The following is a 42,403-nucleotide window of genomic DNA, read 5'->3' on the forward strand; positions in this document are numbered from 1 at the left end:
GGCTCGGCCAAGGGCGACTGGGATGTCGGCATCACCCTGGATGTGATCGATGCGGCCAGCCGCGTGGACCAGGTGGTACTGGCCTCGGGTGACGGGGATTTCGACCTGCTGCTCGACCGCGTGATCCAGCGCCACGGCACCGAAGCGGTGGTCTACGGCGTGCCGGGGCTGACGGCGATGTCGCTGATCCGCGCCGCCACCCGCTATGTGCCCATCGATGGCCCGTTGTTGCTCAAACACTAAGGTTTTTATGGAACGTATCGCTGTCATCGACTTTGAAACCACCGGCATTTCCCCAGGCACCGGTTGCCGCGCCACTGAGGTGGCCGTGGTGATGCTCGAGCGCGGGCAAATCGTCGAGCGCTATCAGAGCCTGATGAACGCGGGGGTGTCGGTGCCTGCTTTCGTGTCGGGCTTGACCGGCATCACCACCGCCATGGTGCGCAAGGCACCCCCGGTGGAGCAGGTGATGAACGAGGTGGCCGAGTTCGTGGGGGCCACGCCGCTGCTGGCCCACAACGCCGCCTTCGACCAGAAGTTCTGGGATTTCGAACTGAGCCGCATCGGCCGCAGCCGCAGCCAGCCCTTCGCCTGCTCGCTGTTGCTGTCCCGGCGCCTGCTGCCGGCCGCCCCCAACCACAAGCTGGGCACACTGAACCACTGGGCCGGGCTGCCCAACACCGGCACGGCCCACCGGGCCATGGCCGACGCGGAAATGGCCGCTAACCTGGTCCAGCACCTGGCCGGCGTGCTGCGCCAGGACCACGGGGTGCAGCAGCCTTCCCACGACTTGTTCTGCCGTTTGCAGAAAACCCCCGCCGCCAAGGTGCGCGACGCGCTGGCAGCCTACCGCTGAAACGGGCAGCGCCTGGCGTCGCACGCCCGCGGCTGCAAGTGTGCTGCTTATCCAACGCCTCACTGTAGGGTTGCCGCTGCGTTTCACACCGTTAGACTGCGTCACCCGCAAATGGATTTTCGAGTCGACCATGTCCAGCACCCGCCGCTTCCCGCTGTTGCTCATCGGGGCCTTCGTGGCCCTGTATTTCGTATGGGGTTCAACCTACCTGTTCATTCGCATCGGTGTGGAAAGCTGGCCGCCCATGCTCATGGCTGGGGTGCGCTTTCTGATTGCCGGGGGGCTGTTGTACGGCTTCATGCGCTGGCGAGGGGCGCCATCACCGTCCTGGCCGCAGTGGCGGGCAGCGGGGCTGGTGGGCTTTTTGCTGCTCAGCTGTGGCAACGGGGGCGTGACGATCGCTGAGCATGCCGGCGTGGCGTCCGGCGTGGCAGCGCTGGCGGTGGCGACCGTGCCCTTGTTTACCCTGGTGTTTGGGCTGATGTTCGGTTATCGCAACTCAGGGCTCGAATGGGCGGGCATCGTGCTTGGCCTGACCGGCATCGGCTTGCTCAACCTGGGCTCCAACCTGCAGGCGAGCCCGCTTGGCGCGGCGCTGTTGATCTTCGCCGCCGCCTCGTGGGCATTCGGGTCGGTCTGGAGCAAGCGCCTGCCCATGCCTCCGGGCCCCATGGCCAGCGCTGCACAGATGCTGGTCGGTGGTACGGCGTTGCTGTTGGGCAGCCTGCTGTCGGGTGAACGCATGACGCAGATGCCCACCGCTGCCGGCTGGGGCGCGCTGGCCTACCTGGTGTTCTTCGGCTCGATCCTGGCGTTCAGCGCCTACATGTACCTGCTCAAGCACGTTCGCCCGGCGGCGGCCACCAGCTATGCCTACGTCAACCCGGCCGTGGCGGTGCTCTTGGGCATCGTGCTTGCCGGCGAGCAGATCGGTGCCGAAGAGTGCGTTGCCATGGCCGTGATCATTGGCGCGGTGGTCCTGATCGGCCTGCCGCAGTGGCGCAAGGCGCGGCCCATCGCCTAGCCGCTCGACCGGGAAACCTGCAAGTGCACAGGGGGGATGCGGTAGACTTGCCGGCTTCGCTGAACCCCTGATGGTATTGCCATGAATTTCGCCAAACTCGGCCTGATCGAACCCTTGCTGCGCACCCTTGAGCAGCGCGATTACACCAACCCGACCCCGGTACAGGCCCAGGCCATCCCCGCCGTGCTGGCCGGCCGCGACCTGATGGCCGCCGCCCAGACCGGCACGGGCAAGACCGCAGGTTTTGCCCTACCCGTGTTGCAACGCCTGGCGCTTGAAGGCGAGAAGGTGGCGGCCAACTCGATTCGTGCCTTGGTCCTGGTGCCCACCCGTGAACTGGCCGAGCAGGTGCATACCAACGTGCGCGAGTATGCCGAGCACCTGCCGCTGAGCACCTATGCGGTGTATGGCGGGGTCAGCATCAACCCGCAGATGATGCGCCTGCGCCGTGGTGTGGACCTGCTGGTGGCGACCCCGGGCCGGCTGCTGGACCTGTATCGCCAGAACGCGATCAAGTTCAACCAGGTGCAGATTCTGGTGCTCGACGAAGCCGATCGCATGCTCGACCTGGGGTTCGCCGAGGAGCTGCAATCGGTCTATGCCGCGCTGCCCCGCAAGCGCCAGACGCTGCTGTTTTCGGCGACCTTCTCGGACCAGATCCGCCTGCTTGCAGGGCTCGCGCTCAACGACCCGCTCAGCATCGAAGTCAGCCCGCGCAATGCCACGGCGGCGAGCGTCAAGCAATGGCTGGTGACGGTGGACAAGAAGCGCAAGGTCGACCTGTTCTGCCACCTGTTGCGCAAGCAGCGTTGGAAGCAGGTGCTGGTCTTCGCCAAGACCCGCAATGGCGTCGATCAACTGGTCGAGCGCCTGCTGGCCGAAGGGGTCAAGGCCGATGGTATCCATGGCGACCGCCCCCAGGCGACACGGCAACGGGCGCTGGACAGCTTCAAGGCACGCGAGGTGCAGGTGCTGGTGGCCACCGACGTGGCTGCGCGCGGGCTGGACATCGACGACCTGCCGCTGGTAGTCAACCTGGACCTGCCGATCGTGGCCGAAGACTATGTGCACCGTATCGGCCGCACTGGCCGTGCGGGCAACACGGGTGAGGCGATTTCGCTGGTGTGCGCGGATGAGGTGCAGTTGCTAGCGGCCATCGAAGTGCTGACCCGGCAGACACTGACGCGTCATGAAGAGCCTGACTTCATTCCTGATCACCGGGTACCCCTGACCGATGCCAGTGGTCAGGTGATGAAAAAGCCCAAGAAACCGAAGAAGCCCAAGGAGAACAGTGCCAAGCGTGGGCTGGGTCGCTGGATGGACAGTGATGAGGCAGGCACCGCGCCACCTGCGGTGAAGGCCGTGCGCAAGGTGCCTAGCTTCAATGGGGGGCCGCGCAAGCGCAAGCCCTGACGGTTAGAGCGTTGGCGTGAGGCAGTGGCTTTTGATCTCAACGGGGCAGGTACGAGCTTTAGCAGCGCGTTGGGTATAGCCCCGATTGCTAAAGCGAGGACAGGCCTGTGAAACCTGCGATCAGCCCGTCGTATTCCCCTGCCGCCCCACCCACGCCGCCGCTGCCCGACCGGCCCGCAGCCCGCTGGCGAAGCAGGCAGTCAGCAGATACCCGCCTGTTGGCGCTTCCCAGTCCAGCATCTCGCCCGCACAGAACACCCCTGGCATGTGCTTTATCATCAGCCCCTCATCCAGGCTTTCGAAACGCACCCCGCCGGCACTACTGATCGCTTCGTCCAAGGGACGAGTGCGCACCAGCGTGATCGGCAGGGCCTTGATCGCCTGGGCAAGGGCTGGCGGGTCGGCGAATGTGGCCGGGTCGGTCAGCTCGCGCAGCAGCGCCGCCTTGACCCCGTCCAGGCCCAATTGCCCTTGCAAGTGCTTGGCCATGGACCGCGAGCCCCTCGGGCGTGCCAGGGCCTGGGCAATCTTGTCCACAGGCTTGTCCGGCAGCAGGTCCAATATCAGCACACCGCTGCCACATTGCTCGATGGCCGCACGCACCTGCGCCGACCAGGCGTAGACCAGGCTGCCTTCCACACCCTGGGCGGTCAGGATGAACTCGCCTTTGCGCGGCGCACGGCCTGGCACGCTCAGGGCAATGTTCTTGACCGGCGCCCCTGCGAACTTGTCGGTGAGCACCGCACTCCAGCCCGCGACCTCGAACCCGCAATTGCTCGGGCGCAGGGGTGAGATATCCACAGCGCGGTCAGCCAGGGTTGCCTGCCAGCGCCCATCCGATCCCAGCCGCGCCCAACTGCCGCCACCCAGTGCCAGTACGACCACGGCGGGCCGGACCAGCCGCTCGCCCTGTGGATAAGCAATGCGCAGCGCGCCGTCCTCGCTCCAGCCCAGCCAGCGATGACGGTTGTGGATAACCACGCCGGTTTCACGCAGGCGCTTGAGCCACGCGCGTAGGAGCGGGGCGGCCTTCATGTCGGTTGGGAACACGCGGCCCGAGCTGCCCACGAACGTGGCGATACCCAGCCCGTGAATCCACTGGCGCAAGGCGTTGGCGTCAAAGTCGCGCAACAGCCCGTCAACCTCGCTTTGGCGCTCGGCATACCGCGCCGCGAAGGCAGGGTAGGGCTCGGAATGGGTGATGTTCATGCCGCCCACGCCTGCCAGCAGAAACTTGCGACCCACCGAAGGCATGGCGTCGAACACTTCCACCGAAAGCCCGGCCTGTGCCAGGGCTTCAGCCGCCATCAGGCCGGCGGGGCCGCCCCCAATGACAGCGGCGACAGGAGGGGCGGGGTGACTTACTTCGGACATGATGGGCTGCAGGCTGTGGAAAAGATGCGCATTCTAGCGCAGCACAGCTCTCACAAGCACTGATCAAAAAATGATCAATGTCGCGCAGGCAGCGCTATTAAAGGGCTACAGCCTGTTTCGCTCAGGTTATCCACAAGCGGTTCCACAGTCATTGTGCACAACGCAAGACGTTGGCCGCCGTGTGATGAAGCACGCCATGGCGCTTGGCCAGCGCTCTGCGATCCTTGCTGTAACCGCCCCCGATCACGCCCATGACCGGAATGTCGCGGCCCAGGCACTGGCCGAGCACGCGCGCGTCACGTGCGGCCAGCCCTGCATCGGTGATTTGCAGGTAACCCAGGGCATCGTCCTTGTGAACATCGACCCCGGCGTCGTACAGCACCAGGTCAGGCTGATAGAGCGGCAGCAGGTAATTGAGCGCCTCATCCACCACGTGCAGGTAAGCGTCGTCCCCCATGCCACGTGGCAGGGGGATGTCCCAGTCGCTTTGCGCCTTGCGGGCCGGGAAGTTCTGCTCGCAATGCAGGGAGACGGTAATGGCGTCGGGCGTGTCTTCAAGAATGCGCGCGGTACCGTCCCCTTGATGAACATCGCAATCGAAGATCAGCACCCGGTGCACGCGGCCGGCTTCGAGCAGGTAACGGCTGATCACGGCCAGGTCATTGAAGATGCAAAAGCCGGCTGGGTGGTCGTAGTGGGCATGGTGGGTACCGCCCGCCAGGTGACAGGCCACCCCGTGTTGCAGGGCCATCTCGGCCGTCAACAGCGAACCCCCGACCGCACGCACGGTGCGCCGCGCCAGCGCTTCGCTCCACGGCAGGCCCAGGCGCCGCTGGTCCTCGCGGGATAGCTCGCCGTGCATGTAGCGCTCGATGTAACGGCGGTCGTGGGCCAGCGCAAGAATGTCATTGGGGCAGATTTCGGGCCGCAGCAACGCCTGGTCGGTGGTCAACCCACTGTCGATCAGGTGATCGTGCAGCAGACGAAACTTGTCCATCGGAAAACGATGGTCCGGCGGAAACTCCGGGCTGTAGTCTTCGTGGTAGATCAGCGGCAGCGACATGGGTTATCCACAGCAAGAAACAGACTTGATCTTGCCATGACAGCCAACGGCTGTGGAAAACTTTGCTAGCCCAGCGTGCAAGCCGGTGCCCACCTATGCAACGGGCACTTTCAACGTGCAGCGCTGGCCAGCACGCGCTGCCATTCGGGCGCGTTCAACCGCCCCAGGATGCGTGCCTTGCCACTGTCGTCCACGGAAACGAACAGGGCACTGGCATAACCGCTGTCCCGTTCGCCGCCGGTAACGTTCTGCTGGCGAGCGAACTGATCGACGCAGCCGTTGTGGGTTACCAGCACCAGGTTGTGTTCGGGGCGTTTGGCTGCCAGCGCCTGAGCCGGGAAGCCGCCGTCGCACTGGCCGATCCATTCCCGCGTGGCCACCGGCTGCCCCAGAATGAAATGCGCCGTCTGCTGGGTGCGCACCTTCGGGCTGCTCAACAGGTCGGCATCGGCCAGCCCCAGGTGCTTGAGGCCTTCGCCCACGCGCCCGGCAGCCTGGCTGCCGGCGACCGTGATGCCAGCCGGGTCGCCCAGGCAGGGGCCCGGTGCGCTGTCACAGCGCTCGGCATGGCGGATCATGACGATCACCGCACCGTTGGCCCAGGCCTGGAGCAGGCCGCTTTTGCTGAGTTGTTGTTCGCTACCAAGGTCCACGATGGAGGTTCTCGTCATAAACCAGGAGGTCGATGCCGCCACGGCCAGGCACAGGCTCAAGGCGACGGTCACGGTGCTGCGGGGCAGCCATCGCTTGCGCGGTGAATGCATTGCGTAGGGCGGCAGAGTGTTGCTCGACAGCATGGGTGGCTCCGACAGGGAAACCGCGCGCTGGGCGCGGCAGGGATGGCGGCATTTTGCTAACCCGCGTGTTGCCAGCCGGTGAAGCGCATGTGAAAAATGCATTCGGCTACTCATTACCCGGTGCGCGGTCGTGCCTGCGCCTACGCTGTACAGTGCAGCACGCCAAAACGGAGCGAACCCCATGACCCCCATTCTGGAACTGGAAAGCGCGCGGCTGATTCTGCGCCAATGGCAGGACGAGGATCTGCGCGAGTTCGCTGCCCTGTGCGCCGACCCCCAGGTCATGCGCTACTTCCCCGCGCCGCTCACACGCCTTGAAGCGGCTGCCTTGATCGGCCGCATCCGCGGGCATTTTCATGAGTACGGGTTTGGCCTGTGGGCGCTTGAGCGCAAGGACAGTGGGGCTTTCATCGGCATGACGGGCCTGCTCAATGTCAACTTCGACGCGCCCTTCGCCCCGGCAGTCGAGATCGGCTGGCGCCTGGCACGTCGGCACTGGGGTCTGGGGTTTGCCAGTGAGGCGGCCTGGACGTGCTTGCGCTGTGCGTTTGCCCAGTTGCAGGTCGAGCAGGTGGTGTCCTTTACCAGCACCCTCAACCTGCCCTCGCAGAAGGTGATGCAAGCCATCGGCATGGAGCAGGACCTGGCAGGCAGTTTCGACCACCCGCGTGTCGCCCTCGGCCATCCACTGCGCCCGCATGTGCTGTATCGGATCGATCGCGCGCGGTGGGAGCAGACCTTGCGGGCCGAGTGAACCGCCAGGGGGGCTGGCGATGTCAAACCCTGTATTATTTGCGCTATTGGACGGTGCGGCTCATGCGTGGGCCGCGCCGGTTGAATCGAGCGCCGGCCCACGGCGCCTTGTGAGCACGTCTTGCGTCTACGGAGAACCCTGATGAGTCATGTGTTGGACGACCTGGTCGACCTGTTGAGCCTCGAAGCCATTGAAGAAAACCTGTTCCGCGGCCGCAGCCAGGACCTGGGTTTTCGCCAGCTGTATGGCGGCCAGGTGCTGGGCCAGTCCTTGTCGGCCGCCAGCCAGACGGTAGAGGATGCCCGCCACGTGCACTCGCTGCACGGCTACTTCCTGCGCCCGGGCGATGCCAGCCTGCCGGTGGTGTACTCGGTGGACCGCGTGCGTGATGGCGGCAGTTTCAGTACCCGACGCGTCACGGCGATTCAGAAGGGCAAGACGATCTTCACCTGCAGCGCCTCGTTCCAGTACGACGAGGACGGGTTCACCCACCAGGCACAGATGCCCGATGTGGTCGGCCCTGAAAACCTGCCCACCGAAGTGGAACTGGCCAGCGCCATGGCCGATCAGCTTCCTGAGCGCATCCGCGACAAGGTGCTGTGCGCCAAGCCCATCGAGATTCGCCCAGTAACCGAGCGTGACCCGTTCAACCCCAAGCCCGGCGACCCGGTGAAATACGCCTGGTTCCGCGCCGACGGCAATCTGCCGGCTATCCCTGCGCTGCACAAGTACATCCTGGCCTACGCCTCTGATTTCGGGCTGCTGACCACATCGATGCTGCCCCATGGCAAGTCGGTCTGGCAGCGGGACATGCAGATCGCCAGCCTGGACCACTCTTTGTGGTTCCACGGCAACCTGCGGGCTGATGAATGGCTGCTGTACGCCACCGACAGCCCCTGGGCTGGCAATGCCCGTGGCTTCTGCCGCGGCAGCATCTTCAACCAGGCCGGTCAACTGGTCGCCTCGTCCAGCCAGGAAGGCCTGATCCGTCATCGCAAGGACTGGGCATGAACCTGGGCCAGGTGCGCCATTGGGTGTTCGACATGGACGGCACCCTGACCGTGGCCGCGCATGATTTTGCCGCAATCCGTGTGAAGTTGGGCATTCCTCCCAAGGACGACATTCTGGCGCACCTGGCGGCTCTGCCCGCAGACGAAGCCGCCGCCAAGCATGCCTGGCTGCTGGAGCACGAGCGTCATCTGGCGCTGGTCTCCAAAGCTGCCCAGGGGGCGGTGGAGCTGGTCCGTGAGCTGGCCAGCCGTGGTTGCCAACTGGGCATCCTCACCCGCAATGCCCGCGAACTGGCACACATCACGCTCCAAGCCATTGGCCTTGCCGACTGTTTTCCGGTGGCGCACATTCTTGGCCGTGACGAAGCGCAGCCCAAGCCCAGCCCCGATGGGCTGCTCAAGATTGCCGGCGCCTGGGGCGTCGCGCCGCAGGCGATGGTGATGGTGGGCGACCACCGCTTCGACCTCGACTGCGGGCGAGCCGCCGGCGCGGGCACGGTGCTTGTGAACCAGCCGCACGACGCCTGGCCGGGCCTTGCTGACCGACATGCGCCCGACTGTCATGCCTTGAAGCGTATGCTGGGCTGACCCCACGCTCGCCGACCACTTTCCTTTTTACAGATGGAGCACTCGACCATGAGCAGCAAGGCGATCTACGTTCAACCCGGCGGCGGCTACGACAAGGTCGAGGTCGGCACCTGCGAGGCCACTGCCCCAGGCGTGGGTGAAATCACCGTACGCTTGCATGCCAGCTCCCTCAATTACCACGACTTCGCCGTGGTCAGCGGCATGTGGGGCCCAGCCGAACGGCGCATCCCGATGGCCGACGGTGCCGGCGAGGTGATCGCCGTGGGCAGCGGCGTCAGCGACTTTCAGGTCGGTGACAGCGTGGTCAGCACCTTCTTCCCTGACTGGCTGGATGGTGAGGCCAATGTCGAGGGCTTTGCCCGGGTGCCGGGCGATGGCCTGGACGGTTATGCCCGTGGCCATGTGACCGCGTTGGCCACAGCCTTCACCCGCGCGCCCAAGGGCTTCAGCCACGCCGAGGCGGCGACCTTGACCACCGCCGGGCTTACCGCCTGGCGCGCGCTGATGAGCGACGATCACCTCAAGCCCGGTGACACGGTGCTGGTACAGGGCACCGGCGGGGTGTCGATCTTTGCCCTGCAGTTCGCCAAGCTGGCCGGTGCGTCGGTGATCGCCACCTCTTCCAGCGATGCCAAGCTCGAGCGGCTCAAGGCCTTGGGCGCCGACCACGTGATCAACTACACGCGCACGCCGGCCTGGGGCGAAAAGGTGCGTGAGCTGACCGACAACCGTGGGGTGGACCATGTGATCGAAGTCGGCGGGCCCGCCACCCTGGAGCAATCGATGATCGCCGCACGCATCGGGGGCCATGTCTCGCTGATCGGCATTTTGACCGGTGTGGCGGGGCAGCTGCCGCTGGTGCAGGCCCTGGTGCGGCAGATCCGCCTGCAGGGTGTGCTGGTAGGCAGCCGTGCCCAGCAGCAGGCCATGGTCCGGGCCATCGAGGCCAACGGCCTGCGCCCGGTGGTGGACAAGCACTTCGAGCTCGAACACATCGTCGATGCGTTTCGCTATCAGGAAAGCAACCGCCATTTCGGCAAGATCTGCCTGACCTGGTAACGCCTTGGGGTAACGGGATGTAATGGCTGGCGACCAGACCAATACATTCGCGCACATCGGGAGCACAGGCGGCTGGCTAGAATGCCCGGCTCCGTTGCGACTGATTCTCTCTTCAAGAGGACGCCCCGATGTGCCTGTTCCCCCGTTTGCGGCAGCGCCTGCTGCCTGCCTTGCTGCTGCTGGCGCCCTGCCTCGGCTTTGCCCACACCGCCCAAGCCCTGCAAGTTACCGATGTGCTGGGGCGTACCGTCGAGCTTGACCACGCCCCGCAACGTATCGTGCTGGGCGAGGGGCGTTTGTTCTTCGCCCTGGCGCTGCTCGACCGTGATAACCCCTTCCAGCGCGTGGTGGGCTGGCAGAACGACATGCGCTTGCTGGACCCGCATACCTATGAGGTCTACGCCCGGCAGTACCCGCAGATCGCCAAGCTGCCCTTGATAGGGCAGGCCTCCGAGCAGAGCGTGAGCGCCGAGCAGATCCTGTCGCTCAAGCCTGACCTGGCCATTTTCAGCATCGCCGGCGAAGGCCCGACCCAGCACAGCCCGGTGGCCGATCTGCTGGCCAAGGCCGGCGTGCCGGTGTTGTTCATCGATTTTCGTGTGCACCCCATGCGCAATACCCACGTCAGCATGCAGGCGCTGGGTACGCTGCTAGGCCGTGAACAGCAGGCGCAGCAGTACCTCGACCTGTACGACCGTCACCTGGAGCAGGTGAAAGCGGGCGTGGCTGGCATCAAGGAAAGCGAGCGGCCCAAGGTGTTTCTGGAATTGCTGGCCGGGGTGTGGCAAGCGCCTGGCCATACCACTGGCAAAAGCGGCTTGGGCAGTGTGGTCCAGGCGGTGGGTGGCCATAACATCGGTGCCGACGTGGTGCCCGGTGCGCTGGGCGATGTGAGCGTCGAGTACGTGCTGCAAGCCGATCCCGACGTCTATATCGCCACCGGCAACCGCGCCCCCGGCGTACTGCTGGGGGCCGGGGTTTCCGAAAAAACGGCCCGGGACAGCTTGGCGAAGATCACCGCCCGCCCGGAATTCGCCCCCTTGCGGCCCATCCAGGCCGGCCAGGCCCATGGCTTGTGGCATGACTTCTACAACTCGCCGTTCAACATCCTTGCGATTGAAGCGATGGCGCGTTGGGTGCACCCGGAGCGGTTCAAGGACATCGACCCGCAAGCGACCATGGCCGAGATCAACCGCATGCTCAAGGTAGGGCTGGACGGTCAGTACTGGGTCGACGCCCAGTGAACGCACAGGCGCTGCCAGGCGTGCAACAGGCCGCCTGGCACTACCGCCGGCTGCTGTGGCGGCGTACCGGGCTGGTTGCCGGGCTGGCCGTGCTGTTACTGGTTTCGGTCTTGAGCGACCTGGCCAGCGGTGCGTCGGGGATGAGCCTGGGGCGACTGGTGCAAGGCCTGTTCGACCCGGCCACGCTCAGCGCCACGGAGCGGGTGATCATCTGGAACGTACGCTTGCCCTACGCGCTGATGGCGGTGCTGGTGGGCACGGCACTGTCGCTCGCAGGGGCCGAGATGCAGGCAATCCTCGACAACCCGCTGGCCAGCCCCTTCACCCTGGGGGTGTCCTCGTCAGCGGCACTGGGGGCTTCGCTTGCCATAGCCTACCCGCTCAGCATCGCCTGGATGACGGCGGGGGTGCAGGTGACGGTGATGGCCTTCGTCTTCGCCTGCCTGTCGGTGGTGTTGTTGCAGGCCATGTCGCGGCTTCGCGGGGCGGGCGTGGAGAGCCTGGTGCTGTTCGGCATCGCCCTGGTGTTCAGCTGCAATGCCCTGGTGTCGCTGTTGCAACTGCTGGCCACCGAAGACGTATTGCAGCAACTGGTGTTCTGGACCATGGGCAGCCTGGCCCGGGCCGATTGGAACAAACTCGGCATTCTGGCGCTGGTCGTGGCACTGGTGTTGCCGTTTTCGCTGCGCGCAGCACCTGCGATGACGCTGCTGCGCATGGGCGAGGACCGGGCGCGCAGCTTCGGTGTGGACACCCGGCGGCTGCGTTTTGCCTCGCTGCTGCGCATCAGCCTGTTGTCGGCAACCGCCGTGGCATTCGTTGGCACCATCGGCTTCGTCGGCCTGGTCGGGCCGCACATTGCGCGCTTGCTGGTGGGGGAAGACCAGCGGTTCCTGCTGCCGGCCAGCGCGCTGGTGGGCGCGCTGATGCTGTCGTTGTCCTCCATTGCCAGCAAGCTGATCATGCCAGGCGTCATCGTGCCGGTCGGCATCGTCACCGCCCTGGTGGGGGTGCCGATTTTCGTGACGCTGGTGTTCCGGCGAGGGAGAAAGCTGTGAGCCTGGTGATCGACAAGGTTTCGGTCGCCTACGGTGCGCGGCAGATTTTGCACGAGGTCAGCCTGCCTGCCCTGCCCGAAGGCAGCCTGGTGGCGCTGGTGGGGCCCAACGGGGCGGGCAAGTCCACGCTGCTCAGGGCCCTGGCAGGGCTCGAACGCATGCGTGGCGGCCTGCGCCTGGATGGCCAGGACGTGAACCGCCTGGCCTTTGCCGAGCGCGCTCGACGGCTAGCCTACATGCCCCAGCAGTTGCCCCCCGGCATTGCCCTTGGCGTGCTGGAAAGCATCATGGCCGCACTTCGCGTAGGCAGCGCGGACGACCTGCTGGGCCAGGCCTTTGCGGCCCTGCGCCAGCTGGGTATCGAGCACCTGGCCCAGCGCTCGCTGGACAGCTTGTCCGGTGGGCAGCGGCAATTGGTGGCGCTGGCCCAGTTGCTGGCGCGCAACCCGCAGGTGCTGCTGCTCGATGAGCCCACCAGCGCGCTTGACCTGCATTATCAATTGCGGGTCATGGACGCCGTGCGTGAGCGCGTGCAGGTGCATCGCCTGTTGGCGGTGGCGGTGCTGCACGACATCAACCTGGCTGCCAGCCATGCCGACTGGCTGGTGGTGCTGCGCGAGGGCAGGGTGGTCGCCAGTGGTACGCCGCAGGATGTGTTGGTGCCCGACTTGCTGGCGCAGGTGTATGGCGTCCAGGCGCGGGTCGAGCGCTGTTCCCTGGGGCGGCTGCAAGTGCTGGTCGACCACGCCTTGGCCTGATGCCCGCGCCACCCGCTGCCTGTTGAACGGGCAGCCGGGGCAGCACACTCGAATGAAAAACAGAAGCGTCATTGGCGTTGATGGCGCGTTCGGACATGCCAATCGCGACATTTGTCGCTTGCACAAAAGCGCTGTCGTGATCGAACAGTTCCGGGGCGTTCTCGTGTAATTTCCCTCATCCCTGCGGGGCTTAAATGAAGCCCGACCCCCACCGGCACGTTGCCTTGTGATGCGCTGCAAAGATCAACAACAGAGCGCAAGCAACCTGTCGACCTGAACCCTTCAAGGAGCTATTTTCGCCTACGCCTGCCCGTCCATCCTTGTGTCAGCAAAAAGAGAACAACATCAATGAACACCGTGGGATCTGATGGCAACCTTGCACAAGGTTTCAAGCCACGTCATGTAACGATGCTGTCCATCGCCGGCATCATCGGCGCCGGACTTTTCGTCGGCTCGGGCCACGCCATTGCGGCAGCCGGCCCGGCTACCATAATCTCCTATTTCGTGGCCGGGACCTTGGTCGTCCTGGTCATGCGCATGCTCGGCGAAATGGCCGTCGCGCACCCCGATACCGGTTCATTTTCCACCTACGCCGACCAGGCCATCGGCCGCTGGGCCGGCTACACCATCGGCTGGTTGTACTGGTGGTTCTGGGTGCTGGTCATTCCCATCGAAGCCCTGGCGGCAGGGCACGTGCTCAACGCCTGGTTCCCGCAGATAGACAGCTGGATATTCGCCTTGGCGTCGGTGCTGTTGCTGGCAGGTACCAACCTGTTCAGTGTGGCCAAGTACGGTGAGTTCGAGTTCTGGTTCGCCATTTTGAAAGTGACTGCGATCCTTGCCTTCATCAGCCTCGGCTTCGCGGCGCTGATGGGTTGGCTGCCCAACCGTGAAGTCAGCGGTTTGAGTGGGCTGATTGCCGAGCATGGCGGTTTTGCGCCCAATGGTTGGGCGGCGGTGGTGGGCGCGTTCATCACTGTGATGTTCAGCTTCATCGGCACGGAGGCAGTGACCATCGCCGCTTCGGAGTCGAGCGATCCTTCGCGCAACATCGCCAAGGCCACCCGTTCGGTCATCTGGCGCATCAGTACCTTCTACATCCTCTCCATCTTCGTGATCATTTCCGTCGTGCCGTGGAACGACCCACAGTTGGCTATGGTGGGCTCGTATCAGCGTGCACTGGAAATCATGAACATCCCCAATGCGGCCTTGCTGGTCGACCTGGTGGTGCTGGTAGCGGTCACCAGCTGCATGAACTCCTCGATCTACATCGCCTCGCGCATGATGTATTCGCTGGCCAAGCGTGGCGATGCGCCGGCAATGCTCAAACACACGTCCAAGGTCGGCGTACCCCGTGCTGCGGTGTTCGGCAGCACCCTGATCGGTGCATCCATCGCCGTGCTCAACTACTTCGCACCCAAGGGCGTGTTCGAGTTCCTGCTGGCAAGCTCAGGTGCCATCGCGCTGCTGGTCTACATGGTCATCGCCATCTCCCAACTGCGCATGCGTCGCCGTCTTGAGCGGGAGAATACTGAGCTCAAGTTCCGCATGTGGCTGTTCCCCTGGCTGACCTGGGCGGTAATCATCTTCATTGCCCTGGCCTTGGCGGTGATGATGTACACGCCCGAGCACCGGGCGGAAGTGAGCGCCACGCTGGGGCTTGCGATCCTGATTTCCTTCCTGGGTATCGTGACGACACGCGGTCATGCGCAGCCTGTGGGGGCGCGGTCGTTGGGGTGAGATGAGCTTTGCTGGAGCCTCGAGGCTGCGATGCGGCTTCGGGGTTATCAGCTTCGCAACTCAGGGTGCTGGGGCCGCTTTGCGGCCCATCGTGGCACGAGGCCTGCTCCTACTTGGATGGGTAAGCCTTCGGGGCTGCACACGTCTGTACTGAGGCAGGCGGGAATGCCAGCCTTGCAGGGCTGGCAGCTCATAGGCGCTGGGCGGCGAGGCGATCAGCCTACTGCGCCGGGCGCTTGTCTTGCGTGCAGGCAACGTAGGTACTGCCCGACTCGCCCCGCAACGACACATCGTGGTTGCCAACTTCCTGGGTGTAATGCCCCAGGTCATCCTTGCCGATGCCGCTCAGCTTGGCGATGTCCTCGACGCGCTGGCCCTTGAACATCCCCGAAAATTCGTTGAAGTCACCTTCGCCGTCACTGGCAGCATGTGCCGTCAGCTGCGTGATCGGTTGGCCGTAGACCTCCACTGGCTGCGCCAGCGAATACTCAGCGTCCGACAGCTCCGACGCCTGGACGGTGGCCTGGCCCTTGGCCGCCGTGACCAGTGCATCGAACTGCTCGGGTGAGACCACGCGCTTGCACGTCAGAACTTGGCCGATACGCGTGAGAGCCTCGGTTTGATCGAGGTTTTCAGCGTGAGCGGTGGCCACGCCAGCAAGGCTGGCAAGCAGGGGCAGGATCAGGCGAGTCGTGTTCATGCATCAGTTCCTTCTGGTGGGTAGCCCCTATTGAGTGCCGGGGTCACCAATGGTTTCAAGGCGCCAGGGACGCTACCGGCCATGGCGTGAAGAGGCAGGCGCACCCATGCTTTGGTCCGGTGCTCACGGCGCACTCGCCTGCCCTTGATCCAACCTGCCAAATTTCTTTGAGCAATGGACTACCATCCGATGGCCTAATGCAATTAAATGCGCCACCCGGACAACTATTCCGGCCAGTAACTGTCACTCACAAAACACCCGGTCATAGCGTGAAGGTGCCCGCTTTCACCACAGGAGCTCAGATACATGGCAGCACTGCAAAGCAGTACGTTGGACGCGGTCGAAAACAACCAGGACCAGTTGCTGACCCAGTGGTTGGCAGGCCTGGAAGCCAACGGTGCCACGCGCAACGTCAAGGAACAGGTGCTGGCCCAAGAGACCCGCGAGTTCCTGCAACTGTTGGTGCAGGGCTTGAAGGGCCAAGGTGGCGCCAACCTGGCAACCGCCGATTGGGAGGCCGTACGCCGGTTCCTCGAAAAGCTGTCGTCATCGCGCGCGCAGATGGGCCATGACTCCCACCAGACCGTGCACTCCATCTACGCCCTGAAGCGTCCGCTGTTCGCCTTGCTGCAATCGCACTACAGCGCCGACCCGGCCACGCTGGCCGAGGAACTCTGGCGCGTGTCCGAGCTGCTCGACAGCATGGGCATGCACACCATGCGCACTTACCAGGCGAGCCGTGAAAACGTCATTCGCCGCCAGCAGGAAGAACTGCTGGAGCTGTCTACGCCGGTGGTCAAACTGTGGGACGGTGTGCTGGCCTTGCCATTGATCGGCACCCTCGACTCCCAGCGCAGCCAGACCGTCATGGAGTCGCTGCTGCAGCGCATCGTCGACACCGGTTCGGAAATCGCCATTATCGACATCACGGGCGTGCCCACCGTGGACACCCTCGTGGCGCAGCACCTGCTCAAGACCGTGACGGCCATTCGCCTGATGGGCGCCGATTGCATCATCAGCGGCATCCGCCCGCAGATCGCCCAGACCATCGTGCACCTGGGCCTGGACCTTGGCACCCTGACCACCAAGGCTAACCTGGCCGATGCCCTGAAGCTGGCCCTGACCCGCGTGGGCAGCGACCTCGGCCAGCGAGCCTGAGCCATGGAGCGTATCCCGATCCTGCAGATGGGGGAATTCCTGCTGGTGACCATCCAGGTGGACATGCACGACCAACTGGCCCTCACCCTGCAGGAAGACCTGACCGACCGCATCAGCAGCACCTCCGCCCGCGGCGTACTCATCGACATCTCGGCACTGGACATGGTCGACTCGTTCATCGGGCGCATGATCGCCAGCATCTCGGGCCTGTCACGCATCATGGACGCCGAGACCATGGTGGTCGGCATGCAGCCTGCCGTAGCCATCACCCTGGTGGAACTGGGGCTGACGTTGCCCGGGGTAAGTACGGCCTTGAATGTGGAACGCGGCATGCAAGTGCTGCGTCAGCGTGTGACCCGCAAATGAATGTGCGCGACAGCGGTAGCCTGCCGGTGCGCATCGAGCAGGATGTAGTCCTTGCGCGCCAGTTGGCCCGCAAGCTGGCGGGCGAGTGCGGCATGCGCCTGGTCGACCTGACCAAGTTGGTCACCGCCGTCAGCGAGCTGGCCCGCAACACCGTGGTCTACGGCCGTGGCGGCGACATGGACTGGCAGGTGCTGGAGGACTTCGGTCGCGTGGGCCTGCGCCTGCATTTTCGTGACGAAGGCCCCGGCATTCCCGATATCGGCCTGGCGTTGACCGACGGCTGGACCTCGGGCGGTGGCATGGGCCTGGGCCTGACCGGCGCGCGGCGCCTGGTGGATGAGTTCGAGTTGGATACCGCGCCTGGCGAGGGTACCCGTGTGACGATCACACGATGGGCGTGAGCATCGCTGCCAGCCAGACCTGCGTCGTACCGTTGGCTGACCCCAGTGACGTTGGCCACGCTCGACGGATCGCGCAAAAACTTGCTCAGGCCCACGGTCATGACGAAACGGACGCCGGACGTGTCGCGCTGGTGGTGACCGAGCTGTGCACCAACGTGCTCAAGCATGCCGGGCACGGCGAGCTTCATCTGCGGGCGCTGCCGCGCGGTGACGGCAGGTTTGGCATCGAAGTGCTCACCCTCGATCGCGCGCAAGGGTTCGATGCCCAAGCCTGCCTGGCCGACGGCTATTCGTCGGCGGGTACCCAAGGCATCGGCCTGGGCGCCATCGCCCGCCAGGCTCAAGTCTTCGACGTCTATGCCGATACCCGGGGAGCCGTAGTTCTGGCGCGGTTGTATGCCCAGAATGACCCAGGTACTGACCTGCGCTTCGGCGTCAGCCAGCATGCCCTCAATGGCGACCCGGCCTGCGGCGACACCTGGCACCTGACCTTCGATGGGCAGCGCGTGAGCGCCCTGGTGATCGACGGGCTGGGGCATGGCAGCGAAGCCGAAGCGGCAGCCCAGGCGGGCGCGGCAGTGTTCGCACAGGCACCGTTCGCCCACCCGCAGCAGCAGCTTCTGGCCATGCACCAGGCGATGGCAGGCACACGCGGTGGCGCCGTGGCCCTGGCGCACTACGAGGGCTGCAATGCACGGCTGAGCTACACCGGCATCGGCAACATCGGCGCGAGCCTGGTCAATGGCAGCCAATCACGAGGCCTGGCGTCAATGCCCGGCATCGTCGGCGGGCAATTCAGAAAAACCCAAGTGTTCGACTACGCTGATCTGAACGGAAATGTGTTGATCATGTACAGCGATGGCCTGCAGTCCCGGTGGAACCTCAAGGATTACCCTGGCCTGGTGCACCGTCATCCGGCCGTGATCGCTGCGGTGCTGCACCGCGATTTCTGCCGAGGCCGGGACGATGTCACCGTACTTGTCATCGACCTGGAGCTGCCCAATGGCTGATGCCGCACTTATTGCCCGCCTGCAAGCCGAGAACGACGCCTTGCGCGCCGAGCTGGATGAAACCAACCAGGGCGTGCTGGCGCTGTATGCCGAGCTGGATACCCAGGCTGAGCACCTGCGCCAGGCCTCGGACCTCAAAAGCCGCTTCCTGTCCTACATGAGCCATGAGTTTCGCACCCCGCTGGGCTCGATCTTGAGCATCACCGGCCTGCTGACCGACGAGCTCGACGGGCCGTTGTCGGCGGAACAGCACCGTCAGGTCACCTTCATCAGTACCGCTACCCGCGAGCTGTCCGACATGGTTGACGACTTGCTCGACTTGGCCAAGATCGAAGCCGGTCGCATCACCATTTCGCCGGCCTGGTTCGACATGTTCGACCTGTTCGCCGCCCTGCGAGGCATGTTCAGGCCCATCGTCGATGCCACGGCCGTGGACCTCATCTTCGAAGAACATGCCGGCCTGCCGCGGCTGTACACCGATGACAAGAAGCTGGCGCAGATTCTGCGCAACTTCATTTCCAATGCCCTGAAGTTCACCTCACAGGGCGAAGTGCGTATTTCCGCCTGCCTGGAAGGCGATGACAGTATCCGTTTCGCCGTGAGCGACACGGGTATCGGCATTGCACCGGAGCTGCTGGGTACCCTGTTCGAAGACTTCGCCCAGGTGGACTCTCCGTTGCAGAAACGCTTGCGCGGTACAGGCCTGGGCCTGTCGCTGTGCAAGCGCTTTGCCGAGCTGCTGGGTGGTCATGTGGGCGTCGAGAGCGAGCCGGGCGTTGGCTCCTGTTTCTTCGTGGTGATCCCGCTTGCCCTCGCCCCGGAGAGCACTGAATGAATGCCGATGTGCGCTTGCTGATCGTCGATGACAACGTTGCCACCCGCTACGCCATGCGCAGGCGGTTGGCGGTGCACGGGTACCAGGTACTGGAGGCCGGCACGGGCGGGGAGGGCCTGGCGCTGATCCGCGACAGCCAGATCGACGCCTTGATCCTGGACGTGAACCTGCCGGACATGAGCGGCTTCGACATCGTCCGGCTGCTGCGTCAGGACCCACGCACGGCGCTGCTGCCAGTGATTCATGTGTCGGCCGCGTCGATCCAGAGCGGCGACATCATCACCGGGCTGAACGCTGGCGCCGATGCCTACCTGATTCACCCCGTCGACCCGGACGTGCTGCTGGCTACCCTGCGCACCTTGCTGCGCGTGCGCGACACCGAGCGCGCATTGCGCCAGAGCGAGGCACGCTTTCGCGAGATCTTCACCAGCGTGTCGGCGCCGATTGCCGTGATGGACGCCCAGCTGAAGGTGCATGAATGCAACCAGGCGTTCAGCTACCTGATCCAGGACAACCGCCACCCTGAGCAGCTGCACGACTGCTTCGCCGATGGGCAGGAGGCGGCGCTGGCCAGCCTGCGCGAGCACCTCATGGCCGGCGAGCGCTGGCAGGGCACCTTGAGCATGCAGGTGCATGGCCATGTACGCGAGACCGAGTGGCAGCTTTCGCCGTATCAGGCGCCGGGTTTGTGCCTGGTGTTCGTCGAGGACATCACCGAGCACCGTCACCGCGAACGCTCGCACCTGGCCCGGCTGGACGACGCGACCAGCCAGTTGGCCCATGAAGTGGCCGTGCGCGAACGCACCGAGGCGCAGCTGGTGCAACTGCAAAAAATGGAGGCACTTGGCAGCTTGACCGGCGGCATCGCCCACGACTTCAACAACCTGCTGACCGGCATCATCACCAGCCTCGAACTGATCTGCAAACGGGTGGCCGAGAACCGTGTCGACAGAGTGCCGCGCTATGCCGAAGCTGCGCTCAGCTCGGCCAACAGCGCGGCTTCGCTGACCCATCGGCTGCTGGCCTTCGCTCGCCAGCAACCGCTGGACACCCGGCCCGTGGACGTCAACCGCCACGTGCGCTCGCTCGAAGAACTGCTGACCCGCACCATTGGCGAGCGCATCACGTTGACCCTGAACCTCTCCACCCAACCGGCCATCGCCCTGGTCGACCCGGTGCAGCTGGAAAGCGCGGTGCTCAACCTGGTGATCAACGCCCGCGACGCGCTGCCCAAGGGCGGGCGGATCTGGCTCGACACGGCCGCCATCTGGTCCCAGGAAAACCCCAATCTTGCCGACGGCCCCTATGTGATGGTCAGCGTGCGCGACAACGGCACCGGCATCGAACCTGAGTTGCTGGACAAGGTGTTCGACCCGTTCTTCACCACCAAGCCCGTCGGGCAGGGCACCGGCCTTGGGTTGTCGACCATCTATGGTTTCGCCCGGCAGTCCAGCGGCCACGTGATGCTCAACAGCGTGGTGGGGCAGGGCACCGAAGTGGCGCTGATGCTGCCGGCCAGCGCGCAGGCAGCCGTGCCCGTGGTACGCGAGCGTGGGCTCGATCTACAGGGTAACGGCGAGCATGTGCTGATCGTTGAGGACATGGCCTCGGTGCGGCTTTCGGTGGCCGAAGCGCTGGCCGATGCCGGCTATCACTGCACACTGGCCTCGACCACCGACCAGGCGCTGGAATACCTGCGCGACGACCCGAGCCTGGACCTGATGCTGACCGACGTTGGCCTGCCAACGCTCAGCGGCCGGGAGCTGGCCGACCTTGCCCGTGGCTACCGGCCCGAACTGCCTGTGCTGTTCATGACCGGCTATGCCGATGCCGCGTTGGACCGGCAGGCGTTTCTCGGCGATGGCATGGACATGCTGATCAAGCCGTTCCGTATGGGTGAGCTGCTGGGCAAAGTGAGGCAGGCCATCGGTAAGGTGTAGGACCCAGCCTACTACCGAAGTTATTTAATCTGAAAATAAATGAGGTGTTTTCTCATTCTCGTTCGGCAGGTAGGGAAGGCCGGAATACAGGCCGCCCGCCGATACGCTACGGAGCGAGAGAATGAGTTCTACCCCGGTTTCACTGCGCCACCCCCTGAACCGAGCCCTGCGTGGCGCCTTGCTCGGGCTCGTGGTAGGCAGCCATGTCCTGCCAGCCCTGGCCCAGCCTGCGGCCACTGACAGCAGCAGCCCGCTCAAGCAGTGGAACATTCCGGCAGGCCCGCTGGCGCCAGCGCTCGATCGTTTTGCCAGGGAAGCCGGCGTCAGCCTCTCGTATGACGCGCAAAGCGTGGCCCACCAGACGACGCCGGGCGTCCAGGGCTCGCTGGGTACCGCAGCGGCCTTGTCTTCGCTGTTGCAGGGCAGTGACCTGCAATCTGAACAGCAAGGCCCCAACGCCTACCTGTTGCTGCCCCAGCCCAAGCCCACCGGCCCGCTGGAGCTGGGCGCCACCGAGGACTACCGGCTGGCCCCGGTAATCGTCAACGCCAAGGTCAAGGCCAGCGCCGACGACGACATCAACTCGGTCGTGGCCAAGGAGTTGTGGGTGGGGGGCAAGGTCGCCACCAGCATCCTCAATACCCCGGCGTCGGTATCGGTGGTGACCCGCAAGGAGATGGAGCAGCGCAGCGTCAGCACCACCGAAGAAGCGCTGCAGTACACCCCAGGGGTGATCAGCGACTTCTATGGGTCGGACGACCGTAACGACTACTTCCAGATTCGCGGCTTCCAGGCCACGACCTACCGTGACGGCCTGACGCTCAGCTCCATGCGTGGCGTGCGCGAAGACCCTTACGCCTACGAGCGTATCGAGATCATTCGCGGCGCCAACTCCACCCTGTTCGGCCCCGCCGACCCAGGCGGCTCGGTCAACTTCGTGACCAAACAGCCACGGTTCGAGCGCTTCGGCCAGGGCTACGTGACCTACGGTTCGTACGACCATGCCGAGACCGGCATCGATGTGGGCGATGTGCTCAACGAAGGCGGCACCGTGGCGGGGCGCTTCACGGCCAAGCTGCAGGACAGCGACCGTGAGTACGACCATTCCCGGGACGACAGCCGCCTAGTGATGGGCGGGCTGACCTGGGCACCGAGCGACTTCACCTCGGCCACCGTGGTGCTGGACTACCTGAAGACCAACAGCTCGCCCAACAGCGGTGGCTACCCGCTGGACAAGGAGTACGACCGCAGCAAGTTCTTCGGTGAGCCCGGCTACAACTTCCACGATGTGGAGCGCACCAGCCTGTCCGGCAACATCACCCACGACTTCGACAACGGCTTTGTATTGCGTGGCAACCTGCGCTACAGCGAACTGACCGACGATTTTGGCTACGCCTACTTGAGCGACAGCCCATCGCGGGTGGGCACGACCATCCCGCGCTATGTGTTCGGCACCGACAGCGACGCCGACCAGCTCAACGGCAACCTGATGCTGCAATACGATGCGCAGTTCGAGCACATCGACAGCAGCACCCTGGTGGGGGTGGAGTACCTCGACTCCTCGACCAAACAGCGCTCGGTCTATAGCCTCGCCACCCCGATCGACATCGCCAACCCGGTGTTCACCGGCGTGCCGCGTGGCATCGAGCCCTACAGCCGCAAGAAGCAGGACGTGACCACCAAGGCTGTGTTCATGCAGCAGAACCTTTCGTTCTACGACCGCGTCATCGCCACCGCTGGCGTGCGCAATGACTCCATGGATCTGTCCAGCACCGAGTACGTGGGCGGGGCCGCCAAGCAGAGCGACGATTTGTCGGAAACCTCGTATCGCGCGGCGCTCACCTACATCGTCAACGACGAAGTGTCAACGTACGTGAGCATGGTGGAGTCGGTGTCCCCACCCCAGGTGGGCGTCACCCCGCAAACCGGCAAGCAGTACGAAGTGGGCGTGAAGTACTCGCCCATCGGCATGGACGCGATGTTCTCCGCTGCGATGTATGACCTGACCCAGGAAAACGTCACCATCGCTGTGGTACTGCCCAGCGGCATCATCGAACAGCAAACCGTCGGTGAGTCCCACGCACGCGGCCTGGACCTGGAAGCCAAGGCCCAGGTGACGGCTGATATCAGCGTAATTGGCGCCTATTCGTACATGGACACCGACGTGAAACGCGGGTCGCTGTATGACGGCTCTTCGCTCAAGGGCAACGCTTTTGCCACCGCACCCAAGCACTCGGCTTCGTTGTGGACGTACTACGACATTCCGGCGACCGACGTGAGTGTCGGGCTGGGCGCACGGTACGTGGGGGCTTACTACATGGATGCGGCCAACACCAAGAAGACCGACGGCACCACGTTGTTCGACGCGGCATTCAAGTACCAGATCGCCAAGGGCACCGACCTGGCGGTGAACGTGAGCAACCTGTTCGATGAACAGCACGTGGTGGGCTCGGGGACGGCTGATTATTACAACCCGGGGCGTGAGGTGACGGCGCGGGTGAGTTATAGCTGGTAAGCGATTATTGGGGGGGCTGAGCAGTGTCTGTAGAGGCTGCAATCGATGGCCTGTGCAGTCTGGCCGTTGTGAGCCGCACGGTAGGCCTTGAGCTCTAATGTGGAGCTGAAATGTTGGGGCCGCTTCGCGGCCCATCGCGGCCGGTCCGGCATCCCGGCGAGGCCGCGTCCACTAATACCGCGCAACCCTTAGTCCCGCACTATCAAGCAGCTAAAGGCTCGCTTGAACCTGAGCCACTGCCTCCTGCAGGCGTTCGGTGAATCCGGAGTGGGTCTGATGGGTCATCACCAGCCTGTCCACGGCGCGGGTCATGGCTACATACAGCAAGCGCATCTCATCGGCCTCGTCTTCGCCCTGCACCGGCATCTCGTGCAAGCGCGGAATCACCACGAACCCGAATTCCAACCCCTTGCTCGAATGCATGCTCACGATCTTCACCGTGTTCTCGCCATACAGCGCGCTGCGTTTGGAAACGGTCTTGGCGCTGGTGTACGGGATGCCCGCGGCCTTGAGTGTGTCCTCGATCCAGGTGGCCTGGAAACCTTCTCGGTAAATCACGGCCATGTCTTGCCAGGCCCGGCCGTTTGCCTGCTCATGCTCAAGCCGGGCGACAAGGCATTGGGCTTCCTGCACAAGCCCAGGGTGGCTGAGCAGTTGCGGCAAGTCGCCGCGCCGGCCTGCGCTTTGCGGGGCCAGTACCGGGATATGGTCGTCTTCGGCATCGCGGGCGCTGAGCAAATCCTTGGAAAACGCATGCGCGACCGACAGCACTTCCAGCGTATTGCGGTAGTTGATGCGCAAGATGGTGGTCCGGCCTGACGCCTTGATCCCTACACTGGCGAAGCTGAATGTCATCTTCGAGGCAAGGGTGGCCTTGCCGCGGTAGATGGCCTGGGCGTCGTCGTAGAGCACCAGCAGGTTTTCCTGCTCCTGGTCGAGTTGGTGAACGACCAGGCGGAACCACTCCGGTTTGAAGTCGTGGCCCTCATCGATCAGGATCGCGGCATACCGATCAGCGTCCAGCTTGCCGTCCGCCATGTGCTTGAGCACATCGTCTTCGAGCGCCTGAAAGAACTTCTGGCCCTGGAGTTGAGGGATGGGCAGCTGCGCATCGGTCAGCAGCTTGCGACACCAGGCATGAAAGCTCATGGCAACTACCTGAACGTCTTGCTGGTGCGCTTTGAGCACCTGGTTCAAGCGCGCTGCGAGGGTCTTGTTGTAGCACAACACCAGCACCGGCTTGCTGGAGGTGCGCGCCAGGTAGAGGCTGCGGTACACCAGGACCATGGTCTTGCCGCTGCCGGCCACGCCGTGAATCACCCGGTGCCCACTGCCCATGGAACGCGCCAGTTGCTCCTGCTGCAGGTCCATGACCTTGATCAGGCTGGGCATGGGCGCCTCCTGCTCACCGAACAGCCCGAACTGGGCACGTGCCGGGTTCAGGCGGATTTCCGGGAACAGGTGGTAACGCACGCGGTCCAAGTGCTCGTCCGACAGCGCCACGGGAAAGTGCTGCACGAACATGGCCTTGAAACGTTGTTCGAACAGGCCTGCATCCACGGTTTCGAACATTTCGTCCTTGCAGATGACACGCACGCTTTGCAAGGCCGAACCGGCTTGCAGCGAGGTGAATTCCTTGCGCGTCATCTCTGGCAGCACGACGCCCCAGGTGTAGGGCATCAACAGTTTGCCCGCTCGGATAGAGCCTGGCTTCTGGGTCAGCGCGGGGTCCTTTTCCAGCGTTTCCTTCGTTTCGAACGCGTTCTTGCGGGCCTGCGCCATGGGGTTGATGACGGTGACTTCGCGACCGTGCTCGAGCTTGATGACCTCGTTGATCGTCACCTCTTTCAGCGAGCTCAGCTTCCAGTCCTTGACCTCGAGAATGAGCAAGCCCACTTCAGGGTGCAGGAGGACGAAGTCCGGCTGCAGCCCCTTTGGGCCAACCGGCACGTTGAACCAGCATAACCAGTCATCGGGGAGTTTCTTTTCGAGGCGCTCAGCCAGGCGTTTTTCCCCGGGCGTGTCGAAACGGCACGCGCCGAGTGTTGGGATGATTTGGGCCATATCCTTATTGTCCATATCCAAAACGACGCACCACAGTAGGATTTATCCTTCTGCAGTGCAAATCTGAACCACTGTCCTGCACCCGATCTGACGGTCAGATAACCCGAGCGTAATGGCTTGCCTAGTTCGCAGGCATCAACGTCTTGATCAATGCGCGCACCGTCCCCGGCAGGGCCTCCAGCTCCCGGACGAGTATGCTGCGTTCGCGCTCGGCCCAGGGTTCGTCCAGGGCGATGGTCACCAGGTTCATGGTGTGGCTGTGGCGCGATGCGGATGACTCGGGAATGATGCCGATGCCCACGCCTGCCTCGACCATGCGGCAGATGGCCTCGAAACCCGACAGCTGGATACGCAGGGCCAGGGTTTCACCCATGCGCTCGACCTGGTCGCGCAGAAAGGTCAGCAGGGTGCTGCCGTCGTGCAGCCCGATGTGCTGGTAGGCCAGAGTCTGTTTCAACGTCACCTGGCGGCGGTTGGCCAGCTCGTGGCCGGCGGGCACGATCAGCACCAGCCGATCGGTGCTGAAGTGCATCACCTGCAGGCCGCTGGCCTCCACAGGGCCGGCGATGATGCCCATGTCGGTGCTGCCATCGAGCACCCCTCGCACGATGTCGCGGGACAGGCGTTCCTGCAGGTCGACCGTGACCCCCGGCCGTTGCGCCAGAAAGCCTGCCAGCACCTCGGGCAGAAACTCGGTCACCGCCGTGGTGTTGGCAAAGATGCGGATATGCCCCGCCGAATCGCCGCCGAGCTGAGTGAACTCCGCCTTCAGGTAATCCACCTGGCGCATCACCAGGCGTGCGTGGGTCAACAGCGTGTGCCCGGCCGGGGTCAGTTCGACGCCGCGGCTGTCGCGGTACAGCAAGCGCGTGTCGAGCTGCGCTTCCAGCGCCTTGATACGCGCACTGGCGGCGGCCGGGGAGAGGTGGGCACGGCGGGCGCCCTGGGTCAGGCTGGGAGATTCGCCGATGTGGATGAACAGGCGCAAGTCAGCCAGATCGAAGTGCATGGGCAAGTCCTGGGTAGGGAAGGCGTTCGGCATTTATGAACGCCGGGTTATGGAAATGCAAATTCACAGAATGCGCGACAGGGTCGCATGATCGTCCCTGTCGCCTGCGCAGCGTCGATGACGCGCCTGCAAGCGACCTGCCATAACAACAATTCCAGAGGCCCACCCATGCCCACTACGCCCTTTGATTACAGCCCCTGGCTCGGCCGTACCGAGCACGCCTGGGATGTGCTCAGCCGCAACCTGGTGCAGCGCATCGCGGCGACATTCGGCGAGACCGCCCCGGCCCATGGCGAGGCGTTGCCGCCGCTGTGGACCTGGTGCTTCTTTCAAGACCCTGTACCCGAAGCGCAACTGGGCACCGACGGGCACCCGGCACGCGGGGGCTTTCTGCCGCCGGCTGACGGGCGCAACCGCATGTGGGCCGGTGGCCGGGTCGAGTTCATCGCCCCGCTGGTGGTCGGCGGCGAGGCGCAGCGTACCTCGACCATCCTGCACATCGAGGAGAAACACGGCCGCAGCGGCGCCTTGCTGTTCGTGACGGTGCGCCATGACTACACCCAGCACGACCAGCTGTGCATCCGCGAAGAGCAGGACATCGTCTACCGCGAGCCGACCCCGCCCAAGGCGAGCACGGGCGAGCCTTGTGAAACCGGCACCTGGGGTGAAACCGTCACGCCCACCGCGACCCTGCTGTTCCGCTATTCGGCGGTCACCTTCAACGGCCACCGCATCCATTACGACTACCCCTATGTCACCGCCACCGAGGGATACCCGGACCTGGTGGTGCACGGCCCCCTGATCGCGACGCTCAACCTGCGGGCCTTTCTGCGCGCCAACCCCGGTGCCCGCCTGCGCCGCTACAGCTACCGCAGCCTGCGCCCGCTGACCCTGCCCACGCCCTTCCAGCTCAGCGGCTGCCTCGACGGCCCAGGCCAGGCGCGCCTGTGGGCCGGCAACGCTGCCGGCGTGGCGCAAAGCGCCGACGTCACCTTCGACTGACCCCCTTTCAGCACCGTAGAGAAGCCTGCCATGCACAGCTACGACAGCGATGACCTCAACGCCATCCGCGAAGGCGTGCGCGCCTTGTGCGCCGAATTTCCGGCCGAATACTGGCGCACCCTGGACGAGCAGAAGGCCTTCCCCGAAGCCTTCGTCAAGGCCATGACCGACGCCGGCTGGCTGTCGGCGATGATCCCCGAGGCCTACGGCGGTTCAGGGCTGGGCCTGGCCGAGGCGTCGGTGATACTCGAGGAAGTGAACCACTGCGGTGGCAACTCCGGCACCATCCACGGGCAGATGTACAACATGTTCACCTTGCTGCGCCACGGCAGCGAGGAACAGAAACGTCATTACCTGCCCAAGTTGGCCAGCGGCGAGCTGCGCCTGCAGTCGATGGGCGTGACCGAACCGACCACCGGCACCGACACCACGCAGCTCAAGACCACGGCCGTGCGCGAGGGCGACGACTACGTGATCAATGGGCAGAAAGTGTGGATCTCGCGCATCCAGCATTCGGACCTGATGATCCTGCTGGCGCGTACCACGCCGCTGGCGCAGGTCACGCGCAAGTCCGAAGGCATGTCCATCTTCCTGGTGGACCTGCGCACGGCCATTGGCAACGGCCTGACCGTGCAGCCGATTGCCAACATGGTCAACCACGAAACCAACGAGCTGTTCTTCGACAACCTGCGCATCCCGGCCAGCAGCCTGATCGGCGAGGAGGGCAAGGGTTTTCGCTACATCCTCGACGGCCTGAACGCCGAGCGTACGCTGATCGCTGCCGAGTGCATCGGCGACGGGCGCTGGTTCGTCGAAAAGGCCAGCCAGTACGCCCGCGACCGCGTGGTGTTCGGCCGCCCGATCGGCCAGAACCAGGGCGTGCAATTCCCCATCGCCGAAGCCCACATCGAACTGGAGGCGGCCGACCTGATGCGCTGGCGGGCGTGCGCCGAGTACGACAGCGGCGCCAACGCCGGTGCTGCCGCGAACATGGCCAAGTACTTGGCAGCCAAAGCCTCGTGGGAGGCGGCCAACGCCTGCCTGCAAACCCACGGCGGCTTCGGCTTTGCCAACGAGTACGACGTGGAGCGCAAATTCCGCGAGACCCGCCTGTACCAGGTGGCGCCGATTTCCACCAACCTGATCCTGTCGTACGTGGCCGAGCACCTGCTCGAGCTGCCGCGCAGCTTCTGAAGGAGGGTATGCCCATGCGTGATACCCAAGCACTGGCCACCTTCCTGGCCGACCTGCGCTACCAGGACATCCCGCCCTCCGTGCTGGCGCGTACCGAAGACCTGTTCCTCGACTGGCTCGGCTCGGCCCTGGCCAGCCAGGGCGCGCACCCGGTGCCGCTGTTCGAGCGCTACGCCGAGCGCATGGGGCCACCTGCCGGTAAAGCCCGGTTGATGAGCACCGGCCGTGGCACCTCGCCGTATTTCGCTGCGTTGGTCAATGGCGCAGCGTCGCACCTGGTGGAGCAGGACGACCTGCACAACAGCTCGGTGCTGCACCCGGCCACGGTGGTGTTTTCCGCAGCCCTGGCTGCCGCGCAGGACCTGGACAAGTCGGGGCCGGACCTGCTGCTGGCGGCTGTGGCCGGCTACGAGGCTGGCATTCGCATCGGCGAATTCATGGGCCGCTCGCACTACCGCATTTTCCACACCACCGCCACCGTCGGCACCCTGGCGGCGGCTGTCGCGGTGGGCAAGCTGATGGACTTCGACCAGGCCCAGTTCATCAACGTGCTGGGCAGTGCCGGCACTCAGGCGGCCGGGCTGTGGGAGTTCTTGCGCGATGCGGCCGATTCGAAACAGCTGCACACGGCCAAGGCCGCTGCCGACGGGCTGTTGGCGGCGTACCTGACCGCCGATGGCTTGACCGGGGCGCGCAACATTCTGGAAGGCGACCAGGGCCTGGCGGCCGGCATGTCCAGCGACGCCGACCCGGCCCGCCTGTCGGACCGCCTGGGCAGCCGCTGGGCGCTGGCCGAAACCTCGTTCAAGTTCCACGCCTCGTGCCGCCACACCCACCCGGCGGCCGATGCCTTGCTCGAACTGATGCAGCGCGAAGGGCTGCGCCACGGCGACATCGCCGAGGTGATCGCCCACGTGCACCAGGGCGCCATCGACGTGCTCGGCCGGGTGAAGGTGCCCACCAGCGTGCACCAGGCCAAGTTCTCCATGGGCACGGTGCTCGGCCTGATTGCCGTGCACGGCAGCGCGCAGTTGCTGACATTCCGCGACCTGGCCCTGAGCGACCCGGACGTGGCGGGGTTCCGCGACAAGGTGCGCATGCAGCTGGACCCGGACGTGGATGCGGCTTACCCGGCCCGATGGCTGGGCCGGGTGGAGGTGCACTGCACGGACGGGCGCCACTTCACCGCTGCCATCGACGAACCCAAGGGCGACCCCGGCAACACCTTGTCCCGCGCGGAACTGGAGGACAAGTTCCAGCGCTTGCTGGCCTACGCCGGGCAGCGCAGTGCGGCCGACGGCCGTGCCTTGATCCAACGTGTCTGGCAGCTGCGCGATACCCGCTCGCTGGCCGACCTGCCATGACTCCCGCACAGGACCTTGCCATGAGTGCATCTGCCCCCCGCCCCCTGGACGGCATCACCGTCGTCAGCCTGGAACACGCCATCGCCGCGCCGTTCTGCACCCGCCAACTGGCCGACCTGGGCGCCCGGGTTATCAAGGTCGAACGCCCCGGCAGCGGTGATTTTGCCCGAGGCTATGACCAGCGCGTCGACGGCCTGGCGTCCCACTTCGTGTGGACCAACCGCTCCAAAGAAAGCCTGACCCTGGACCTGAAGCAGCCTCAGGCCGATGCCATCCTCGAAGGGCTGCTGGCCAAGGCCGACGTGCTGGTGCAAAACCTCGCACCTGGCGCTGCGGCGCGCATGGGCCTGGGGTTCGAGGCCCTGCACGCGCGCTTCCCGCGGCTGATCGTGTGCGACATCTCTGGCTACGGTGAAGGCGGCCCCTATGAGAAGAAAAAGGCCTACGACCTGCTGATTCAAAGCGAAGGCGGTTTCTTGTCGGTCACCGGCAGCCCAGGCGAGGAGGGGATGGCCAAGGCTGGATGCTCGGTGGCCGATATCGCCGCTGGCATGTACGCCTATACCGGCGTGCTTTCGGCCCTGCTGTTGCGTGATCGCACCGGGGTGGGTAGCCGCATCGACGTGTCCATGCTCGAAAGCCTGGTGGAGTGGATGGGTTACCCCATGTACTACGCCTACAACGGCGCACCGCCACCGCCTCGCGCGGGTGCTTCGCACTCGACCATCTACCCGTACGGCCCTTTCCCCACAGGCGATGGCGGCACGGTGATGCTGGGGTTGCAGAACGAGCGTGAATGGCAGCTGTTCTGCGAGAAGGTCTTGCTCGACCCGGCGTTGGCCACCGACGAGCGCTTCTGCGCCAACTACCGGCGCTCGGAGAACCGCGATTCGCTGCGCCAGATCATCATCGAGGGCTTTGCTGCGCTGAGCCTGGAAGACGTGGTGTCACGCCTTGAAAGCGCCCAGATCGCCAACGCCCGGGTCAACGACATGCAAGGGGTGTGGCAGCACCCCCAGTTGCAGGCCCGTGACCGCTGGCGCGAGGTGGACAGCCCGGCGGGCAAGCTGCCGTCCCTGCTGCCGCCGGGGCGCAACGCGGCCTTCAGCCCGCGCATGGACCCGGTGCCTGCACTGGGCCAGCACACCGCCGCGATCCTGGCCGAGCTGGGGTATGGCGATGATCAGCAGGCGCAATTGAACAGCGCAGGCGTGGTTTAGTAGAGGAGCAAAAGCATGCCATACCCCATCGTTCGCTCCGCCCTGTTCGTGCCCGGTAGCCGCCCGGAGCGCTTCGCCAAGGCCCTGGCTGCCGGTGCCGATGCCGTGATCGTGGACTTCGAAGACGCGGTCGAAGAACCGCTCAAGGCCCAGGCCCGCGAGCACCTGGCGCGCTTTCTGGGCGAACACCCCGACGCCCGGGTGTGGGTGAGGGTCAACGCACCCAGCCATGCAAACCACGCCGAGGACTTGCAATTGTGCGCGCAGCACCTGGGTGTGACCACGGTGCTGCTGCCCAAGGTCGAGAGCGCCGCACAGGTGGCGGTTGCCGCCCGCACGGGCAAAGCCGTCGTGCCGATCATCGAGACCGCCAAGGGGCTGTTGGCCCTTGAACGTATCGCCGGCGCCGAGGGCGTCGAGCGCTTGTCGTTCGGCAGCCTGGACCTGGCGCTGGACCTTTGCCTGAACACTGACAGCCCGGCAGGTCAACGCTTCATCGACCAGGCCCGCATGGCCGTGCAACTGCATTCCCGGGGCGCCGACCTGGCGCCGCCGCTGGACGGTGTGTTTCCTGCGATCCGCGACCCGCAAGGGCAGCGCGAGGCCATGCGCCATGCCTACGACATGGGCTATGGCGGGGCGCTGTGCATTCACCCAAGCCAAGTGCCGGTGATTCACGAGGCCTTGCAGCCCAGCGAGCACGAACTGGCCTGGGCGCAGCGCGTGCTCGAGGGCAGCGCAGCGGCGGGTGGGGCAGGGGCCTTCCAGCTGGACGGGCAGATGGTCGATGCCCCGGTGGTGTTGCGCGCGCAACGCCTGCTGGCATTGGCCCACGCTGGCTAGTGGCTATGGTCCAGGCCAAGGCATGAGGGTCGGCGTTCGTTTTTGCCGAACGCAGCCTTACACAAAAGCAGATTCCCCAAACACCTATACTTGCGCCACCGTAATCTTGGCTACGCTTCCCTGCTGACCTTACCAACAACAATAACAGGTGAAACCCATGTTGAAGCTGACCCAGGCGCTGTTCTGCGCCGCCGCCGTCTCCCTGACCTCGTTCGCTTACGCCGCGGACCCGGTCATCATCAAGTTCGCCCACGTGGTGGCCGACAGCACGCCCAAAGGCCAGGGCGCGCTCATGTTCCAGAAGCTCGTGGAGGCCGATGACAAGCTCAAGGGCAAGGTCAAGGTCGAGGTTTACCCCAACTCGTCGCTGTTCGGCGACGGCAAGGAAATGGAAGCGCTGCTGCTGGGCGACGTGCAGATGCTGGCGCCCTCGCTGGCCAAATTCGAGCACTACAACAAGCAGGTGCAAATCTTCGACCTGCCGTTTCTGTTCGACAACCTGGCGGCGGTCGACCGCTTCCAGCAGGGGCCCCAGGGCAAGGCGCTGCTCACCTCCATGGAAGACAAGGGCATCCGCGGCCTGGCCTACTGGCATAACGGCTTGAAGCAGCTGTCGGCTAACAAGAAGATCCTGCTGCCCAAGGATGCCCGTGGCCTGAAGTTCCGCGTACAAGCCTCCAGCGTGCTGGAAGAGCAGTTCAAGGCCGTGCGCGCCAACCCGCGCAAGATGAGTTTTGCCGAGGTGTACCAAGGCTTGCAGACCGGCACCGTCAACGGCACCGAGAACACCTGGTCGAACTACGAAAGCCAGAAGGTCAACGAAGTGCAGCCGTTCTTCACCGAGACCGACCACGGCCTGATCGACTACATGGTGATCACCAACGCCAAGTTCTGGAACGGCCTGCCTGAAGATGTGCGCACCGAACTGCAGGGCATCATGGACAAGGTCACCGTCGAGGTGAACAAGCAGGCCGAGGCGCTGAACCAGGCCTCGCGGCAGAAGATCATCGACGCCAAGACCAGCGAGGTCGATGCGCTCACCCCCGAGCAGCGTGACGAATGGCGCAAAGCCATGCGTCCGGTCTGGGACAAGTTCGAAGGCCAGATTGGCGCCGACCTGATCAAAGCCGCCCAGGACGCCAACACAGCCTCTTGATTGGCCCCGCCTGCAGCCGCCCCTGCGTGGGCGGCTCAGCCTCATTCTGCGCGGAGAATGCCCATGCAAACGTTACGGCGCGTCTGGGAGCGCTTCGAGGAAGGCATGATCGCCTTTCTTCTGGCGGCCATGACCCTCATCACCTTCATCTACGTAGCGCTGAACAACCTCTACACGATGTTCTACAACTTGAGCGACCGTTGGACCTTTGCCAGCGAGCCGCTGTTGAACATCGGTGACCACTTGATGGGCTACGCCCAGGAAATGACCTGGAGCATCGCCCTGACCAAGGCCCTGTTTGGCTGGCTGATCTTCTTCGGCATCGCCTATGGCGTACGTACCGCCGGCCACCTTGGGGTCGATGTGCTGGTCAGGCGCACCCGCAAGCCGGTGCAGCGTGTGCTGGCCATGGTTGCCTGCGCCTGTTGCCTGGCGTATGCCGGGCTGTTTCTGATTGCCAGCATCAAATGGGTCAGCGCTGTGCTGGCGGCTGGCATCGGGGCCGAAGACCTGGACCGCTACGGCATCAAGATCGGCCACATCGCGATGATTGTGCCCTTCGGGTTCGCTTTGATCATCGTGCGCTACCTGGAAATCCTCTACCGCATCTACACCCACCGCCAGATCAACCTGGGCCTGGCCGACGAAGCGGCCGAGGCGAGCAAGCTGGCCAACCCCGGTGAGGAGTCGCAGCAATGACCGTCATCTGCCTGTTCCTGCTGCTGTTCATCTTCATGTTCCTGGGCGTGCCCATTGCCATTTCCCTGGGCCTGTCGGGGGCGGTGTCGATTCTGCTGTTCAGCCAGGACTCGCTCAGTTCGTTGGCGATCAAGCTGTTCGAAACCTCTGATAGCTACACCTTCCTGGCCATCCCCTTCTTCCTGCTGTCTGGCGCCTTCATGACCACCGGCGGCGTGGCGCAGCGGCTGATCGATTTTGCCAACGCCTGCGTAGGGCACATTCGGGGCGGCCTGGCCATTGCCGCCGTGCTGGCCTGCATGTTGTTCGCTGCGTTGTCCGGCTCGTCGCCGGCCACGGTGGCGGCAGTGGGTTCGATCGCTGTGGCCGGCATGGTGCGCTCGGGGTATCCGAAGGAATTCGGCGCCGGCATCATCTGTAACGCCGGTACGCTGGGCATCCTGATCCCCCCGTCGATCGTGATGGTGGTCTATTCAGCCGCGACCGAAACGTCGGTGGGCAAGTTGTTCATGGCTGGCGTGATCCCTGGGATCTTGCTGGGCGTGTCGCTGATGGTAGCCATCTACATCGTGGCGCGGGTCAAGAAGCTGCCTGCCCAGCCACGTGCCAGCTTCCGCGAATGGCTTACGGCCGCGCGGCGGGCGTTCTGGGGGCTGTTGTTGCTGGTGATCATCCTGGGCGGCATCTACAGCGGCATGTTCACCCCCACTGAAGCGGCGGCCGTGGCGGCGGTGTACTCGGCGTTCATCGCCCTGTTCGTGTACAAGGACATGACCTGGCGCGAGTGCCCCAAGGTGCTGCTGGAGTCCGGGCGGCTGACCATCATGCTGCTGTTCATCATCGCCAACGCCATGCTGTTCGCCCATGTGCTGACCACCGAGCAGATCCCGCAGCAGATCACCCAGTGGGTGCTCTCCGAAGGCCTGACGCCCATCGGCTTCCTGATCATGGTCAACGTGGTGCTGCTGATTGCCGGCAGCTTCATGGAGCCGTCGGCGATCATCCTGATTCTGGCGCCGATCTTCTTCCCCATCGCCATGGAACTGGGCATCGACCCGATCCACCTGGGCATCGTGATGGTGGTGAACATGGAGATCGGACTGGTTCACCCGCCAGTGGGGTTGAACCTGTTCGTGACCAGTGCCGTGACGGGCCTGACATTGGGCCAGACCATTCGCGCAGCGCTGCCGTGGCTGTCGATCTTGTTGCTGTTCCTGATCCTGGTCACCTACGTGCCGTACATCTCCCTGGCGCTGCCAGAGTTTCTCGGCATGCCCTAACCAGCGGCTCGATCAACTCCGCCCCTGCACCGACGCCACCGCCTACCCGGCGGTGGTTTCGCTTTCGGCCAAGGGGGCAGGGGTGTAGGTTGACCTTCCAAGGGTGCCACCAGCCCGCCTGCCTTCCACAAGCCCCGAGCGGACCCACCATGACAACAACAAGATCACTGCTGTGCCTTGCCATCGCCTGCGCCTGGCTCACCAGCCCCGCGGCCCAGGCCGCCAACACCGCCGACAACCCGTGCAAGACCACCGCCGAATGCGCCGAGCAGGCTCGCAAGATCGGCGCCTTCGTAGAAAAGACCCCCGACGGCCAGCGCCACGGCGAGACCCAGTTCGACTACCTCAACCGCATCAACAAAGCCTCGCTGGTGATGCTCAAGGAAGCCGGTATCGTCACCGCCGAACAGGCCGCGACCATTGCAGGCGGGGTACGCCACGCCATCGACCAGGCCACCCAGCCAGACGGCAAGCGCCCCAGCGATGTGCTGCAACTGGAGCAGATCATCACCGACAAGGTCGGCCCCGAGGCCTCGCTGATTCACTCAGGCCGCAGCCGCCAGGACATGTACGCCACCTACCGCCTGGCCTCGCTGCGCCGCCACGTGCTGGCCTACGGCGACGCCCTGGACGCCACCCGCCAGCGCTTGCTCACGCTGGCCGCCCAACACGTCGATACCCTGGTGCCGGCCTATACCAACGGCGTGCAAGCCATGCCCATCAGCTACGCCCATTACCTGCTGGCCTACGAGGCCTCGTTCGAGCGCGACGCCCAACGCCTGCACGAACTCTACGCCCGCCTGAACCTCAGCCCCATGGGCACCGCCGTGCTGGCCAATTCCGGCTACCCCATCAACCGCGAGCGCCTGGCCCAGCTGCTGGGCTTTGACGGCGTGCGCGAGAACTCGCTGGACGCCAGCCAGGTCTCGACCTACGACATCCCGCTGGAAGCCGCCGGCCTGGTCTCGTCCTCGGCCATCCGCATCGGCGCCTTCATCGGCGACATTCACACCCAGTACCACCAGACCCGCCCCTGGCTGCTGCTCGACGAAGGGGCCACCTACACCAGCAGCGCCATGCCGCAAAAGCGCAACCCTGGCCTCTTGATGCGCACCCGCGAAGCCGCCTCCGACGTGGTCGGCCTGGCCAACGCCACCACCCTGCGTGCCCACAACGTCACCACCGGCATGACCGACTACAAGGCCGCCTTCGACGACCTGGGCCTGTTCCGCTCCACGGGGGACATGTTCAAGCGCCTGGACCAGGTGCTCGACGCCCTGAAAATCAACGCCGCACGCGCCGAAGAAGAACTGGACGCCGACTGGACCACCTCCATGGAGCTGGCCGACACCTTGGAGCGCAAGCACCACGTCCCCTTCCGCATCGGCCACAGCTTCGCCTCGCTGATCGTCGAAAAAGCCCGCGCCGACGGCACCTTGCCCAAGGACTTCGCCTACGCCGATGCGCAGGCGTTGTTCACCCAGGCGGCGGACAAGTACAAATGGAAGGACAACACCCTACCCCTGAGCGAAGCGGATTTCCGCGCCAGCCTGTCCCCCCGCGCCATGGTGCAAAGTCGCAAGGGTACTGGTGGGCCGCAGCCTGAAGAAGTGCGGCGCATGTTGGCTGAGGCGCAGGCGCGGTTGAAGGAGGATCAGGCGTGGATGGAGCAGCGGCGGCAGAAGCTGGTGGATGCGGATGCGGGGTTGGACAAGGCGTTTGATGGGCTGACGGGGCGGTGATCTGGCAGGGGCGCTTGCTCCGATGACTCGGTGATCTGACAGAAACACGCCCTCCGTGTGGGAGCGGCCTTGCGCCGCGATGGGCCGCATAGCGGCCCCGGCGATTTGAGCTGCGGGCTGAAATCCTGGGGCCGCTTCGCAGCCCATCGCGGCGCGAGGCCGCTCCCACAGTAGTAGATCGCGTGACCTGGAAAAGATCTCAACCGACCCCCGAAACATTTTGAACCAAAAATCTCACCCCCCTCTCCATCCGTAAACGAAGCGGCTAAATAAACCGCGGCGAACCCCGGCATCCCCTTGCATGCACCCGGGCCTTTTACTGCTGGTAGCGGAGCCTCAAATGATCCAAACCCCCTTGCTGATCGGTTTCATCGTCATGGCCCTGGCATCACTGGTCATCTACATCAAAGGCGCACATTACGGCCCGCTTCTGGGCCACACCCTCATCCACGCCGCCGTCCCCTTCATCGCCGGCACCGCCTACCTGTGCATGTACCTGGGCGTCGGCAACCTGATCAAAGTCGACGGCAGCGTCACCTACCTGGCCCGCTACGTGGACTGGGCCTTCACCACCCCACTGCTGTTGGCCGGCGTCGTCAGCTCCGCTTACTACGGCACTCGCGACCTGTACGGCAAAAGCGGCTACATCACCGCCATCGTCACCCTCGATGTGATCATGATCGTCACCGGCCTGATCGCCTCCCTGGCCCCCTACGGCGTGATCAAATGGGTGTTCTTCGCCTGGTCCTGCGCCGCCTTTGCCGGCGTGCTGTACCTGCTGTGGAAACCCGTCGCCAGCATCGCCAGCCAACAACCCGGCGTCAGCCCCGCCTACCGCCGCAACGTAGGCTTTCTCACCGTGCTGTGGCTGATCTACCCCGTGGTCTTCGCCGTCGGCCCCGAAGGCTTCTGGGCCGTTAGCGACGCCACCACCGTATGGGTGTTCCTGGTGCTCGACGTGCTGGCCAAGGTCGTCTACGCCTTCACCTCGGAACGTAACCTGCGCGCCGTGCCGGTCGGCCGAGGCTACTGAGCATGACCTGCACAGGGCGCAGCTGGCGCGCCCTTGTGGGGCTGGCGATAGCGGCCAGCCTTGCAGGCGGGCTGGCACCGCTGGCTTACGTGCTGCTGGTCGGGCTCGGGCTTGGCCTGCTGCATGGGGCAAGCGACCTGTACTTGATCGAGCACGGGCAGCGCAGGCGCTTTGTGCTCAGTTACCTGGGCGTGGCCATCGTGTGCGCCCTGGTCTGGCAAGTGGCGGGGGCGCTGGCGCTTACCGCTTTTTTGTTGCTGTCGGTTTGGCACTTCGCCCATGAGGACGAGGTGTTTCAGCGGCGGCATGAACAGATAGCGCTGGGGCTGTTCATCCTGGGCGGGCCTGCGGTGCTGCACAGCGACGCAGTAGCCCGGTTGCTCAACCTGGCGATGGCGGCCGGTGCATCCTCTGCCTTGGGTGGATGGCTGGCGGTGACGCCGGCGTGTGCCGGGCTGATTGCGTTCGGTGTATTGCTGATGAGTGCCTGGCAACAGCGTGACCTACGGCTGGCGCTGACCTTGCTGCTGGTGGTGGTAACCCCGCCGCTGATCGGGTTTGCGCTCGGGTTCTACCTGCTGCACGCCGAACCCCAAACCCGTGTGCGCGAGCGCATGGTAGGTGCTTTGTCGATGGGCGACTACCTGCATCGCACCTGGCCAGTGCTCGTCGGGGCAGGGATGTTTGCCTTGGTGGGTGGGGCTGTGTTCTGGCAGCAGGAACAGACCGGCATTCGGGCGCTGTTCGTGGTGCTGGCGGCGTTTGCACTGCCGCATATGGTGGTGTTGCCGCGTTTTCTTTCGGGACGCGCAGTGCCCCAGGTGCCGGGCCCGGTGTGACCGGATCGACAGCCCCGGCGCGCAGGTGCGCCGGGGGGACCGGGGTCAGCGCATCATGCCCAGTTCAGCGTCGTCCAGCAGGGCTTTGCCGAGTGCGCAGAGGTAGTGGGCGGCCCAGATCAGTTTGGGTTTGTCTTCCATCAAGCCTTCGAGGGTGAGGTCGCGGGCGTAACCCATCAATTCCGAAGCCTGTTCGCGGGCGTGTTGGCAGGGGATGCCGGGCTCGATGCGGAACAGGGCGTGGGTGTGGTTTTCGCCTTGATAGAAGACGGTTTGGCCTGGGGTGCAGGGGGTGTCTGGGGTGGACATGGTGTGGCTCCCTGAAGTTTTTGGGCTGGCTGTTTTCGTGCCGCGGCTGGGTTACTGCCGAGTTGCTTGAGCCAGGGGCTTGAGGGTTAGTGCGTGGGGTGTCGCGAGGGAGGGTGATGGATTTGCAGGAGGGCGGATTCCAGCAGGCGGCGCAGGGATTCGAGCTCGTGCATGGAGGCCATGATCAGGGGGGCTGCCGGGGAGCGGGGCTGTATGAGGAGGGCTTGTTGGGCCACGGCTTCGGCGCAGAGGGCGTAGTCGGCGGCTAGGGTTAGGGTGTCTTCCAGGGTGGCGGGGGTGGGTGGTGGGTCGGGGACGATTTTTAACATGACGACTCCTGACGTGATGAAGCGACCACCTGCTGCGGCTAAACAGGAAGGTGGCAGCTGTACGCGGGTTAGCCGACCGGGACGTCAGGCACCCGGCGCACTCGAAAGTGCCCCACGCACAGCCGCCATAAGGCGACAACACCGATTTCCCGGTATTGCACAGCTGCGGTGTCCGACGTTTTTTTCAGGCGGCTAACCTGGTCGCTGGATGTCAGCGACACGGCGAGACTACGGTCGGCTTTTGGGGTGTGCAATGAGAAATGGGCTTGGGGAGTATCTTTGGGAAATGGACTACAGGGAAGGAAAAAAGTCTGAAAGTTCTGGGTGGCTTTGAGCGTGTCGCCTGTAGGAATGTCAGGTCTTTGATGCAGCGATGTTGGGTGGTTTTCTCGGAGACTGTCCTCATTGATGCGAGGCGTTTCAGCTCAGAGCACCCGCAGCATGCGAGCACTCTCAGAAACCTTCTAAGCTAGAAACTCTGCCGCGTTCTGCACTTCGGGAATGTCGAGCATCCCCAGAATTGTTGGCCGGCATTAGCACCTGTTTTGATAGTCCGCACCAGTAGCGCACTGCCGCATTTCGGACATTGCCTGTCGGCTGTGGGATCACTGCGTCGCTTCAGGTTCTCCACGTGCTCGCGGTGCGTTGCAAGTGAAGGTGCCCGCCTTCCATCCAACAGATTTTGAACCAGCGTATCAACTTCAGAGGCCGTGAATACGGGCTGTGTGAAGGACTTGATATACCGGATAAACCTGCTGCCGTGGGTGACATTTGGCGGCATTTCGGTTTTGAACCTGCTATCACCGACGAAGGTGATGATCGAGTGAAGGTGCTCAGGCGCTACCTCCAGGGTGGCTTCAAGGGCTTTCAGGTGTTTATAGTTTTGACGCAGCGGGTTCTGGAACTTGAACGTGCGCTTGAAGAGCTTTTGCGTCCATTGGGGTTGGCGCTCCGAACCAAAAATCCATCCCCTCATGTTTTTAGTTTCGAGCACGAAAATGCCGTACATAGACACGATGACGTGATCGATCTGCGTCGTGCCGTCTGGCGTGTCTAGTGTCACGTTATGTACGCGGTGATACGTTTTGTCATCCAGCTCTAGCCATATGAAAAAGCGCACGAGTAGTTCGCCGAGGTAGCCTTTGGCAGCTGGCGTTTTCAGTATTGAGATGCAGATGACGAGCGGAATGAACCAGCTCAGTGTGCCCCAGTGCTGGCTGAGGAGGGTGGTGAAGTCCATTTCTTAACCTTGTGAAGATCGGGATTGTGGTGCCTGGGTGTGACCCGTTTCTTGATTGGGTTGGAAACCAGGCTCCGCCGGTTTGATCGAGCGCAGATGACGCAGCGCAACCCGCCCGGCGGGGCCGCATTATAGAGTGATGGCCAATTAGTTGTACCTGTTGGAGTGAGTGCGTTCACTTCCCACACACAGATTGCTTGAGTCCCCTCAAAACCAAGGTTAGGAAAACCTGCAGATGCCGACCATGTGGATGATCCGAGGCGACGGTGGACGCCTCTATGACGACTTCAGAGACCGCAACTTAGCTGCGATTGGCTGGGGGCAGTTTGCGATAGAGGCTAAGCCAGGGGGCTCGCGCAAAGCGCTGATTCAGGCTTACAAAAACCTCCAACCTGGCATCAAAGACGCCAGTGCTGTGTCAGGTGCCTCTCAGGTATTCCGATTCGTTAACGAAGTGAAAGCAGGTGATGCAGTGGTCACCTATTCACCTGCAAACAGGACTTATCTAGTTGGCCTGTTCGTGGGCGAATGCGTCTATCGAGCGGACCTAGCGGAAGACGGCATGTCACTAACGCGTGCCGTGGAGTGGTTCCCCCACGAGGTTGATAGGGACAAATTAACCAGTGCTAGCCGCAACAGCCTCGGCTCGACGTTGACGGTGTTCAACGTGGCGGAGGAGGCGCAGAAAGAGCTGCTGGCGCTTGCCAACGGGAAAGTGTTTTCTCCTACGCCAAAGGAAGCGATTGAAGATCCTGAGGCCCTGGAAGACCCCTTGAAAGGCGTTCAAGAGATTGCATTCGAACGCATTAAAGACCAGATCAACGGTTTGGACTGGTCAGAGATGCAAGAGCTGGTAGCAGGCATTTTGCGTGCGATGGGTTACAAAACGCTCGTATCTCCAGCAGGGGCTGACCGGGGCAAAGACATTATTGCCTCCCCTGACGGCTTCGGCTTCGAGCCCCCGCGTATCGTCGTCGAGGTCAAGCACCGTAGCGCGCGTATGGGCAGTAATGAGATTCGTAGCTTCTTAGGTGGACGTCACAAAGATGATCGCGGGCTCTATGTGAGTACAGGTGGATTCACTAAGGAAGCTTTGTACGAAGGGGAACGAGCCAATGTACACCTGACCATGTGGACCTTGGACGAGTTGGCTCGCACATTGATGGCGCATTACCCAGCTACTGATCCGGAAACCAAGCGTTTGGTGCCGCTGACGTATTTCTATGTGCCGGCGTGAGGCGCCAGATTTGAAGGCGATAAGAAACGATAACGGCGTGGGCTTGGATCGTTGCATTTCTTAGAACTCCTTCAGAGCTCATGCAAGCTTTAGCCACGAGCCGGACCCGGCGCTACGAGCAGACTCGTTTCGCCGGGATTCGTAGGCTCAGCGCATCAAGCCCAGTTCAGCGTCGTCCAG

The 42,403-nt window shown here is 64.0% G+C and carries 40 protein-coding genes; 31 read left to right on the forward strand and 9 right to left on the reverse strand.

Annotated elements, in window-relative coordinates; translation table 11 throughout:
• The 4 genes from B2Y33_RS09730 to B2Y33_RS09745 all read left to right on the forward strand — a co-directional run.
• Positions 1-243 (forward strand): NYN domain-containing protein (locus B2Y33_RS09730; protein ID WP_288632886.1); only part of this gene is annotated, 243 nt, incomplete at its 5' end.
• A gap of 7 nt (positions 244-250) precedes the next feature.
• On the forward strand, positions 251-856 hold the full coding sequence (locus B2Y33_RS09735; protein WP_027915222.1) for a 3'-5' exonuclease: 606 nt from the start codon (positions 251-253) through the stop codon (positions 854-856).
• A 130-nt stretch (positions 857-986) separates the two neighbouring features.
• On the forward strand, positions 987-1,880 hold the full coding sequence (gene yedA, locus B2Y33_RS09740; RefSeq protein WP_206405554.1) for a drug/metabolite exporter YedA: 894 nt from the start codon (positions 987-989) through the stop codon (positions 1,878-1,880).
• Positions 1,881-1,961: 81 nt separating this feature from the next.
• A complete protein-coding gene (locus B2Y33_RS09745; RefSeq protein WP_027915220.1) occupies positions 1,962-3,293 on the forward strand; it encodes a DEAD/DEAH box helicase in 1,332 nt (443 codons plus the stop codon).
• Between the two features lie 120 nt (positions 3,294-3,413).
• On the opposite strand, the gene B2Y33_RS09750 is transcribed toward B2Y33_RS09745, so the two are convergent.
• The 3 genes from B2Y33_RS09750 to B2Y33_RS09760 form a co-directional block, all read right to left on the reverse strand.
• Complete coding sequence (locus tag B2Y33_RS09750; RefSeq protein WP_110607066.1) at positions 3,414-4,667, reverse strand: TIGR03862 family flavoprotein; 1,254 nt, start codon at positions 4,665-4,667, stop codon at positions 3,414-3,416.
• A gap of 148 nt (positions 4,668-4,815) precedes the next feature.
• Positions 4,816-5,730 (reverse strand): histone deacetylase family protein, encoded by a 915-nt coding sequence (locus B2Y33_RS09755; protein ID WP_027915218.1) that lies wholly within the window; start codon positions 5,728-5,730, stop codon positions 4,816-4,818.
• 110 nt (positions 5,731-5,840) lie between these two features.
• Positions 5,841-6,527 (reverse strand): Ais protein, encoded by a 687-nt coding sequence (locus tag B2Y33_RS09760; protein ID WP_027915217.1) that lies wholly within the window; start codon positions 6,525-6,527, stop codon positions 5,841-5,843.
• Positions 6,528-6,708: 181 nt separating this feature from the next.
• Between B2Y33_RS09760 and B2Y33_RS09765 the strand changes: the two genes are divergently transcribed.
• From B2Y33_RS09765 to gabP, 8 genes are all read left to right on the forward strand, one after another.
• Positions 6,709-7,281: a GNAT family N-acetyltransferase gene (locus B2Y33_RS09765; protein WP_027915216.1), complete on the forward strand. Its 573-nt coding sequence runs from the start codon at positions 6,709-6,711 to the stop codon at positions 7,279-7,281.
• A 141-nt stretch (positions 7,282-7,422) separates the two neighbouring features.
• The gene (gene tesB, locus B2Y33_RS09770) at positions 7,423-8,292 is read left to right on the forward strand and encodes an acyl-CoA thioesterase II (RefSeq protein WP_023534523.1); all 870 of its coding nucleotides are present in this window, start codon (positions 7,423-7,425) and stop codon (positions 8,290-8,292) included.
• Positions 8,289-8,879, forward strand: a complete 591-nt coding sequence (locus tag B2Y33_RS09775) for an HAD family hydrolase (RefSeq protein WP_027915215.1) — start codon at positions 8,289-8,291, stop codon at positions 8,877-8,879. The genes tesB and B2Y33_RS09775 overlap by 4 nt, the downstream gene beginning before the upstream one ends.
• Positions 8,880-8,927: 48 nt before the next feature.
• Entirely contained in the window at positions 8,928-9,938 is a 1,011-nt protein-coding gene (locus tag B2Y33_RS09780) for a zinc-dependent alcohol dehydrogenase family protein (RefSeq protein ID WP_088523411.1), read from the forward strand.
• Between the two features lie 128 nt (positions 9,939-10,066).
• Positions 10,067-11,182 (forward strand): ABC transporter substrate-binding protein, encoded by a 1,116-nt coding sequence (locus tag B2Y33_RS09785; RefSeq protein WP_241194912.1) that lies wholly within the window; start codon positions 10,067-10,069, stop codon positions 11,180-11,182.
• A complete protein-coding gene (locus tag B2Y33_RS09790) occupies positions 11,179-12,240 on the forward strand; it encodes a FecCD family ABC transporter permease (protein ID WP_206405555.1) in 1,062 nt (353 codons plus the stop codon). Before B2Y33_RS09785 ends, B2Y33_RS09790 begins: the two co-directional genes overlap by 4 nt.
• Complete coding sequence (locus B2Y33_RS09795) at positions 12,237-12,998, forward strand: ABC transporter ATP-binding protein (RefSeq protein WP_110607064.1); 762 nt, start codon at positions 12,237-12,239, stop codon at positions 12,996-12,998. Before B2Y33_RS09790 ends, B2Y33_RS09795 begins: the two co-directional genes overlap by 4 nt.
• 348 nt (positions 12,999-13,346) lie before the next feature.
• Complete coding sequence (gabP, locus tag B2Y33_RS09800; protein ID WP_027915210.1) at positions 13,347-14,738, forward strand: GABA permease; 1,392 nt, start codon at positions 13,347-13,349, stop codon at positions 14,736-14,738.
• Between the two features lie 220 nt (positions 14,739-14,958).
• Here gabP and B2Y33_RS09805 read toward each other — a convergent pair whose 3' ends face one another.
• Entirely contained in the window at positions 14,959-15,438 is a 480-nt protein-coding gene (locus B2Y33_RS09805; RefSeq protein ID WP_111475485.1) for a hypothetical protein, read from the reverse strand.
• Between the two features lie 306 nt (positions 15,439-15,744).
• Between B2Y33_RS09805 and B2Y33_RS09810 the strand changes: the two genes are divergently transcribed.
• The 7 genes from B2Y33_RS09810 (at position 15,745) to B2Y33_RS09840 (ending at position 23,663) form a co-directional block, all read left to right on the forward strand.
• Positions 15,745-16,596: an STAS domain-containing protein gene (locus B2Y33_RS09810; RefSeq protein WP_288632889.1), complete on the forward strand. Its 852-nt coding sequence runs from the start codon at positions 15,745-15,747 to the stop codon at positions 16,594-16,596.
• A 3-nt stretch (positions 16,597-16,599) separates the two neighbouring features.
• On the forward strand, positions 16,600-16,962 hold the full coding sequence (locus tag B2Y33_RS09815; protein WP_027915208.1) for an STAS domain-containing protein: 363 nt from the start codon (positions 16,600-16,602) through the stop codon (positions 16,960-16,962).
• The gene (locus B2Y33_RS09820; protein WP_023534560.1) at positions 16,959-17,363 is read left to right on the forward strand and encodes an anti-sigma regulatory factor; all 405 of its coding nucleotides are present in this window, start codon (positions 16,959-16,961) and stop codon (positions 17,361-17,363) included. Before B2Y33_RS09815 ends, B2Y33_RS09820 begins: the two co-directional genes overlap by 4 nt.
• The gene (locus tag B2Y33_RS09825; protein WP_049696762.1) at positions 17,360-18,373 is read left to right on the forward strand and encodes an ATP-binding protein; all 1,014 of its coding nucleotides are present in this window, start codon (positions 17,360-17,362) and stop codon (positions 18,371-18,373) included. The genes B2Y33_RS09820 and B2Y33_RS09825 overlap by 4 nt, the downstream gene beginning before the upstream one ends.
• Positions 18,366-19,208 (forward strand): sensor histidine kinase, encoded by an 843-nt coding sequence (locus tag B2Y33_RS09830; RefSeq protein WP_028687124.1) that lies wholly within the window; start codon positions 18,366-18,368, stop codon positions 19,206-19,208. Before B2Y33_RS09825 ends, B2Y33_RS09830 begins: the two co-directional genes overlap by 8 nt.
• Positions 19,205-21,148, forward strand: a complete 1,944-nt coding sequence (locus B2Y33_RS09835) for a response regulator (RefSeq protein WP_049696665.1) — start codon at positions 19,205-19,207, stop codon at positions 21,146-21,148. Before B2Y33_RS09830 ends, B2Y33_RS09835 begins: the two co-directional genes overlap by 4 nt.
• A 121-nt stretch (positions 21,149-21,269) precedes the next feature.
• Positions 21,270-23,663: a TonB-dependent siderophore receptor gene (locus B2Y33_RS09840; protein ID WP_206405557.1), complete on the forward strand. Its 2,394-nt coding sequence runs from the start codon at positions 21,270-21,272 to the stop codon at positions 23,661-23,663.
• 210 nt (positions 23,664-23,873) lie between these two features.
• Here the strand turns inward: B2Y33_RS09840 and B2Y33_RS09845 are convergent, their stop codons facing one another.
• Both B2Y33_RS09845 and B2Y33_RS09850 read right to left on the reverse strand, forming a co-directional pair.
• Positions 23,874-25,727 (reverse strand): DEAD/DEAH box helicase, encoded by a 1,854-nt coding sequence (locus B2Y33_RS09845; RefSeq protein WP_206405558.1) that lies wholly within the window; start codon positions 25,725-25,727, stop codon positions 23,874-23,876.
• A gap of 121 nt (positions 25,728-25,848) precedes the next feature.
• Positions 25,849-26,736, reverse strand: coding sequence for a LysR substrate-binding domain-containing protein (locus tag B2Y33_RS09850; RefSeq protein WP_206405591.1), 888 nt, complete (start codon positions 26,734-26,736; stop codon positions 25,849-25,851).
• 168 nt (positions 26,737-26,904) lie between these two features.
• Here B2Y33_RS09850 and B2Y33_RS09855 point away from each other — a divergent pair, with 168 nt between their 5' ends.
• The 11 genes from B2Y33_RS09855 to B2Y33_RS09905 all read left to right on the forward strand — a co-directional run bounded on the left by B2Y33_RS09855 (position 26,905) and on the right by B2Y33_RS09905 (position 39,108).
• Positions 26,905-27,738: an FAS1-like dehydratase domain-containing protein gene (locus tag B2Y33_RS09855; protein ID WP_027915201.1), complete on the forward strand. Its 834-nt coding sequence runs from the start codon at positions 26,905-26,907 to the stop codon at positions 27,736-27,738.
• A gap of 30 nt (positions 27,739-27,768) precedes the next feature.
• Positions 27,769-28,932, forward strand: coding sequence for an acyl-CoA dehydrogenase family protein (locus B2Y33_RS09860; RefSeq protein ID WP_023534647.1), 1,164 nt, complete (start codon positions 27,769-27,771; stop codon positions 28,930-28,932).
• Positions 28,933-28,946: 14 nt separating this feature from the next.
• A complete protein-coding gene (locus tag B2Y33_RS09865) occupies positions 28,947-30,296 on the forward strand; it encodes an MmgE/PrpD family protein (RefSeq protein WP_206405559.1) in 1,350 nt (449 codons plus the stop codon).
• 20 nt (positions 30,297-30,316) lie between these two features.
• Positions 30,317-31,516: a CaiB/BaiF CoA transferase family protein gene (locus B2Y33_RS09870; protein WP_206405560.1), complete on the forward strand. Its 1,200-nt coding sequence runs from the start codon at positions 30,317-30,319 to the stop codon at positions 31,514-31,516.
• Positions 31,517-31,531: 15 nt separating this feature from the next.
• A complete protein-coding gene (locus B2Y33_RS09875) occupies positions 31,532-32,359 on the forward strand; it encodes an HpcH/HpaI aldolase/citrate lyase family protein (RefSeq protein WP_110607058.1) in 828 nt (275 codons plus the stop codon).
• A gap of 157 nt (positions 32,360-32,516) precedes the next feature.
• Entirely contained in the window at positions 32,517-33,515 is a 999-nt protein-coding gene (locus B2Y33_RS09880) for a TRAP transporter substrate-binding protein (RefSeq protein WP_023534545.1), read from the forward strand.
• A gap of 63 nt (positions 33,516-33,578) precedes the next feature.
• Positions 33,579-34,214, forward strand: a complete 636-nt coding sequence (locus B2Y33_RS09885; protein ID WP_027915196.1) for a TRAP transporter small permease — start codon at positions 33,579-33,581, stop codon at positions 34,212-34,214.
• Positions 34,211-35,494 (forward strand): C4-dicarboxylate TRAP transporter large permease protein DctM, encoded by a 1,284-nt coding sequence (dctM, locus tag B2Y33_RS09890; RefSeq protein WP_027915195.1) that lies wholly within the window; start codon positions 34,211-34,213, stop codon positions 35,492-35,494. The genes B2Y33_RS09885 and dctM overlap by 4 nt, the downstream gene beginning before the upstream one ends.
• A 149-nt stretch (positions 35,495-35,643) precedes the next feature.
• Positions 35,644-37,236 carry an argininosuccinate lyase gene (locus B2Y33_RS09895; RefSeq protein ID WP_206405561.1) on the forward strand — a complete coding sequence of 531 codons (1,593 nt, stop codon included), beginning with the start codon at positions 35,644-35,646 and terminating at the stop codon, positions 37,234-37,236.
• Between the two features lie 340 nt (positions 37,237-37,576).
• Positions 37,577-38,269 carry a bacteriorhodopsin gene (locus B2Y33_RS09900; protein WP_028687114.1) on the forward strand — a complete coding sequence of 231 codons (693 nt, stop codon included), beginning with the start codon at positions 37,577-37,579 and terminating at the stop codon, positions 38,267-38,269.
• 2 nt (positions 38,270-38,271) lie between these two features.
• Positions 38,272-39,108: a beta-carotene 15,15'-dioxygenase, Brp/Blh family gene (locus tag B2Y33_RS09905; RefSeq protein WP_206405562.1), complete on the forward strand. Its 837-nt coding sequence runs from the start codon at positions 38,272-38,274 to the stop codon at positions 39,106-39,108.
• 45 nt (positions 39,109-39,153) lie between these two features.
• On the opposite strand, the gene B2Y33_RS09910 is transcribed toward B2Y33_RS09905, so the two are convergent.
• The 3 genes from B2Y33_RS09910 to B2Y33_RS09920 form a co-directional block, all read right to left on the reverse strand.
• Positions 39,154-39,417: a DUF3077 domain-containing protein gene (locus B2Y33_RS09910; RefSeq protein ID WP_028687108.1), complete on the reverse strand. Its 264-nt coding sequence runs from the start codon at positions 39,415-39,417 to the stop codon at positions 39,154-39,156.
• A gap of 86 nt (positions 39,418-39,503) precedes the next feature.
• Positions 39,504-39,746: a hypothetical protein gene (locus B2Y33_RS09915; RefSeq protein ID WP_206405563.1), complete on the reverse strand. Its 243-nt coding sequence runs from the start codon at positions 39,744-39,746 to the stop codon at positions 39,504-39,506.
• A 469-nt stretch (positions 39,747-40,215) separates the two neighbouring features.
• On the reverse strand, positions 40,216-40,986 hold the full coding sequence (locus B2Y33_RS09920) for a nuclease-related domain-containing protein (protein WP_206405564.1): 771 nt from the start codon (positions 40,984-40,986) through the stop codon (positions 40,216-40,218).
• 235 nt (positions 40,987-41,221) lie between these two features.
• Here B2Y33_RS09920 and B2Y33_RS09925 point away from each other — a divergent pair, with 235 nt between their 5' ends.
• Positions 41,222-42,223, forward strand: coding sequence for a restriction endonuclease (locus B2Y33_RS09925; protein WP_206405565.1), 1,002 nt, complete (start codon positions 41,222-41,224; stop codon positions 42,221-42,223).
• The last annotated feature ends 180 nt before the right edge of the window (positions 42,224-42,403 follow it).

The sequence above is a fragment of the Pseudomonas sp. UBA5666 genome (genome assembly GCF_002420785.1).
Classification (GTDB): domain Bacteria; phylum Pseudomonadota; class Gammaproteobacteria; order Pseudomonadales; family Pseudomonadaceae; genus Aquipseudomonas; species Aquipseudomonas fulva.

Bases quoted from the DNA above. Each gene is read 5' to 3' on its own strand.
- B2Y33_RS09925 (WP_206405565.1), top strand. From the start codon at position 41,222: ATGCCGACCATGTGGATGATCCGAGGCGACGGTGGACGCCTCTATGAC.
- B2Y33_RS09860 (WP_023534647.1), top strand. From the start codon at position 27,769: ATGCACAGCTACGACAGCGATGACCTCAACGCCATCCGCGAAGGCGTG.
- B2Y33_RS09820 (WP_023534560.1), top strand. From the start codon at position 16,959: ATGAATGTGCGCGACAGCGGTAGCCTGCCGGTGCGCATCGAGCAGGAT.
- B2Y33_RS09910 (WP_028687108.1), bottom strand. From the start codon at position 39,417: ATGTCCACCCCAGACACCCCCTGCACCCCAGGCCAAACCGTCTTCTAT.
- B2Y33_RS09845 (WP_206405558.1), bottom strand. From the start codon at position 25,727: ATGGCCCAAATCATCCCAACACTCGGCGCGTGCCGTTTCGACACGCCC.
- B2Y33_RS09895 (WP_206405561.1), top strand. From the start codon at position 35,644: ATGACAACAACAAGATCACTGCTGTGCCTTGCCATCGCCTGCGCCTGG.
- B2Y33_RS09870 (WP_206405560.1), top strand. From the start codon at position 30,317: ATGAGTGCATCTGCCCCCCGCCCCCTGGACGGCATCACCGTCGTCAGC.
- tesB (WP_023534523.1), top strand. From the start codon at position 7,423: ATGAGTCATGTGTTGGACGACCTGGTCGACCTGTTGAGCCTCGAAGCC.
- B2Y33_RS09850 (WP_206405591.1), bottom strand. From the start codon at position 26,736: ATGCACTTCGATCTGGCTGACTTGCGCCTGTTCATCCACATCGGCGAA.
- B2Y33_RS09920 (WP_206405564.1), bottom strand. From the start codon at position 40,986: ATGGACTTCACCACCCTCCTCAGCCAGCACTGGGGCACACTGAGCTGG.
- B2Y33_RS09835 (WP_049696665.1), top strand. From the start codon at position 19,205: ATGAATGCCGATGTGCGCTTGCTGATCGTCGATGACAACGTTGCCACC.
- B2Y33_RS09865 (WP_206405559.1), top strand. From the start codon at position 28,947: ATGCGTGATACCCAAGCACTGGCCACCTTCCTGGCCGACCTGCGCTAC.
- B2Y33_RS09885 (WP_027915196.1), top strand. From the start codon at position 33,579: ATGCAAACGTTACGGCGCGTCTGGGAGCGCTTCGAGGAAGGCATGATC.
- B2Y33_RS09810 (WP_288632889.1), top strand. From the start codon at position 15,745: ATGGCAGCACTGCAAAGCAGTACGTTGGACGCGGTCGAAAACAACCAG.
- B2Y33_RS09785 (WP_241194912.1), top strand. From the start codon at position 10,067: ATGTGCCTGTTCCCCCGTTTGCGGCAGCGCCTGCTGCCTGCCTTGCTG.
- B2Y33_RS09775 (WP_027915215.1), top strand. From the start codon at position 8,289: ATGAACCTGGGCCAGGTGCGCCATTGGGTGTTCGACATGGACGGCACC.
- B2Y33_RS09745 (WP_027915220.1), top strand. From the start codon at position 1,962: ATGAATTTCGCCAAACTCGGCCTGATCGAACCCTTGCTGCGCACCCTT.
- B2Y33_RS09805 (WP_111475485.1), bottom strand. From the start codon at position 15,438: ATGAACACGACTCGCCTGATCCTGCCCCTGCTTGCCAGCCTTGCTGGC.
- B2Y33_RS09750 (WP_110607066.1), bottom strand. From the start codon at position 4,667: ATGTCCGAAGTAAGTCACCCCGCCCCTCCTGTCGCCGCTGTCATTGGG.
- B2Y33_RS09760 (WP_027915217.1), bottom strand. From the start codon at position 6,527: ATGCTGTCGAGCAACACTCTGCCGCCCTACGCAATGCATTCACCGCGC.
- B2Y33_RS09735 (WP_027915222.1), top strand. From the start codon at position 251: ATGGAACGTATCGCTGTCATCGACTTTGAAACCACCGGCATTTCCCCA.
- B2Y33_RS09905 (WP_206405562.1), top strand. From the start codon at position 38,272: ATGACCTGCACAGGGCGCAGCTGGCGCGCCCTTGTGGGGCTGGCGATA.
- B2Y33_RS09875 (WP_110607058.1), top strand. From the start codon at position 31,532: ATGCCATACCCCATCGTTCGCTCCGCCCTGTTCGTGCCCGGTAGCCGC.
- B2Y33_RS09855 (WP_027915201.1), top strand. From the start codon at position 26,905: ATGCCCACTACGCCCTTTGATTACAGCCCCTGGCTCGGCCGTACCGAG.
- yedA (WP_206405554.1), top strand. From the start codon at position 987: ATGTCCAGCACCCGCCGCTTCCCGCTGTTGCTCATCGGGGCCTTCGTG.
- B2Y33_RS09765 (WP_027915216.1), top strand. From the start codon at position 6,709: ATGACCCCCATTCTGGAACTGGAAAGCGCGCGGCTGATTCTGCGCCAA.
- dctM (WP_027915195.1), top strand. From the start codon at position 34,211: ATGACCGTCATCTGCCTGTTCCTGCTGCTGTTCATCTTCATGTTCCTG.
- B2Y33_RS09755 (WP_027915218.1), bottom strand. From the start codon at position 5,730: ATGTCGCTGCCGCTGATCTACCACGAAGACTACAGCCCGGAGTTTCCG.
- B2Y33_RS09815 (WP_027915208.1), top strand. From the start codon at position 16,600: ATGGAGCGTATCCCGATCCTGCAGATGGGGGAATTCCTGCTGGTGACC.
- B2Y33_RS09840 (WP_206405557.1), top strand. From the start codon at position 21,270: ATGAGTTCTACCCCGGTTTCACTGCGCCACCCCCTGAACCGAGCCCTG.
- B2Y33_RS09915 (WP_206405563.1), bottom strand. From the start codon at position 39,746: ATGTTAAAAATCGTCCCCGACCCACCACCCACCCCCGCCACCCTGGAA.
- gabP (WP_027915210.1), top strand. From the start codon at position 13,347: ATGAACACCGTGGGATCTGATGGCAACCTTGCACAAGGTTTCAAGCCA.
- B2Y33_RS09780 (WP_088523411.1), top strand. From the start codon at position 8,928: ATGAGCAGCAAGGCGATCTACGTTCAACCCGGCGGCGGCTACGACAAG.
- B2Y33_RS09880 (WP_023534545.1), top strand. From the start codon at position 32,517: ATGTTGAAGCTGACCCAGGCGCTGTTCTGCGCCGCCGCCGTCTCCCTG.
- B2Y33_RS09830 (WP_028687124.1), top strand. From the start codon at position 18,366: ATGGCTGATGCCGCACTTATTGCCCGCCTGCAAGCCGAGAACGACGCC.
- B2Y33_RS09900 (WP_028687114.1), top strand. From the start codon at position 37,577: ATGATCCAAACCCCCTTGCTGATCGGTTTCATCGTCATGGCCCTGGCA.